Genomic DNA, 57,213 nt, shown 5'->3' on the forward strand with positions numbered 1-57,213 from the left:
GGAGGCGGCGCTGCCCGGACGGGGCCGCCGGCACCGTACGGGCGTCCGGCCCGCCCGCGCGCGCCACCGTCCCCGCACCGCCCGGCGGCCGTCCCGAACCGCCGCCCCCGCTCCCGTACCCGCCCCGCGCGGCGACGCGCTCCGATGTGTGGTGATGCGCTGCTGAGAGGCCCCTGCCTCACCGCAGCTCTCCCCGGCATCACCCCCCACACCATGAGGAGCTTCGCCATGTCCGTCGACCCGTACGCCGCCCTCCAGGCCCTGCTGCGCGCCGAGGCCTCCCGCGCCCGGCGCACCGACCGCGGCGCGTCCGAGCCCGCCGCCAAGGCCTCCGAGGCGGCCCCGGCTCCGGCACCCGAACGGCCCACCCACCGGGAGGACAACGCCCGCTGACCCTTCGTGACGCCCCGACGCGGGCCACGGCGAAATCTGATTGCGTACCGATGTTCGGGCGTACGAGGCTGTTCCGATGACCTCGACCGACCGGAACACCGGCGCCGATCGGTCCGCCGGACCCGCGTCCGGCACGAGCCGGGCCACCACGTACGACCCGGACACCGACGAGGGCCGCGCGTGCCTGAGCCCGGACACCGGCAGAGGCCCGGACCCCGACGAGGGCCCCTCGGGCCGGGGCCCGGACACCCACTGCCGGGACCACCCGGACCCCTCGTACCGCATCCGCCGCCGGCCCGACCTCATCGCGCTCTGCCTCGCCACCGTCTTCTTCTGGGCGAGCCTCACCCCCTCCCTGGTGCCCCGGCCCTGGTACCTCCAGGGGCTCGTCGGCGGCATCACCGCCGTCATCGGGTACGCCCTCGGTTCCGCGCTCGCCCGGATCGTCCGGGCCTTCGTGCGCCGACGGCCCGCCGAGCGGTTCCGCACCCGCTGCCGGCAGGCGTACTGGCTGCTCAGCCCCGTCCTCACCGTATGGCTGATCTCCGAGAGCGCCCGGATGCAGCGTCAGCTCCGGGTCCTCCAGGGCCTCCCGCCCGCCCTCACCTGGCACACGCCGGTGATCGCGACGATCGCGCTCGGCCTGCTGCTCACCGGGCTCCTCGTGGCCCGCGCGGTGCGTCTCGGCGCCGTCACCCTGATCCGACAGCTCGGCAGGCTCCTGCCCCGACCCGTCGCCTTCGTCGTCGGCGCGGCCCTCTCCACCCTCGTCGTCCTGGTCGGCGCCCGCGACATCGTCTTCGACCGAGGGATCGTCGACATCGCCGACCGCATCGCCGAAGCCACCAACGACGGCACCAAGGAAGGCATCCGGCGCCCCGGCTCCCGGCTCGTCTCCGGCGGACCCGGCTCCCTCATCCCCTGGGAGAGCCTCGGCTACCAGGGCCGCAACTTCACCGGCTCCACCCCCGCCCGCGACACCCTCACCGCCTGGACCGGCCGGCCCGCCCACGACCCGGTCCGCGTCTACATACCCTCCGCGCTCCCCGCCGCCTTCGACGACGACCGCCCCTTCGCCGCCCAGGCCCGGCTCGCCGTCCGCGAACTCGACCGCACCGGCGCCTTCGACCGCGCCGTCCTCGCCGTCGCCGGCACCACCGGCACCGGCTGGATCGACCCGAACGTCGCCGAGGCCCTGGAGTACATGTACGGGGGCGACACCGCGATCGTCGCCGTCCAGTACTCGTACCTCCCCAGCTGGGTCTCCTTCCTCGTCGACAAGGAGAAGGCGGGTCGGGCCACCCGGGCCCTCCTCGACGCCGTACGCGCCCGGCTCGACACCCTCCCCGCCGGCCACCGGCCCCGACTCGTCGTCACCGGCGAGAGCCTCGGCGCCTACGCCGTCGAGGCCTCCTTCGACGGCGCCGACGACCTCCTCGCCTCCACCGACGGGGCCCTCCTGATGGGCGCCCCCAACTTCTCCCCGATCTCCCGGGAGATCCGCCGCGACCGCGACCCCGGCAGCCCCGTCTGGCGCCCCCAGTACCGGGGCGGCGCCCACATCCGCTTCGCCCAGTTCCCCGAGACCGACCTCGCACGCCCCGCCGCCGTCTGGCAACACCCGCGCGCGGTCTACCTGCAGAACGCCTCCGACCCCGTCGTCTGGTGGTCGCCCGACCTCCTGCTGAGCCGCCCCTCCTGGCTGGACGAACCCCTCGGCCCCGACATCACCCCCGAGATCACCTGGTTCCCCTTCGTCGCCTTCTGGCAGACCTCCGTCGACATGGCCGTCTCGTACGGGGTCGACGCCCCGCACGGCCACCGCTATGGGGCCGGTGCCGTCGACGGCTGGGCCGCCGTCCTCCCGCCACCCGGCTGGACCGCGGCCGACACCACCCGCCTGCGCGCCTTCATCGGCCACCGCCCGGCGGCGTACTGAACCCGCCGTGCGGCCCACGCCATCTCAGGCCGCCTCCACGGCCTCGAAGGCGCGCGCGTCCCGTCGGCCGTGCAGCCATACCAGGACGGCGGCGACCACGGCGAGCGCCACGAGCGCCACCAGGGCGGGGACGAGCCCGACCAGCGGGCCCGCCGCCAGACAGCACACACCGCCCGCGGCGAGGGCCGTCGGCCGCCGGCCCGTGGTGCGCAGCACGATCGCGGCGGCCCCGAGCAGGTACACGCCGACGCCACCGGTCAACGACCAGGCCACGACCCCGTGCAGGGGCTCGGCGAGACCGTAGTGGCCGGTGTCGGCGACCTGCTGGAGGACCTTCTTCATGCCGAGGGCGCAGAGCACGACGCCCGCGACCAGCGGAAGGTGCAGAAAGGTGTACACGTCCCGGGCGAACCGGGTGCGGTCGTCGCCCTCCAGCTCGGTGAGCCGGTGCTCGGCCGCCTCCCCGAGCTGCCGGAAGTACAGCCGCCACAGCCCGGCCGAGAGCAGCAGCCCGGCGGCCGAGGCGCCGAGCACGGCGGGGGTGAGCGGGAAGCCGGAGACGCCGACGCCCATCGCGACGATGGACTCGCCGAGCGCGATGATCACGATCAGTCCGTGGCGCTCGGAGAAGTGCCCGGGCGACATCACCCGCCACCCGGAGGCGCCCGTCACATAGATACCGCCGTAGTCGACGGCCACCGCCACCAGCCACAGCAGGAGTTGGGTTCGGCCGCTGTACGCGCTGCCGATCAGCAGCGGCACCAGGGGCGGGACGACGGACACCAGGGCCGTACGCCGCAGGGTGGCGCGCAGAGCGGGGTCACCGGGGCTGGAGAGCCAGTACGAGGCCAGGTGCAGGACGCGCACCGCCCCGTAACAGAGCACGAAGACCAGGGGCGCCGACAGCCCGCCGGGCGCGTCCGCGAGGACCTCCGGCACGGCCAGCGACACGATCAGGACGACGGCCATGACGGTGACGAGGACCGCGAACAGCGCACCGGAGTCGGCCCGTACGACGTTCCCGAGCCAGGCGAAGCAGCACCAGCACCACCAGAGCAGCGCGAGCACGACCATCCCGCCGACCACCCTCAGCGGCGAGGGCGCGGCCGCCATCAGAGCGGTGACCTGGGTGATCGCGTAGACGAACACCAGGTCGAAGAAGAGCTCCGCGGGCGTCACCCGGTGATCGTCCCCGGTGGCCACCATGCGGGCCCGTTCCCTGTTCCACGCCATGTGTCTCTCCCCCTTCGGGGAGACCACTCCCGGCCACCCCGGCGCGAACAATACTCACGCCCGCCGGGCGCCGGAACGCCGTCCGGAATCCGAGCGCGGCGGGGAACTCACCCGGAGGTTCCGAGAACGACGTCCGCGTTCTCGCCGCTCCAGCCGGCCGGGCTGTGCCAGATGACATTGACGCGGAAGACGTCGCGAATCGTGTCCACGGACCAGTCCTCGGCGGGCGGTTCGGAGAGGACGAGGTAGAGACCGTCCGCCGGCGCGGCCAGCGTGGAGTTGATCTCGAGCAGGCGGGTCGCGCCCGACCGCAGGTCCGCATAGGTGGAGTGGCCCGCGCCCAGGGCCTCGTAGAGGAAGAGACCCTGCGGGGTGACACAGCTGACGTCGACGACCGCGGTGTCGGAGGGCTGGAGGTCCGCCCAGAAGAGCGCCGCCTTCAGTGCGTGGCGGACCGCCTCGTGCTTCTTGCACGTACGGTCGGCCCCGGCGGCCGCTTCCAGCGCGCGGAGGAAGCCGTCCTTCGTGGTCGCGGCCGGTGCCGGGGCGGTGGTGTCCGCGGTGGTCATCTGCGTCTCTTCCTTCTGATCGGGTTGCGTCGGGGTGACGGGGACCGCGTCGTCGGGGTTCGGCTCGGGCGCCGGGCCGAAGCGATCCCGGAGTTCTCGCCGCGCCGCGGCGAGGGGCCCTGCCCAGCCGGAGGCGTCCAGCCCCTCCGCGAGCCGGCCCGCGTCGAACGTGCCCTCCTTCAGCGCGCGGTTGGTCGTCGCGGCGAGGTCGCGAAGGACTCCGAGCCGTTCCCTGTCCGGATCACCGAACAGGTGAAGTACGTCGACCCAGTCGGCCTGGTCACGTCGGAGGATGCGGTTGGCCATGCCCTGGAGTTCGGAGAGGCGACCGCGGGCCTCGGGAACGTCCCCGTCGCCGCCGGTCAGCTCTCCCAGTACGTCCAGCGCCGCGAGATAGCGGCCCGCCATCCGCTCCGAGACGGGCGACCGGCCCCGCTGATCGGCGGTGAGCACCGTCTGACTCGTGTCGTTCGCGAACACCCAGCAGTCCAGCTCGTCACCCCGGCGCGGGGGAACCGAGCCCTGGCGGACGGTGAGCACGAGTGGCCGGTCGATCACCGGGGACAGCGGCCTGACCTTGTACCGGCCGCCGGAGACGTGACCCAGGACCTCGACCCGGACGTCGCTGCCGATCCGGGGAAGGCCTTCCGCCGCGTCCGCCGGGCGGTCGTCCGGTGCCGCGGATCCGGTGTCGTCCGCGGCGGCGGTGAGCGCCGCCGGCAGCGGGGCGGTGTGCAGGACCGTCAGACTCTGGGTGCTGCGGGTGAGAGCCACGTACAACTGGCCCAGTCCCGCGGGGCCGCGGTCGGCGATGGTGGCGGGCTCGATGACCAGGACGTGGTCGTACTCCATGCCCTTGGCCTGGGCGGCGGCCAGTACGGACACGGCCTCGCGGTGCTGCTCGCCGACGGCGTCGCCCTCGTCGATCCCGCGGCTGATCGCGTCCAGCCAGTCCGAGTCGTCGGGAACGATGACGGCCACGGACCGGGGGCTGCTGCCGTCGCTGGTGCGGACGAGCCGGGCCACGTGCGCGACGGTGTCGTCGAGCAGCTTCCACGGCTCGGTCGCCACGGTCCGTGCGGCGTCCGCTCCCGCCTCGCGGACGGCCCGAGGGTAGGGCAGGTCCGGAGCGATCGTCCGGGCGAGCGGGGCGACGAACTCCATGATCTCGGCGGGCACACGGTAGCTGGTGCTGAGCTGGGCAACGCTCCAGTCGCCGTGGTCGGAGAGGAGCGCGCCGAGCAGGTCCCAGCTCGTCGGGATGTGGGCGCCCGTGGCCTGCGCGAGGTCGCCCAGAACGGTCATGGAGCCGCCCACGGCACTGCGCCGCCGCAGGGAGCGGGCCTGCATGGGCGTGAGGTCCTGGGCCTCGTCGACGACGATGTGGCCGTAGCGCGGCGGGGTGTCGCCGCTGATCAGCACGCGGAGCTCCTCCAGGCAGACCTGGTCGTCGAGCGTCCACGGATCGGCGTCGGCGCTGGCGGCGCGGGCCCGCAGCAGGGCCGCCCGCTCGTCCTCGTCGAGGATGCCGTCGGCGCAGTCCCGCAGCAGGTCGGCCGAGTCGTAGAGGCTGCGCAGCGCCTCCCGGGGTCCGGGGGACGGCCAGACGCGTTCGACGAGGCGCTCGACCCGGCGGTTGCGCTCCAGGTCACGGCGGATCGTGCCCGTCTGCCCGCGGCGCGGCGCGACCTCCGCGAGTTCCTGCAGGAGCCGGTCGACGAACAGGCCGCGGAACCGGTCGCGCCGCTCCCGGAAGGGTCCGTCTCCGGCGTGGGCCCGGTCGAGGAGGGCGAGGACCTCGGACTTCGGCACACGAAGGGTCGTACTGCCGGCGTTGACGACGATCGCGGGCTCGTCGCCCTCGAAGGAGGGGGCGACGGTGAGGGCGTCGAGGGCCTCGGGGCGGTAGTCGCTCTCGACACGACGCCGCAGCACGGCCGCCATGCGGTCGTCCGACTTCACCATGCGCGCCTTCGGCGCGTCGGCGCCGAGGATCTCGCCCTCCCACAGCCGGTCCAGCTGGACGGCGTTGACGTCCCGGGTGCCGAGGGTGGGCAGGACCTGCCCGACATAGTCGAGGAACCGCTGGTGGGGGCCGATGACGAGGATGTCCTGGGCCTTGAAGTGCTCGTTGTTGACGAGCCAGGTCACCCGGTGGAGGCCGACCGCCGACTTACCGGTACCGGGACCGCCCTGCACGACGAGGATGTCCGAGGGCGAACCGGTGACCAGTTCCATCTGGTCGCGGCGGATGGTCTCGACGATGTCCCGCATCCGCCCGCCGCGCGACCGCTGGAGCTCCCGCAGCAGGAAGTCGTCCGGCTGGAACGCCTTCCGCCGCTGGTGCCGTACGACGTCGCCGGGGGTGGGGGCCGACATGGGTTCCGGGGCGGGAGGCGTGTCCGTCTCTCCCACCGTGCTGTCGTCGGCGGGCCGACGGGGCTCCGGCACGGCGGCGAGCTCGGGCTCCGGAACGACCGCGGGGACGCGAACAACCGCGGGCTCGGGAACGACCGAGTGCACGGGAGCGGACGTCGGCAGGGAGATCTCGTCGAAGTAACCCTGGACGATCCGCTGTACGCAGCGGAGCTGCCGACGCAGAACCACCTCGCCCGGGCTCTCGGGCCGGGCCTCGATCCACTTCTTCGCCAGAGGGCTGGTCCACGGCAGGACCACCAGCTCGTGCGAGGCGTCGTGCACGCTGCGGCGCCCGATGTACCACGGCCGGGAGTCTCCTCCCGGGTCCTCCGGCGCGTCGACACGGGCGAAGACCAGGGCTTCGTCGCCGAGCCCTCCGTAGGCCTCCGCGCGAGCCTCCGCCTCGGCCCTGTTGGCGATCCCGTCCTTGCCGGTGGCCGAAGCGGTAGCCGTCGTACTGCCGCTCAACTCGGCGAGTTTCGCGGCGTAGAAGTCGTACGCGCGGTCCACCGCACGCTGTTCGCCCGCGAGGATCTCGTCCCGAGTGGTGGTGCTCATGTGCGTCCTCCCTGCGGTGTCGGGGAACACCGCCACGGGCATGTGCCCGTACCCCGCTGAAACAACTATCAGAAACCGGGCGGTGACGAACAGTCAGTGGATCAATCGGTGCCGGGCTGTGCCCACCGCCGCCCCGACGTGCCGACGAATCACCGCGCCCCTCCCCGGGACGCGGCCGAACGACGCCCGACCGCCACCACGCCGAGCCGCCGACCGCTCACCGCACGGCGTCGTCCCGGGGGTCGTCGTCCCGGTCGGTCGCCAGCGCCGCCGGCAGCGGCAGACCGTACTTGTCGCACAGGAACCGGGTCTGGCAGTACCGCTGGGCGTCCGTGGCCACTCTTCCGAGGACCGCCGCGTTCATGCCGGCACCGACGAGGACGCCCACGAGCGGCACGACCTTGGCGACGTTCTTCACGGGCACCCTGGAGCCGGCCGGGCCCAGTTGCTGCATCAACTTCTCGAGGGAAGCGAGGAGACGGTGGTCCTGGCGGAGCTTCTGCGACCAGTTCACGCGTCCCTTGACCGCCTCCGCCGCCCGTGCGGCGTCACGCAACGGCTTGGTCTTCGCCGCCTGTGCCATGAAGGAACGCTGTACGAGGCGTTGGATGAATTCCTGCTCCTCGGGATCCTTGGCGTCGTATCCGTAGGAGTACGCGATGCGCGCCGCTATCGAGGTGCTCAGGACCTGGATGACGAGGATGTCCGCGGTCAGCGCGGCGGGGATTCCGGCGACGGGGACCATGGCCAACAGGCCCATGGCGCCGCCTTCGAAGGCGCCGGCGGTCCGCCACTTGAGGGTGTTGCGGGTCAGCAGACGGTCGCAGACCTGGAGGTCCTGCTGCCGCAGTTCGAGGAAGCCGTCGATGTCGAGGCCGTTCTTGCGGGCGAGTTCCTCGACGTTCTTCGGGTTGTTGAGCTCCATGGCCCAGTCGTTGACCATCTCCAGCAAGGCCGCCGCGCCTGCGAGCGCCGGCCGCATGGCCGTGTCGGCGACCGCGTCGCCCGCGCGACGGATCGGTTTCGCGACCGCCTCCGGCACGGCGTCCTTGACCCGTCTCACGGCGTTCCCCGAGACCTCACCGGTACGACCGAGCGCGGCGCTCGCCCAGTTGGGCAGACCGCGGCGGTTGTTGCGGCGCTGCCAGTGCTCGTTGAGCGCGTCCCACACCTGCCCCTCGTACGTGGTCATCGGGGTTGCACTGTCGACCGGCGGGTCGGCGTACATGGTCATTGAGGTTCTCCGTTTCGACCGTGATCGCTGGGCACGCGAAGTCGTGCCAGCCGACGTGGGGGTGTATCCGCAGCGGTGCGGGGGAGGCGTCCGACGCCGACTGCACCGGCCGCCCGCGGGTGGGTCGTTCGCCTCGGCCGCCGGGCAGAGCTCAGAGTCCGTGACCCTGCTCGACTCGGGGCGAGGCCGGGCCCGGGGTCTCGCCGAGGTGTCCGTACACCGACTGCCGGGGTGGACGAGGGCCCTCGCCCCGAGTGGTGGTGCTCATGCGCGTCCTCCCCGCGGTGCCGGTGGACACCGCCACGGGCACCTGCCCGTCCCCGCTGAAACAGCTGAGGGACACCGTATGGTGACGAACGGCCGGGCAACCGATCAATGGACAAATCCGCTGATGAAGTCCGTCGATCTCGACCCGGAGCAGGCGAGGAACGCGGCAGCCGCCTCGGGACTCCGCGCGAGCTCGAACGGGTCGGTGATCCTCCGACAGGCCGCGAGGCGGGTCGCATTACCTCTCACGTAATCGACCCCCTCCGGCCCGGGCGGCATGCTCGTGGACACCGGAACCCGGGCGGCGCACTCCGCTCGGGCTTCGGGTCCATCATCAGCGTGAACGACCCCCATGGAGGGTGATCCGCCATGTCCCAGGCCCTGCTCGTCGGTCTTGCCCGCACCTCCCGGCCCCACTCGGCGGTGCGTCGATTCCTCGCCCTCGACGCCGTCGTCACCGGGGCCAACGGGATCGCCTACGCCCTCGCCTCCGGCCCGCTCGGGGAGTTCCTCGGAGTCGACGCGGGGCTGCTGCTCGAACTCGGCGTCCTGCTGGCCGTGTACGCCGCCGGGGTTGCCTGGCTCGCGAGCCGGCCGCAGCCCCCGGCTCTCGGCGTGAAGCTGGTCGTCGACATCAACGCGCTGTGGGCGGTCCTCAGCATCGTCGCCCTCGTCGCCTGGCTGGAGCCCACCACCGCCGGACTGGTGTGGACGCCGGTGCAGGCGGCCACCGTCGCCGGCTTCGCCGCACTCCAGTGGGCCGCGCTGCGAGCCGTCGCTGCCGGCCGCTGAACGCCGGACGCCGAACGACCGGTACCGGCACGGCCGGTCGCCGGACGGCCGGCGGGGACACCAGGGCGGGAGGGGGGCTCGGCGTGGCGTCGGGCTCCTCGTACCGGGCGGACCGCCGGGCAACGCGATTGCCCTCGTTTCTGCCCCCGCGCCTCTGCCGACGGGTCGGCGGAGGCATTCCCATGGTGCCTGTCTCCTCACCCGCCCGCCCGAAAGGTACTTCCGGTGTTGCACGAACGCGGACCTGGCCAGGACACCGACAGACGTTCACCGACCACCCGGAAGCAGACCCCGACCGACGAGGCGGCGCTGCTGGCGCTCCAGCGGAGCGCGGGGAACGCCGCCGTACTGCACGTGCTCCAGCGGGCCGGGTACCCCTACGCGGCGGCGCAGGAGCAGCACCAGCACAACGCGGACTGCGGGCACCGGAGGACCGGGCCGGCCGCCGTGCAGCGGGCTGCCGTCCACGACGTCCTCTCCGGCGGCGGCCGTCCGCTGGACACGACCCTCCGCGCGGAGATGGAGTCCCGTCTCGGCGCCGACTTCTCCGACGTACGGATCCACGACGACGGCGCCGCCCGTGCCTCCTCCGCCGAGATCGGCGCCCGCGCCTACACCTCGGGAAGCCACGTCGTCCTCGGCGCGGGCGGCGGGGACAAGCACACGCTCGCCCATGAACTCACCCATGTCGTCCAGCAGCGTCAGGGACCGGTCAGCGGCACCGACCACGGGAACGGGCTCCAGGTCTCCGATCCGGGCGACCGCTTCGAACGGGAAGCGGAGGCCAACGCGGTCCGGGTGATGCGGGGACCGGCCCCGGCGGCGGCAGGGGCGGGCGAAGCCACCGCTCCCGGTTCCCCGGGGGCGGCCGGTGCCGGTGCGTCGGTGCCTGCCCCCGTCCAGCGCGCGGACAACGGCGGAGAATCCTCCCGTTCCGGGCAGCCGAACAAGGGGAAGGGGCGGCAGACGGAGGAGGACCGGAGAAGGGAGGAAAGGGAGGAGGAGGAGGAGGAGCTGGAGAGGCTGCGGCAACTCCAGGACGAGCTCAACGCGACACGGACCGGTACCGATGTCGACGAGGACTCGGAGACGGAGGAGGAAGGGCAGCAGGACGCGTCGAAGACGGCCCTGCTGAGAGGAGCACACGACCTGGTGAAGGGGAAGAGCGGGGTTCGGTCCTACGGATCCGGCTATCTGGGACGGATCACCGGCGACGTCCGTGCACGGTTCCCCCGGTCCAAGGAGAACGAGCGCTCCTCCCAGACGCTGACCCACCTCTCGCTCGCGATGTACGACGCCATGGAGGCCGCCCAGGACGAGCGTGCGGATGAGGTCCCGAGGGTGGACAACCGCGAAGTCCAGGGAATGCTGATCAACGGGCGCTTGCTCTTCGCGGCGAACTTCGACGAGTCCGTCGACGCGATGGACTACGGAGACGCCGCGACGCTGCGCCAGATGCTGGACCGCCGGCAGGGTGAGGAGAGCCGTGATGCCGGTCTGGATCCCCAGACGGCCTTCGAGAACCGCGAGCGGATCGGCAGGGCCCGCGCCAAGCTGCGGGAGATCGACAAAGGGCGGCGGGGCGGAGCAGGCCAGGACCCCACGGCGAACGCGCTGCGCAGGGCCCTGGACACCCCGGTCGTGATCGTCGACTCCACGGACGAGAACCTCCACGAATACCTGACCGCCGACGCGTACGCGGGCAGGGCGTTCCTCGTACGCGTCCGCGCCGAGCGGGACAGGTCGAAGAAACCCGCCTCGGTGCACGCGGAACAGAAGCTCCTGCTGCTCCTCCACAAGGCCGGGATCCAGCCCCACGAGGCCGGCGGTCCGCTGCTGATCCAGGGCAGATACCGCCCTTGCGTGGGCTGTTCGGCGGCGCTGAGGCACTACGGGAAGAAGTTCGAGAACCTCGAATACAACCCCCGCCACGGGTTCTACTGGCGCTCCTCGCTGCACAACCTGGCCCGGCACCAGGAGCATGTGCTCAGGGGGCCGGAGTTCCTGGCGGACATCGACGAGATGACCGGCGACGCGGCGGGCGGCGGGCTCATGAGTACGTCCACGGGCTCGACGACGGCGCTGGACGGCCGGCACGAGGCGGACGGCGATCCCGAGATGAGGATCGGGGCGAAGAACGCGGAGAAGCGGGGCTGGGTGACCGCCTCCGACTCCGAGGTCGACCCCGCCACCGGCAGGAGCAGGAAGCGCGAACGGAAACCGTTCGATCCGACACAGGCGACCCGCGGAGTCGGCGAGGGCAAGGAAGACGGCATCGCCAAGCGTTACGCCACCAAGCAGGACATAGAGGATCTCAGGGCGGCCGCGAGGACCCGGGACAGGAGGACGCAGAAGGAGGTCTACGAACGGTTCGCCTCGGTCGGCGGAGCGTTGGGCTTCCCGCTCAACCACACGGAGATCGGCGAGATCGTCGGAGTCTCCGGCGGTCACATCGGTCGCATCATCAGCGGACGGACCGGACATGAGCGCCGCGACGCGCAGGTTCCCGAGGACCAGAGGCGGAAGCGGAAGCTGTACTCCGCCGAGTCCGCCGCTCCCGGAACGGGCAAGAGGACGAGGCGGACGGGCAGGAAGCGTGCCACTCTCGCGCGAGAGGAAAGCCAGCCCCTCGTCCGGGAGATGGCGGCCATGACGATCGACGAGAGGCCCCTGTCTCGGGCCGAGGGCGTCCTGAGGTTGCTGCCCCTCCTCCTCGGCGGCGACGAGGGCTTCAGGAACTTCATGGAAACCTGGGACACCATCGCCCTGGAGGAGACGGCCGAGGACAGGAGGACGGCCGGCTCCGTGCGGCAGATCCTGGAAACCCTCTCGGACGAGGAGTTCGAGGAGCTGACCCGCCTTCTGGAGGCGGAGGCCGGAACGATCGGCGAGCTCGCGGGCACCTTCCACCGCGAACTGTTCCGCCGCACCTGGCGACCGGACCCCACGCCCGAACCGACGTCCGAGGACGAGCTGAGCAGCGACGGCAGTACGGCCATGGGGGACTACAGGGGGTACGAGTCCGACGTCGAGGAAGAGGACTACACGAGTGCGTGACGCGGACCGCCGGGGCGCCGGGAGGGCAGCGTTCTCTGCCCTCGCGGCTCTGGCTCCGGGCCGGAGGCGCCGGGTACACAGGGAAGGCTCGCTCCGCCCCGACCGGAAGGCCCCCCGAGATGCGTCCACGCGACTCCGATTCCGCCCGCAACAGCGCCGCGGCCGATCGGTCGGTTCCCCGGGGCCCCTCCGCCCCGTCGCGGAAGGCCCCCGACGACACCCCGCAGACGCTGGCCCACCTCCAGCGGACGGCGGGGAACGCGGCGGTGGTCCAACTGCTCCGGCAGAGCGGCCACCTCGGGAACGAGGAAAGGCACCAGCACGGCGCGGGCTGCGGACACGACCACGGCGGACCGCCCGCGGTGCAGCGGTCCGCCGTGCACGGAGTGCTCCGGACCTCCGGCCGGCCCCTCGACGACGGGACCCGTACGGATATGGAGTCCCGGTTCGGAGGGGCGGACTTCTCCGACGTACGGGTCCACGACGACGGCGCCGCCCGCGCCTCCGCCGCCGAGATCGGCGCCCGCGCCTACACCTCGGGAAGCCACATCGTGCTCGGCGGCGACGGGGGCGACCGGCACACCCTGGCCCATGAGCTGACCCACGTCGTCCAGCAGCGTCAGGGACCGGTCAGCGGCACCGACCACGGGAACGGGCTCCAGGTCTCCGACCCGTCCGACCGCTTCGAACGGGAGGCGGAGGCGAACGCCACGCGCGTCCTGTCGGGCAGCGCCCCGGTCCACGAGACGGTCGGGGCGACGGCCCCCGTCCACGGCTCGGACGCTCCGTCCGTGCAGCGGACGGAGCGGAGCGACAACCCGCACGCCAAGGGCACCGCGCACGAGGGCTGGCCGACGACCGCCCACCACGTCGTGGGCCACTCCCAGGTGATCAAGGCCCTGGATTCCGTCGCCGCGCATCACCGGGAGATGCTGCTGCGCCAGGCCGTCCCCGCGGTGATCACCGACGACATGCTGAACAACCTGGCGATCAAGATCCCGGACCACAGCAACCGGGGCGATTTCAGGAAGCGCCTCCGTACCGCACTGGTCAAGACGGGCCGAAGCGCCGAGGCCGGGTTCCCGGAGATCGACTTCGACGCGACCCGCCGCGCCTTCTACGAATGGCAGGGCGGAAACCAGTTCGTCGGACCCAACACCAGCATGCGGGCGGAACCGACCGACAACGGTGACGACACGGACTACGACGGCCTGCGCATCTCCCCGCTCCCGGAGGCCGATTTCCATCGGCTCGCGGGGCTGGGGGACAAACTGAAGGACGCGAACAGAGCCGGCGACAAGGACGCCCAGTACCAGCTCATGAGGGACATCCTGAGCATCACCGCGAACGTCACCCCGAATCCGTTCGACGGCAGCCTCTGGACCGAGGTGGGCGACGCGGAGGAGGTGGACAGGCTGGCGCGGGTCCTGAACCGGAGCCACATGCGGAAGTACACCTACTTCAAGCTCACCAGGCAGCAGTTGGACGAGGTGTGGTTCGAAGGCATCACGCGGAACCCGAAGGGGAGCGGTTTCCTCTACAGCGGGGAACCGCTGGAGTCCCCGTTCGAAAAGGATTCGTTCCTCTATCTCAAGAGCGACGACAAGCAGAAGACACCCGTCTCGGACGTCCCGCTCCTGGACGTCGTGTCCGGTGTGAAGGAGGGCGACGGGTTCACCGAGTTCGACCTGCCCCCCGGCGGCGCGATCAACGGCAACCTCCTCAGCATCCCCGGCTTCAGCGACAAGATCTTCCTCCAGGGGATGGAGACGGTGCCGCCCGGGCGATGCCGGATCAAGACCCCCACGAAGCCCAAGCTGCTCACACCCAGCATCAAGGGAATGGAGCTCTCCGAATACTGCCGGATGGCCGGAGTCCCGGTCTCCACCTTCCTGCCCAAGGCCCTGGTGGACGCCAACAGCTGAGTGCCCTCCGCCGTTCCATGGCGGGTCAGGAAAGATCCGGAAGAGACGGCCTAGTCGTCGAACGGCGGAAGCGACTGCAGGTACGCGACCGTCGCCGGGTCGGCCGGGAGGAACGTCTCGATGGCCAGCTCGGCGACCGTCACGTCCAGCGGGGTGTTGAACGTCGAGATCGACGACACGAAGGACAGCACCTGCCCGCCGTGCTCGATCCGCAGCGGCAGGGCGAAGTACGGGTACACCTCCTCCGGCCCCGGTGCCTCGGGCGCGCCCTCGGCGTCCGAGCCCGGCGGCAGGGGGTACGCCGTCACCTCCGCGTAGAGCGCGCGCAACGACTCCGAACGGGCCAGGCCGATCTGACGTTCCATCTGGTGCAGCAGATGCCCCCGCCACTCCCGCAGGTTCCGGATCCGCGGCGCCAGCCCCTCCGGGTGCAGGGTGATCCGCATCGCGTTCAGCGGCGGGGCCAGCAGATGCTCGGGAAGGCCGTCGAGCAGCAGCCCGATGGCCCGGTTGGCCGCCACCACCGTGTACGAGCCGTCCACCACGAGCGCCGGAAACGGCTCGTACCCCTGCAGCAGACGCCCGATGCCCTCCCGCAGGGTCTCCAGGCGCGGGGCGTCGAGCGGCGATTCCGCGTACCGGGGCGCGTATCCCGCGGCGAGCAGCAGCGCGTTCCGCTCCCGGACCGGCACCTCCAGGTGCTCGGCGAGCTTCAGGACCATCTCCTCGCTCGGCCGGGACCGGCCCGTCTCCACGAACGAGATGTGCCGCGCCGAGGAGTCGGCGCGCAGTGCCAGTTCCAGCTGGCTCAGCCGCCGCTGCTCCCGCCAACCGCGCAGCAGCGGCCCTACCCCCGTGTCGCTCACGACCGTTGTCATGGCCAGACGGTATCCCAGAGGTGGGACCCGGGTACGTTCCCCCGGGGACCCCTGTCCGTCACCCGCGCCACCCGACCGGAGGGAGCACCGCGTGTCCACACAGCCGCTGTCGCAGAAGGAGATCGAGGACCGTCTGCGGGAGCTCCCCGGATGGTCCGTCGGAGACGACCGTCTCCGCCGCGAGTACCGGCTCGGCGACCACTTCGCGGCGACCGCGCTCGTCGTCCATGTGGCCCGGATCCAGCAGGAGCTCGACCACCACTCGGATCTGACCCTCGGTTACAACACCGTCGCCCTGTCCGTGAACACCCACTCCGCCGGTGGCACCGTCACCGAGAAGGACTTCGAACTCGCCGAGCGCGTCGAGGGGATCGCCCCGGGGCACGGCGCCCACTGACCCATTCGGCTCCCTCCGCGACTCCTCGTACGATCATCGGCATGGCGAAGACCGTGCTCGACTACGAGGCCGAGGCAGCGCACTACGACCGGACCCGGGGCGGGGTGCCCCGGGCCTCCGCGGCGGCCGAGGCCGTACTGCGGCTCGTGCCACCCGGCGCCCGGACGCTGCTCGATCTGGCCTGCGGCACCGGGCTCGTCACCGGACGTCTCACCCGGCCCGGACTCCGGGTGTACGGGGCCGACGCCGCGCACGCCATGCTGCGGGTCGCCGACGGACGCGTCCCCGGCCGGGTCGTCCGCGCCGACGCCCGACGGCTGCCGCTGCCCGACGCCTCCCTCGACGCGGTCGGAGCGATCTGGCTCCTGCACCTCGTGCCCTTCGCGGCGGAGATCGTCGCCGAGGCGGCCCGTGTCCTGCGACCCGGCGGCGTCCTGATCGCCACCGTCGACAAGGACGCGGCCCACGACGTCGGCAGCGACATCGACGAGATCCTCCGCCCGTACCGTTCCGCCGCCGCGGCCTCCGACCGCGCGGACCTGATCACCCGGCACGCCGCCGCCCACGGACTCGAACCCGCCCCCGGCACCCACTTCACGGGACACGGCCAGGGAGCCACCCCGCGCGACACCCAACGGAAACTGCGCGCCGGGTACTTCGCCTCGTGGCTCCCCGGCGACCCGACGGCCGTCGAGTCGCTCGCCGGCGCCCTCGCCGGCCTCCCGGACCAGGACCGTCCCCGCGACGACCCCCGCTACCGGCTCGCCTGCTTCGTCCGCAGGGGCTGAGCGCGCCGAGACACCGTCCTCGGCCCCTTCCGGTCGCCCGGACCCCGCCCTACGACACCCCCTGGGGCCCCGGCGCACGCCGAGGTCCTGTCCTCAGGCCCTTCCGGTCGCCCAGGTCGCGTCCGCGAACGCGGTGAAGGAGCGCGGCTCCCGCCCCAGGACCCGCTTGACCCCGTCCGTCGCCGAGGCGTTGTGACCGTCGAGAAGCGTCGTGAACAGGGACGCCAGCCAGGCCGCCTCCGGGGCCGGCAGTCCGAAGCCGGTGAGGAGCTCGGCGTAGTCCGCCTCCGACACCGCCCGGTAGACCACCGGACGGCCCGAGGCCCGCGCGATGTCCGCCGCCACCTCGGCGAAGCCCACCGGCCGAGGCCCCGTCAGCTCGTGCACCCGCCCCGCGTGACCGTCCGCCGTCAGCGTCTCGACGACGACGTCCGCGATGTCGTCCACATCGACGAACGGCTCCGCCGTGTCACCCGCCGGGAAGACGACCGCGCCCTCGGCGACCCCCTCCGCCAGGAGCCCCTCCGAGAAGTTCTGCGCGAAGAACGCGGCCCGTACGACCGTCAGTTCCACTCCTCCGGCCGCCGCCCGCAGGGCCTCCTCCGCCACGACGGCCTCGGGCTCCCCGCGCCCGGACAGCAGCGTCAGCCGCCGTACCCCGCTCGAAGCGGCCAGCCGGCCGAAGGTCCGCATCGCCTCGGCCGCGCCGGGGGCGGCGAGGTCCGGGTAGTAGGCCAGGTACGCGGCGTCCGCGCCCCGCAGCGCCGGGGCCCAGGTCTCCGGGGCCTCCCAGTCGAAGGGGGTCGCACCGCTGCGGGACCCGGCGCGGACCGTCACCCCGCGCGCCGCCAGCCGCTCGGCCACGCGCCGCCCGGTCTTGCCGGTGGCGCTCGTCACCAGGACGGTCGCCGGGCTCCGCCGGGCCGCCGCGTTCCGCGCGCCGGCGCTGTCGTTCGTCCGCCGCTCGTCCGCCTGCCGGTCGTTCGTCCGCGTGTTGTCCGTCTGCGAGTTGTTCGTCTGCGTCGTCATGTCTCAAGACTCCCGCCCACGGCGTCCGCCGCCCATGTTCCGCAGTCTCACGTCCCTGTGCGTCCGTCTCACCCGGCGGCCTACCCTTGCGACTCATGGACGCACTCGCCGGACTCCTCGACGGACCCCGCGCCCGGGGCGCCTTCCTGCTCCGCATGATCATGGAACCGCCGTGGTCCGTGCGCATCGAGGACGGCGCGCCGATCTGTCTGATGTGCGTCACCGAGGGCGAGGCCTGGATCGTCCCCGACAGGGGCGAGCCCGTCCTGCTGCGGCCGGGGGACATCGCGATCGCCCGCGGTCCGGAGCCGTACACCGTCGCCGACACCCCCGACGCCCCGCCCCGCGCCGTGATCGGCCCCGAAGGCGCCTGCACCACCCTCTCCGGTGAGCCGCTCGCCGAGACCATGCGGCTCGGCGTCCGCACCTGGGGCAACGCCCCCGACGGCGGCACCACCCTGCTCGTCGGCACCTACCGGATGGACGGCGAGGTCGGCCGCCGGCTGCTCGACGCCCTGCCGGGGCTGCTGCACCTGGCCGCCGAGGAGTGGAACTGCCCCCTGACGCCCTTCCTCGGCGAGGAGATCGCCCGCGACGAACCCGGTCAGACCGCCGTCCTCGACCGGGTCCTCGATCTGATGCTGATCACCGGAGTCCGGGCCTGGTTCTCCCGGCCCGGCGCCGAGGCTCCCGCCTGGTACCGGGCGATGGGCGACCCGGTGGTCGGCCGGGCGCTGCGGCTGCTCCAGAACGACCCCGCCCACCCCTGGACCGTCGCCTCGCTCGCCGCGAAGGCGGGCGTGTCCCGGGCCGCGCTCGCCCGCCGCTTCGCCGAACTCGTCGGAGAGCCCCCGATGGCGTACCTCACGGGCTGGCGGCTCGCGCTCGCCGCCGACCTGCTGCGCGAGACCGACGTCACCGTCGAGTCGGTCGCCCGCCAGGTCGGCTACAGCGGCGCCTTCGCGCTCAGTGCCGCGTTCAAGCGGGTGCGGGGCGTCAGCCCGCAGGAACACCGCGCAGCGGTGTGACGAGCCGGGTATGACGATCTGAGCAACAAAGGATCGATTTTCTTGCCGAACCGGCAACCTTTCTCGCGCTTCGGGCCGACGCGCCGCACGCTGGTCCCATGAGTCAGCACAGCGCATCGCACCACGACCACCCGCACGGCGAGGGGCACGGCCACCGGCACACCCACAGCCACACCCACGGCCACGATCACGACAGCACCCCTCTGGACTGGAACAGCATCGGCCCGCTCCTCGAGCAGCAGGCCGAGATCGCGAGTCCCGCCTACGCGGACGCCGCCGCCTGGCTCGACACGCTCGCCCCGGCGCAGGGCGTCCGCCGCATCCTCGACGTCGGCAGCGGCCCGGGCGTCGTGACGAGCGTGCTCGCCGAGGCCTTCCCGGCCGCCGAGGCGGTCGCCGTCGACGGCAGCCCCGAACTCCTCGCCCGCGCCCGCGAACGCGCCGAGTCACGCGGCCTCGCCGCCCGGGTCTCCACCCTCCACGCCGAACTCCCCGAAGCCATCGACACCCTGGGGCGGGCCGACCTGATCTGGGCGGGCAACTCCCTCCACCACATCGGCGACCAGCGAGCCGCGCTCGTCGAGTTCGCCGGCCTGCTGAACCCCGGCGGCCTGATGGTCCTCGTCGAGGGCGGTCTGCCCACCCGGCACCTGCCCTCGCACCTCGGCTTCGGCCGGCCGGGCCTCGAAGCGCGCCTCGACGCGGCCCACGCGGACCGGTTCGCCGAGATGCGCGTCGGCCTCCCCGGCTTCAAGGACGAGCCGGACGACTGGCGTACGCTCCTCGCCGGCGCCGGGCTCACCCCCGCCGGCACCCGCACCTTCCTCACCGATGTGCCCGCGCCGGTGTCCCCGGTCGTACGGAAGCTGGCCCTGGCCCACTACGAGCGGGTCAGGGAGGGCTTCGGCGATCTGCTGGAAGCGGACGACCTGGCGATGGTCGACCGGCTCCTCGACCCGTCCGACGAGCTGTCCCTGCACCACCGCACCGACCTGTTCCATCTGACGGCCCGCACCGTCCACACCGCCCGCAAGGGCTGACGGACCGGCACCGGGCAGCCGGAACCCGCACCCGCACCCGGTGTCAGGACACCGGCTCCAACCGCCACCACTGGAACGGGGAGTCGGTGTCCTCCCACTGCCGTACGTTGCCGCCGTCGGCCGTCGAACCGTCGGCGACCTCCAGGAACAGCCCGCTGATGAAGCTCACCAGAGCCACCGTCCCGGGCGACTGGAGGTCCTGCTCGATGATCCACTCCTGCGCGCCGAAGTTGTTCGCCTTCCACTGCTGGATGTTGGCGCCGTTCTCCGTGGAGGCGTTGGCGACGTCGAGCCGCTTGCCGCTGGCGGCGTTGACCAGGTGGTAGAGCCCGCCGCCGTTCGGCACGGGCGTGATGTGCCAGTGCTGTCCCGGCGTTCCGTTCCCGGTGCCCTGCTGCACGTTGGCGCCGCTGCGGCCGGACCCCTCGTACACCTCCAGCAGCAGCCCGCTGGCCACGTTCCGCACCCGGTAGAGGCCCTCCTCGACAGGTCCCGGAGAACCACTCACCGTACCGACTCCTTCGTTCCACACGTCTGTTGGGCGTCATCGACTCTACGTCCCGGGTACGACAACGCCGCCGACCGACGACGGACCGTGCCGCCGCCCGAGCCCGCGCACACGGCTGGCACCATGACCCGATGATCATCGATCCCGTTCCCGAGACCGTCCCCGTCGCCGTTGCCGAACTCCCCGCCCTGCTCGACGACCCGGCCCGCGTCCTGTGCCACGACCGCGCCGAACTCCGCGCCCGCGTCGGCGCCCTGCCCGACGTCCTGCCCGGCGGGACCGGCTCGGTGGGACGCGAGGTGTTCACCCAGGCCGAGGCCGTGTTCGGGGCGGCCCCGGTCACCACCGCCGAGTTCGCGTCGTGGCTGCACTTCGCGGCGACGGTCCTGGGACACCGGGAGTACGCCGAGCGGGTGGCCGCCGCCGAGCCCGGACTGCCGTGGCGCACGGTGTGGGCGTGGTGGCGGCCGGTCGGCGCGTACGAGGCGGAGCCGAACCTCAGCGGCGACCGCTCCGCCGAGGTGTACGAGACCGAGGAAGGACAGCTCCTCAAGGTGTGGGCGCTGTGGTGCGCGGACACCTGGTTCGACCTGGCCTCGGGCCGGCCCCGGGCAGCCCCGGACGAGGACGCGGCGGAGCCGTACGAGGAGCCGGACCCCGACGGCTCCTGGCTGTTCGACACGGAGAGTGCCGGCCGGGCGCTGCACGTGCCGTACGGGTGGGAGGAGCCGATCGCGCTGGAGGGCGGCCGCTATGTCTTCCTCGACGCCCGCGGCGTGGCCGTCGTCGAGCAGAACGACACCGCCCTGGCCGACTGGCCGGCGGGAGGCACCGACCCCGAGGGCATGACACCGGCGGACGGCGCACCCTGGTTCCGCCCGGGGACGAGGAACGTCGGCGGACCGCTCACCGCGGCCCGTCTCGACCGGGTCTTCGGACCCTCCGGGGTCGTGCGGCTCACCGCCGCCGAGGTCCCCGACGTCCTCACCCACGAGCCCACCCGGACCCTGCTCACGGAGATCGGCCTGCCCCGCCACTGGGCCGCCGGGATCACGTCCTTCGCGTCGGCCGGAGAACCGCTGGGCCCCGGCCCCGAGGGTCTGTTGCGCGTGGGCGCCTTCGACCTCGGACACTGCGACCCGGGCGAGGTCTTCGTCGACCCCGTGACGGGCGCGGTCGGACTGCGTCAGCCCGACGGCAGCCACGGCCCGGGCGGTGACGCGGTGTTCCCCCTCGTGCGCGACCTGGAGGCCTTCGTCCGCTTCCTGGAGGGCGTACGCGTCCACATGGGCGTCTGCTGGGACCCGTATCCGGGGGAGGAGGGCGTGAAGGCCTTCCTCCGGGCGATGGAGACCGTCGACGCGGAGGCGTTGGCCGAGGGGGCACCCGGCGCCGAGGCCTGGGAGCACCTCTTCGCCTCCGTCACCGAGCTCGGGGTGTACGGGTACTGATCCGTCCGTCACCGTGCCCGGCGCCGAGAGCCACCGAGCGGGCCGTCACCGGGCGCGGCGTCGACGGTCACCGAGGCCGAGCAGACGGCCGGCGCCGAGAGCCACCGAGCGGGCCGTCACCGGGCGCGGCGTCGACGGTCACCGAGGCCGAGCAGACGGCCGGCGCCGCGCCGCGCCGTGGAGGCGGCGCGGCGCGGGAGGGTCTGTCGCCTTCAGGCGCCGAACTCCGCCGGGTTCGGGCCCAGCCGGCGGTTCTCGTCGAGCGCGGCGATCGCGGCCAGGTCCTCCGCGTCCAGCTCGAAGCCGAACACGTCGATGTTCTCCTGGATACGGGACGGGGTGACCGACTTCGGGATCACCACGTTCCCCAGCTGGAGGTGCCAGCGCAGCACGACCTGGGCCGGGGTCCGCCCGTGCTTGCGGCCGATCGCCACGATCGCCGGGACCTCCAGGAGCCCCTTGCCCGAGCCGAGCGGCGACCACGCCTCGGTCGCGATGCCGTGCCGTGCGTGCGTCTCGCGGGACTCCTGCTGGGCGAGCTGCGGGTGGAGCTCGATCTGGTTGACGGCGGGCACGACCGCGGTCTCGCCGATCAGTCGCTCCAGGTGTTCCGGAAGGAAGTTCGAGACGCCGATCGCCTTGGCGCGACCCTCGGCGTGGATCTTCTCGAGGGCACGGTACGTGTCGACGTAGGCGTCCTTCGAGGGCACCGGCCAGTGGATGAGGTACAGGTCGACGTAGTCGAGACCCAGCTTGTCGAGCGAGGCGTCGAAGGCCTTCAGCGTCGAGTCGAGGCCGTGCTCGCTGTTCCACACCTTGGTGGTGACGAACAGGTCCTCGCGGGCGATCCCGGACGCGGCGACGGCACGGCCCGTCCCCTCTTCGTTCCCGTAGATCGCGGCGGTGTCGATCGAGCGGTAGCCGGCCTCCAGGGCGGTCCCCACGGCCGCCGCCGCCTCGTCGTCCGGCACCTGCCAGACACCGAAGCCCAGCTGCGGCATCCGGACGCCGTTGTTCAGGGTGACCGAGGGAACCTTGCTGTCCGTGCTCACGTCGGGTGGATCCTTACGTTGTCGCGGTTCGTGACGGCCGTACGCCCCGGAGGCCGTACGGAGTACTCCCAGCGTCAACGATCACGGGCCGCCCGGCATTCCGCATCCGGACCACCGGATCCTTCCGATCCGGGCCGTTCCAGGCCCGCACCACGCCTCGGCCCCGCGCCGGCCCGTACCGCGCCGCCGTCTCAGCCGTACGACACCGCGCCCTCGCCCGTACCGCGCCGCCGTCTCAGCCGTACAGCGCCGCGACCTCCGCCGCGTACGCCCGCTCGATCGCCTTTCGCTTCAGCTTCAGGGAGGGCGTGAGCAGCCCGTGCTCCTCGCTGAACGGATGCGCCAGGATCCGGAACGTACGGATCGACTCGGCCTGCGAGACCAGCGTGTTCGCCGCCACCACCCCGCGTCGGATCTCGGTCTCCAGGGACGGATCGCGCACCAGCTCCGCCGGACCGAGCGGCGCCCGTCCCTGCATCGCCAGCCAGTGCTCCACCGCCTCCTGGTCGATGGTGACCAGCGCGGCGATGTACGGACGGTCGTTGCCGACGACGATGCACTGGGCGATCAGCGGATGCGCCCGCACCCGCTCCTCGAGGCCCGTCGGGGCGACGCTCTTGCCGCCCGAGGTCACCAGGATCTCCTTCTTCCGCCCGGTGATCGTCAGATAGCCGTCCGCGTCGAGGGAGCCCAGGTCCCCGGTGGCCAGCCAGCCGTCGTTCAGCACGGCTGCGGTCGCCTCGGGGGCGTTGAGATACCCGGAGAAGACCTGTCCGCCGTGCAGCCACACCTCGCCGTCCTCCGCGATGTGCACCGTCGTCCCCGGCACCGGCTGACCCACCGTGCCGTACCTCGTCCGTTCCGGCGGGTTCGCGGTCGCCGCGGCCGAGGACTCGGTCAGGCCGTACCCCTCGTAGACCGTGACCCCCGCTCCGGCGAAGAACAGCCCCTGCCGGCGGTCCATCGCGGAACCGCCCGACATCGCGTGCCGGAGCCGCCCGCCGAGGGCCGCGCGGACCTTCGCGTACACCGTCTTCTCGAAGAACTGGTGCTGTACGCGCAGCGCCGCGGAAGGGCCCGGGCCGGTACCGAAGGCCTTGTGCTCCAGCGCCTCCGCGTAGGCGACCGCCACGTCCACGGCCTTGTCGAACGGACCTGTCTTCCCCTCCCGCTCCGCCTTGCGCCGTGCCGCGTTGAAGACCTTCTCGAAGACGTACGGAACGGCCAGGACGAAACTCGGCCGGAAGGCGGCGAGGTCCGGGATCAGCTCCGCGGCCGCCATCACCGGTTGGTGCCCCAGCTTCACCCCGCTGCGGACCGCCGCCACCTCCACCATCCGCCCGAAGACGTGCGCGAGCGGCAGGAACAGCAGCGTCGAGGCCTCTTCCCCCGGCCGGGAACGGAACACCGACTCCCAGCGGCCCACCAGCATGTCCGTCTCGAACATGAAGTTGGAGTGGGTGATCACGCAGCCCTTGGGGCGACCGGTCGTCCCCGAGGTGTAGATGACCGTCGCCACCGTCTCCGGGGTCACCGCCCGCCGGTGCCGGTGCACCACGTCCGGGTCGATGTCCGACCCCGCCGCCGTCAGCTCGGCCACCGCGCCCGCGTCCAGCTGCCACAGGCGCTGGAGCCGGGGCAGCCGGTCGACCACCGAGCCGATCGTCATCGCGTGGTCCTCGTGCTCCACCACGCACGCCGTGACCTCGGAGTCGTGCAGCATCCAGAAGACCTGCTCGGCGGAGGAGGTCGGATAGATCGGCACGGGCTGCGCGCCGATCGACCACAGCGCGAAGTCGAAGAGCGTCCACTCGTAGCGGGTACGGGACATGATCGCGACCCGGTCGCCGAACCGCACGCCCTCCGCGATCAGGCCCTTCGCGAGGCCCAGGACCTCGTCCCGGAACCGCGCGGCCGTCACGTCCCGCCACTCCCCGTCCGGAGCCTTCCGGCCGAACGTGATCCGGTCCGGCTCGGCCAGGGCACGCTCGAACAGGGGGTCCGCCAGACCGCCGACCTGAGGCGCCGCCTCGACGGGCGGCACGGTGAACTCGCGCACTGACCTGCTCCTCGACGGCTCGATGGCTGGAAAAGCTCGTTGTAGCGCTCCGTACGGCGCGGGTGACGGTACCCCACCCGACTGCCCGGCGGGAGGGCCTTCACCAAGCCGGGACATTCCGTGTTCTCACAGGTCAGGGCCGGTGAGGCAGCCAAGTAACCGGTTCCCCGGGGTCGTTACCGACCGCTCGGTACGCCCGGTGGACGCCAATCTCCACGGAATCTGTACCGACTGCTCACGCTCCGCCACGCCACGGGCCACCGCACCTGCACGTCGGCGGCCTCCGCGAGCTCCGCGGCGGGCCCGCTCAGCCGGGGCGGTGCAAGCGGTCGCCGCCCGCCAGAATCGCCTCCGCCAGCGCGTCCGCGGCCTCCTGCACCGCCCCGCCCCGCCGCCCCGCACGCAGGACGAAGCCCACCTCCCCGAGCTCCGGCAGCCCCGCACGCGCCGGGACCGGCACCAGACCCGGCGGCACCAGCCCCCTCGTGTGCGCCATCACGCCCAGCCCCGCACGGGCCGCCGCCACGTTCGCGCTCAGGCTGGAACTCGTGCACGCGATCCGCCATGCCCGGCCCTGCGCCTCCAGGGCCTCCAGGGCCCGTGCCCGGGTGATCCCCGGCGGCGGGTAGAGGATGAGCGGCACCGGACGGTCCGGATCCAGCCGAAGACCCGGCGCCCCGATCCAGATCAGGGAGTCCTCCCACACGAGCCGGCCCTCGCTCTCCCCACCGCGCCGCTTCGCCAGGATCAGATCGAGCCGGCCCGCGGCGAGCCGGGCCTGGAGCGTGCCCGACAGCTCGACCGTCAGCTCCAGATCCACCTCCGGATGCTCACGGCGGAACGACTCCAGGATCTCCGGCAGCCGGGTCGTCACGAAGTCCTCCGACGCGCCGAAGCGCAGCCGCCCCCGCAGCCGGGTCCCGCCGAAGAACGCCACCGCCCGCTCGTGCGCCTGCAGGATCGTGCGCGCGAAGCCGAGCATCGCCTCGCCGTCCTCCGTCAGCGCCACCCGGTGCGTGTCCCGGGCGAACAGCGGCCGGCCGGTCGCCTCCTCCAGACGTCGCACGTGCTGGCTGACGGTCGACTGGCGCAGCCCGAGACGCTCCGCGGCCCGCGTGAAGCTCAGCGTCTGGGCCACGGCGAGGAAGGTGCGCAGCTGCGTGGGCTCGTACACACGACGACCGTACCGCCCGCGGCCGCGCTCATCGCGCATCGTGATGACAGTCAGAGCTCTGTACGGGATTTCCGATCACCGCCCGCTGGGCCAGGATGGACAGACGCGACACACCCCTCGCCGACCACCCCCGCCGTGCATTGCAGTGGAGCCCATGACCGCCCGTACACCCGCCCGCATCCCGCGCCGCGCCCTCCGGCTGCCGTCCTGGCTGCCCGTCGACGGGTACGTCCTGGCCCTGCTCGGCACGGTCGGCCTCGCCGCGCTCCTCCCCGCCTCCGGAGCCGCGGCCCATGTCGCTGAAGGCGCGGCGACCGGGGCCGTGGCCTTCCTCTTCTTCCTCTACGGGGCCCGCCTCTCCACCCGCGAGGCCCTCGACGGCCTCAAGCACTGGCGGCTCCACCTCACCGTCCTCGGCAGCACCTTCCTGCTCTTCCCCCTCCTCGGACTCGCGGCCCGGGGCCTCGTCCCCACCGTGCTCACCCCTCAGCTCTACAGCGGGTTCCTCTTCCTCTGTCTGGTGCCGTCCACCATCCAGTCCTCCATCGCCTTCACCTCGATCGCCCGCGGCAACGTCCCCGCCGCCATCTGCGCCGGATCCTTCTCCTCCCTCGCCGGGATCGTCCTGACCCCCCTGCTCGCGGCCCTGCTCCTCGGCAACAGCGCGGGCGGCCTCTCCGCCGACGCCCTCCTCGAGATCGTGCTCCAGCTCCTGGTGCCGTTCCTCGCCGGACAGTTCCTGCGCCGCTGGGTCGGCGGCTTCCTCGTCCGCCACAAGAAGGTCCTCGGGTACGTCGACCGGGGATCGATCCTCCTCGTCGTCTACACCGCCTTCAGCCAGGGCATGGTCGCCGGCATCTGGCACCTCGTGACCCCGGCCCGGCTCGGCCTGCTGCTCGCCGTCGAAGCCGTCCTGCTCGCGGCGATGCTCACCCTGACCTGGTACGGATCCCGCCGTCTCGGCTTCGACCGGGCCGACCGGATCGCCATCCAGTTCGCCGGCTCGAAGAAGAGCCTCGCCGCCGGGCTGCCGATGGCCAGCGTCCTCTTCGGCCCGCAGGCCTCGCTCGCCGTGCTCCCGCTGATGCTCTTCCACCAGATGCAGCTGATGGTGTGCGCGGTCCTCGCGAAGCGCCGCGCGCACGACGGAACGGAACCCGGGGGGACGGGTGGGACGGGTGGTGCCCCCTCCGTAGGCCGGATCACACCCATGGCCGCCCCCCGATGATCATCGGGGCCGCTACGGTGCTCCCATGACCGCCCACGATCCCGGCCGCACGGCTCTCGATCCCCGCCGCACCGCGCTCGTCCTCGTCGACCTGATGGAACGCATCGTCGCGCTGCCCCTCGCCCCGCGCCCCGGCACCGACGTCCTCGCCGCCGCCGCACGGCTCGCCGACACCTTCCGGACAGCCGGCGCCCCCGTCGTCCACATCCGGGTCGAGCGGCCGAACATCGCGACCCAGCCGCCCGGCAGCGAACTCGTGCCCGACCTCGTCGACGACGGCGAGCCCGTCGTCGTCAAGCGCACCATCGGCGCCTTCCAGGACACCGGACTCCACGAACTGCTCTCCGCGCTCGGCGCCACCACCCTGGTCCTCGGCGGCATCGCCACCAACCTCGGCGTCGAGTCCACCGCCCGCGCCGCCTGCGACCTCGGCTACGAGCTCGTCTTCGCCGAGGACGCCATGTCCGCGCTCACCGACGCCGAGCACCGCGCCACCGTCGAGCTCGACTTCCCGCGCCTCGGCACCGTCGCCGCCGTCTCCGCGATCACCCTGGACGGGCCCGAGTGACCCGGGTCCCGATACGTTACGGGGCCCGCCCCTGCTCCCTCGTCGTCTGCCGGGGCTGCTGCTGCGGCGACGCCCGCAAGAACCCCGGCACCGACCACGCCGGGCAGCTCGCCCGTCTCCGGGAGGCCGCCGCGGCCTCCGGCGGCCGTCTCGCCGTCCGTACGAGCGACTGCCTCGGGCCCTGCGCCCAGGCCAACATCGTCGTCGTCCAGCCCTCCACCGAGGGCCGGCGGCGGGGCGGACGGGCCGCCTGGGTCGCCTTCGCCCTGGACGAGGACGCCCTCGACGACATCCTCGCCTGGACGGCAGCCGGCGGCCCCGGGATCGCCCCGGTCCCGGCCACCCTCGCCCTCCAGATGATCGATCCGCCGAAGAACTGACCGCGCCCGGGGTGCCGCCCGGCACCGCGGAGGCCGTGCCACGCCCGGGTCCTTGTCACGGTCGGCCAAGGGGTACGGGTGAATCTTGGTGGTTTACGTCACCTGTTACCCATCAGTCGCTGGCAAGACTGGGAAATCCTGCCGGACGATCGAACCACCGAGGGGGTCCCGGGATGACGGGCACTCGCATTGCCGCGCTCGGGCACTACCAGCCCGCCAAGGTGCTCACCAACCACGACCTCGCGGAGTTGGTCGACACCGACGACGCGTGGATCACCAGCCGGGTCGGTATCCGCACCCGGCACATCGGGGGCCCCGACGAACCCGTCGACGAACTCGCCGCACACGCGGCGGGCAAGGCACTGGCCGCCGCCGGGCTCACCCCCGACGACATCGACCTCGTCCTCGTCGCGACCTCCACGGCCATCGACCGGTCGCCCAATACGGCCGCCCGCGTCGCCGCCCGCCTCGGGATGACCTCGCCCGCCACGATGGACCTCAACGTGGTGTGCGCCGGGTTCACCCACGCCCTGGCCACCGCCGACCACGCGGTACGGGCCGGCGGCTCCCGCCGCGCGCTGGTGATCGGCGCCGACAAGATGAGCGCCGTGGCCGACTGGACCGACCGCACCACCTGTGTCCTCGTCGGCGACGGCGCGGGTGCCGCGATCGTCGAGGCCGTGGACGAGGAGGAGGCGGGGGCCGCGCCCGGCATCGGCCCGGTCCTGTGGGGCTCGGTCCCGGAGATGGGCCACGCCGTCCGGATCGAGGGCACCCCGCCCCGCTTCGCGCAGGAGGGCCAGAGCGTCTACCGCTGGGCGACCCAGCAGCTGCCCGCCCTCGCCCGCCGGACCTGCGAGCGGTCCGGCATCGCCCCCGAGGAACTCGCGGGCGTGGTCCTGCACCAGGCCAACCTGCGGATCATCGAGCCGCTCGCCGCGAAGATCGGTGCCGTCAACGCGATCGTCGCCCGCGACGTCGTCGAATCGGGCAACACCTCCGCCGCCTCGATCCCGCTGGCCCTCGCCAAGCTGGTCGAACGCGGAGAGCTTCCCTCCGGAGCCCCGGTCCTGCTCTTCGGATTCGGCGGAAACCTTTCGTACGCGGGTCAGGTCGTCCGGGTCCCGTAGCGCGCGGCCGTGCCCCGTTCGGCGGAGCCCGGTGGCGGCGCGCCGTGGGCGGACCTAGCTTCGATCGCGGTGAGGGTCTTCGCCTTCCGGGTACGGAATCGCTCCGTGGCCGAGCCCTCCCGTGATGTGGAGGACCGTCATGCGCGCGATACGTGCCGCTTCCGTCGCCCTGCTGAGCGCCGCTGCCGTGATCGTGGTCGCGCCGACGGCCCTGGCGGGGGAGGACGAGAACCACGGCATCACGTCGTTCGGCTTCTCCGTCACTCCCACGACCATCGCCCCCGGTGGCACCGTCACGCTGACGTCCGACGGCTGCGAGGAGCCGTCGGTGACGGTCACCTCGGGCGTGTTCGACACCATCACCCTCAACGAGGGCCGTTCGGGCACCGCGACCGTCGATCTCGACGCCAAGGCCGGAGCCCAGTACGAGATCACCTTCGACTGCAAGGGCGAGCGCGGCACCACCACGCTCACCGTCGCCCAGGGCGGCACGGGCGGCACGGGCGGGAACACCGGCGGCAACACGGGCGGGCACGACGAGGGCACGGCCACGGGAGCCCACAAGGGCGTGAAGGCCGGATACGGAACCGCCGCGGCCTCCGGCGCGGACAGCGAGGGCCTCGGCGTCGCCGAGGTGGTCACGGGTGTCCTGCTCATCGCCGGGGCGCTCGGCGCCGCCGTCGTGCTGACCCGACGCCGCGACGCCGGCGGCCGCGCCTGACGGGCGGGTTCCGGGGGGTCAGAGACGGCCCCTCCGCCCCGGTGTGACGAGGTCCGGGACGGAGGGGCGCCACATCACACGGCGCGGCGGTGCCTCACGGCGGGCGCCCGTGCGCGGACGCCACCGGGCGCGCCGTACAGGGCGGGCCGTACGGACGTGAACACGGCGGCGCGGTGCGGCCGTGAACGGCAGGAGGGCGTACGTGGGGCGGTCCGACGTGAGGGGACGAACGAACGGAGCGGCACCGTCGGGGGACGTGCGACCCCCGGACGGCACGGGACGTACGAACCGGTCGGGCCGGTCCGACGGTGCGGGGCGGCACGGTGCCTGGGGCCTCGTCGCCGTCGTCCTCCTCGTCGGCGTCCACCTCGTACGCGGGGGTGCGGAGGAGCTGACCGCCACCGGACCGCCGCAGCCGCTCTCCGCCGCGGCCCCCGACAGCACCCGGGCCCTGGCCGGGCTCGGGCCCGTGCCCGTACCCGATCCGCTGCCCCCGTCGGCGCCGGTCCGCGTCCGTGTCCCCGCCGTGCGCATCGACGCGCCCGTCAGGGAGGTCGGTCTCGACGCCGACGGCTGGATCGAGGCCCCGCCGCCCGAGGACGACCGGCTCGCGGGCTGGTTCACCGGCGCGGTCACCCCCGGGGAGCGCGGTACGGCCGTCGTCGTCGGACATGTCGACACCCCAGGCGGCCCGGCCGTCTTCTACGACCTCGGCTCCCTCGCCAAGGGCCACCGCGTGGAGCTGGCACGCCGCGACGGCCGGACCGCCGTGTTCGCCGTGTACGGGGTCGAGGTCGTCCCCAAGGAGGACTTCCCCGCCGACCGGGTCTACGGCGACTCCGGGGCGCCCGAACTGCGGCTGATCACCTGCGGCGGCACGTTCACCGAGGAGAACGGCTACACGGGCAACGTGGTGGTCTCCGCCCGCCTGGTCGAGGTCCGCTGACCGCCCGACCGGCCCCTTCTCCCTCACCGACCCCCTCTTTGTCCCCAACCGGGAAGAAGTCGGGGGTGATTCATGCTCAACTTCTTCCCAGCCCGGAACACCGCTGCTACGTTCCCCTCGAAAGCCCGAAGACAGCGCGTACGAGAGGGAGGGGCGCGTGAGACGCATGACGGCGCGACCTGCCAACCGGCATCAGGCACGACTCCTCAGGCTGTTGCGCGACGGAGGGCCCAACTCCCGCGCCCAGCTGGGAGATCGGATCGATCTCTCCCGCTCCAAGCTCGCCGTCGAGGTCGACCGGCTCCTGGAGACCGGTCTCGTCGTCGCCGACGGCCTCGCCGCCTCCCGGGGCGGCCGTCGCTCGCACAACATCAGGCTCGCGCCCGAACTCCGCTTCCTCGGTATCGACATCGGCGCCACCTCCATCGATGTCGCCGTCACCAACGCCGAGTTGGAGGTGCTCGGGCACCTCAACCACCCCATGGACGTCCGTGAGGGCCCCGTCGCCGTCTTCGAGCAGGCCCTGTCGATGGCGGCGAAACTCCGCTCCACGGGACTCGCCGAAGGCTTCGACGGCGCCGGCGTCGGAGTCCCCGGACCCGTCCGCTTCCCCGAGGGCGTCCCCGTCGCGCCGCCGATCATGCCCGGCTGGGACGGCTTCCCCGTACGGGAGGCGCTCAGCCAGGAACTCGGCTGCCCCGTCATGGTCGACAACGACGTGAACCTCATGGCCATGGGGGAACAGCACGCCGGTGTCGCCCGTTCCGTCGGCGACTTCCTCTGCGTCAAGATCGGCACCGGGATCGGCTGCGGCATCGTCGTCGGCGGGAACGTCCACCGCGGCACGACGGGCAGCGCCGGCGACATCGGGCACATCCAGGTCGAGCCCGACGGCCGCCCCTGCGCCTGCGGCAACAACGGCTGCCTGGAAGCCCACTTCAGCGGCGCCGCCCTGGCCCGCGACGCCGAGGACGCGGCTCGCGGCGGCAGGTCGGAGGAGCTGGCCGCCCGGCTCGCGGCGGCCGGACACCTCACCGCCGTCGACGTCGCGGCGGCCGCCGCCGCGGGCGACGCCACCTCGCTCGCCCTCATCCGTGCGGGCGGCAACCGGGTCGGGCAGGTCATCGCCGGACTCGTCAGCTTCTTCAACCCCGGTCTGGTGGTGATCGGAGGCGGTGTCACCGGCCTCGGTCACCACCTCCTCGCCAGTGTCCGCACCCAGGTCTACCGGCAGTCGCTGCCCCTGGCCACCCGCAATCTGCCCATCGTCCTCGGCGAACTGGGCCAGACCGCCGGCGTCACCGGCGCGGCCCGGCTCATCAGCGACCACCTCTTCTCCCCGGCGTAACGGCCCCGCCGGCCCACCCGCCGCACCGGTGGTCCGTGCCCACCTCCCCATACCCGGTAGCTCCGTCCCCCTCCCGCACCACTGCACCGTCCCCCGCACCCACGTGCCGGGGCGTCACCCCGCACCACCGCACCGTCTCCCCGCACCCACACCGCCGGGCGGCACCCCGCACCCACTCGCCCAGGCGCCACCCACACCACCGAACGGCACCCCGCACCCGCCGGACGGCTCTTCGCCGAGGGGATCCCCGCCATGCCCGAAGAACACCCACCCCTGCTCACGATGTCCGGAATCACCAAGTCCTTCCCCGGCGTCCGCGCCCTCGACGGCGTCGACCTGGACGTCGCGCCCGGCGAGGTCCACTGCCTCCTCGGCCAGAACGGCGCCGGCAAGTCCACCCTGATCAAGGTCCTCGCCGGAGCCCACCAGCCCGACCGGGGCGCCATCACCTGGAACGGCGAACCCGTACGGCTCCGCTCCCCGAGCGCCGCCGTCCGCCTCGGCATCGCCACCATCTACCAGGAACTCGACCTCGTCGAAGGCCTCTCCGTCGCCGAGAACGTCCACCTCGGCCACGAACCCACCACCGCCGGCTTCGTCCGCGGCCGGGCCGCCAGGGACACCACCGCCACCCTCCTGAAACGCCTCGGCCACCCCGAGATCGACCCCACCCGCCGCGTCGGCGCGCTCTCCGCCGCCCAGCGGCAGATCGTCTCCATGGCCCGCGCCCTCTCCCACGACGTCCGCCTGATCGTCATGGACGAGCCGTCCGCCGCCCTCGACCCCGACGAGGTCGCCAACCTCTTCCGGATCGTCGCCGACCTCACCACCGACGGCGTCGCCGTCGTCTACATCTCCCACCGCCTGGAGGAGATCCGCCGCATCGGCGACCGTGTCACCGTCCTCAAGGACGGCCGGGCCGTCGCCCGCGGACTGCCCGCCGCGACCACCCCGACCCGCGAGGTCGTCGCCCTCATGACCGGCCGGGACGTCCCGTACGTCTTCCCCGAACGGCCCACCCGCCCACCGGCCGGCGAACCCGTCCTCCGTGTCCAGGGGCTCGCCAGAAAAGGCGAGTTCGAGGCCCTCGACCTGGAACTGCGCCCCGGCGAGATCGTCGGCCTCGCCGGACTCGTCGGCTCCGGACGCTCCGAGATCCTGGAGACCGTCTACGGCGCGCGCAGGCCCACCGCGGGCCGGGTGAGCGTCGACGGACGGCCCCTGCGCCCCGGCAGCGTCCCGGCCGCCGTCGCCGCCGGACTCGGCCTCGCCCCCGAGGAACGCAAGGCACAGGGACTCCTGCTCCTCGAATCCGTCACCCGCAACGTCTCCGTCTCCTCCCTCGCCCGCTTCTCCCGGGCCGGCTGGATCGACCGCGCCACCGAACGCGAGACCGCCAGAACCGCCACCCGCACCCTCTCGCTGCGCCCCGACCTGCCCGACGCCCCCGTCCGCACCCTCTCCGGCGGCAACCAGCAGAAGGCCGTCCTCGCCCGCTGGCTGCTGCGCGGCTGCCGTGTCCTCCTCCTCGACGAACCCACCCGCGGCGTCGACGTCGGGGCGCGCGCCGAGCTGTACGCCGTCATCCGCGGCCTCGCCGACGACGGCCTCGCCGTCCTCCTCGTCTCCAGCGAGGTCCCCGAGGTCCTCGGCCTCGCCGACCGCGTCCTGGTGCTCAGAGAAGGCCGGGTCGTCCACGAGGCACCCGCCCAGGAACTCGACGAACACCGTGTACTCGACCTCGTGATGGAAGGGAGCCCGGCGGAATGACGCTCACCACCCCGGTCAAGGCGTCGGCGCGGGAAGGCCGTTGGCGCGCACTCGGCCTGCGGGCCGACGTCCGCAACCTGTCCCTGCTCGGCGTGCTCGCGGTCCTGGTCGCCGTCGGCGGCCTCACCCGGCCCGCCGAGTTCCTCGCCACCTCGAACCTGCAACTCGTCCTGACCCAGGCCTCCGTGATCGGTGTCGTCACCGTCGGCATGACCTTCGTCATCACCAGCGGCGGCATCGACCTCTCCGTCGGCGCGATCGTCGCCCTCGCCTCCGTCTGGGCCACCACCCTCGCCACCCAGGAGTTCGGCTTCGCCGGCATCCTCTTCACGGCGGTCGCCGTCGGACTCGGCTGCGGCCTGGTGAACGGCGTCCTCGTCGCGTACGGCGGAATGGTCCCCTTCATCGCCACCCTGGCGATGCTGGCCTCGGCGCGCGGTCTCGCCCTCCAGATCACCGACGGCAGGACCCAGATCGTCACCGTCCCGTCCGTCCTCGACCTCGGCGTCCCCGACGCCTACGTCCTCGGGATCCCGCCGCTCGTCCTCGTCTTCGCGGCCGTCACCGCCGCCGGCTGGCTGCTGCTCAACCGGACCACGTTCGGCCGCCGCACCGTCGCCGTCGGCGGCAACCCCGAGGCCGCCCGCCTCGCCGGCATCGACGTACGCCGCCAGCGCCTCTTCCTCTATCTGCTCTCCGGACTGTGCTGCGGCATCGCCGCCTTCCTGCTCGTCGTCCTCGCGGGCTCCGGCCAGAACACCAACGGCAACCTGTACGAGCTCGACGCCATCGCCGCCGCCATCATCGGCGGCACCCTCCTCAGCGGTGGCCGCGGCACCATCGTCGGCTCCGTCCTCGGCGTTCTCGTCTTCACCACGATCACCAACATCTTCGCCCTCAACAACCTGCAGAGCGACGTCCAGCAGATCGCCAAGGGGGCGATCATCGTCGCCGCCGTCCTGATCCAGCGCCGCACCGTCCGCGACGGCGACGGCTGACCGGACTCCCGCACCCTCACCGGCCACCACCCCCCTTCACCACCACCCCTCCTTCGCCACCACCCCTTTCACCCTCACCCCCTCGGAAGGGATCCACCGCCATGCCCGACTCCAGCCGCAGACACCTCCTCCTCGGCGGCGCCGCCGTCTCCGCCGGCGCCCTGCTCACCGCCTGTACCAGCAACGAGCCCAAGAACGCCAAGAACACCGGACCCGCCGCGGGCGCCGCCCCCGCCGCCGACGACAAGCCCGGTACCCCCGTCACCATCGGCTTCGCCGGCCCGCAGGCCGACCACGGCTGGCTCAACGCCATCAACCAGAACGCCAAGGACCGGGCGAAGAAGTACTCCGAGGTCACCCTGGAGATCACCGAGGGCTCCAACGACACCGCCACCCAGATCGGCCAGGTCCAGACCCTCATCAACAAGAAGGTCGACGTCCTCGTCATCCTCCCCGCCGACGGCAAGGCCCTCACCCAGATCGGCCTCCAGGCCATGAAGGCCGGCATCCCGGTCATCAACCTCGACCGGATCTTCGCCTCGCCGCAGGCCTACCGCTGCTGGATCGGCGGCGACAACTACGGCATGGGCCTCAACGCCGGCAATTTCATCGGTGAACGTCTCAAGGACAAGCCGAACGCCACCGTCGTCGAACTCGCGGGCATGGACAGCCTCGAACTCACCAAGCAGCGCACCCAGGGCTTCGACGACGCCCTCAAGAACTACCCCAACATCCGCAAGGTCGCCCGCCAGGCCGCCGACTTCACCGTCGAGTCCGGCCAGGCCAAGATGGCCCAACTCCTCCAGGCACAGCCGAAGTTCGACGCCCTCTGGAACCACGACGACGACCAGGGCGTCGGCGCCCTGCGGGCCGTCGCCCAGGCCGGACGCAAGGACTTCCTCATGGTCGGCGGCGCCGGCGCCAGATCCGCCATGGACGCCATCAAGTCCGACACCGGCGTCCTCAAGGCCACCGTCCTCTACCCGCCGACCATGGCCGCCTCCGCGATCGACCTCGCCCGCGCCCTCGGTCAGCAGAAGGGCGTCGGCGGCATGGCCGAACTGGAGATCCCCGCCTCGATCACCCTCTACTCCGCCGTCGTCACCAAGGAGAACGTCGACGAGTACCTGCCCACCGGCTTCAGCTGACCGGCCCGGACCCGGGCGGTCCGCACCCGGACGGCCCCGAACGGGGCGGTCCGCCCCGGGGAGCAGCACCTCGCCGCACCACGAAACGGAGGAACCGTATGGAACAGACGGAGAGCGGGGTCGCACCGCCCACGCTCGGTATCGGCATGGTCGGCTACGCGTTCATGGGAGCCGCCCACTCACAGGGCTGGCGCACCGCGGGCCGCGTCTTCGACCTGCCGCTGCTGCCCGTCCTCGCCGCCGTCGCGGGCCGGGACGCCACCGCCGTCCGGGCCGCCGCCCGCCGGCACGGCTGGGCCGCCGCCGAGACCGACTGGCGCGCCCTGATCGCCCGCGACGACGTCCAGCTCGTCGACGTCTGCACCCCGGGCGACAGCCATGCGGAGATCGCCGTCGCCGCCCTCGAGGCCGGCAAGCACGTGCTGTGCGAGAAGCCGCTCGCCAACTCGGTGGCCGAGGCCGAGACGATGGCGGCGGCCGCCGAAGCGGCCGCCGCACGCGGTCAGATCGCCATGGTCGGCTTCAACTACCGCCGAGTGCCCGCCCTCGCCCACGCCAGACGGCTCGTCGCGGAAGGACGACTCGGAGCGCTGCGGCACGTCCGGGTCACCTACCTTCAGGACTGGCTGGTCGACCCCGCCTTCCCCCTGACCTGGCGGCTGGAACGCGAGCACGCCGGCTCCGGGGCGCTCGGAGACCTGGGCGCCCACGCCGTCGACCTCGCCCAGTACCTCGCGGGGGAGCACCTGGTCGGGGTGTCGGCGCTCACCGAGACCTTCGTACGCGAACGCCCGCTGCTCGCGGGCGTCGCCGCGGGCGGTCTCGGCGGGGGAGCGGGATCGGGGGCGTACGGGCAGGTCACGGTGGACGACGCGGCACTGTTCACCGGGCGTCTCGCCTCCGGCGCGCTCGCCTCCTTCGAGGCCACCCGGATGGCCGCGGGCCGCAAGAACGCCCTCCGGCTGGAGCTCAACGGGGAGCACGGCTCGCTCGCCTTCGACCTGGAGCGGCTCAACGAACTGTCCTTCCACGACCACACCGAACCGGCCGTCTCGGCCGGCTTCCGCCGCATCCTCGTGACCGAACCCGACCACCCGTACCTGGAGGGCTGGTGGCCGCCCGGCCACGGACTGGGCTACGAGCACACCTTCGTCCACCAGGCCCGCGACCTGGTGCACGCCGTCGCGAGCCGCACCGCCCCGACGCCCTCCTTCGCCGACGGCCTCCAGGTCCAGCGGGTCCTGGCGGCGGTGGAGGAGAGCGCCCGGAGCAACGCCGTCTACACGCCCGTCCCCTCCCCGGTCCCTTCCCCGGTCCGGAACCCCGTCGACACGCCCGTACCGAGCTAGGAGGCACCCGACCGTGCCACGACCCTTCACGCTCTTCACCGGCCAGTGGGCCGACCTGCCCCTGGAGGAGGTCTGCCGGCTCGCCCGCGATTTCGGCTACGACGGCCTCGAACTCGCCTGCTGGGGAGACCACTTCGAAGTGGACAGGGCCCTCGCCGATCCGGCGTACGTCAAGGGCAGGCGCGAACTGCTCGACGCGTACGGACTGAAGTGCTGGGCGATCTCCAACCATCTGGTGGGGCAGGCCGTCTGCGACCACCCCATCGACGAGCGCCACCGGGCGATCGTGCCGACCCGGATCTGGGGCGACGGCGACGCCGAGGGGGTGCGGCGGCGGGCCGCGCGTGAGCTCGCGGACACCGCGCGGGCCGCCGCGGCGCTCGGTGTCGACACCGTCGTCGGCTTCACCGGATCGTCGATCTGGCATCTGGTGGCGATGTTCCCCCCGGTGCCCGAGCGCATGGTCGAGCGGGGCTTCGAGGACTTCGCGGAACGCTGGAACCCGATCCTCGACGTCTTCGACACCGAGGGGGTCCGCTTCGCCCACGAGGTGCACCCCGGTGAGATCGCCTACGACTACTGGACCACCGAGCGGGCCCTCGAAGCCGTCGACCGGCGCCCCGCCTTCGGGCTCAACTTCGACCCGAGCCACTTCGTGTGGCAGGACCTCGACCCCGTCGGCTTCCTGTGGGACTTCCGCGACCGGATCTACCACGTCGACTGCAAGGAGGCCCGGAAGCGGCTCGACGGCCGCAACGGGCGCCTCGGCTCCCATCTGCCCTGGGGCGATCCCCGGCGCGGCTGGGACTTCGTCTCGGCCGGACACGGTGACGTGCCCTGGGAGGACGTCTTCCGGATGCTCCGGTCGATCGGCTACGCCGGGCCGGTCTCCGTGGAGTGGGAGGACGCCGGAATGGACCGGCTGACCGGTGCCCCCGAGGCGCTGTCCTTCCTCAAGAGGTACGACTTCGACCCTCCGGCGGCCTCCTTCGACGCCGCCTTCGGGAGCGCCGACTGAGAGGGCGCCGCAGCTCCGTGCCGGGCGGCGAGCGCGCCGCCGGGCCGGACCGGGCGGCGGCGCGACGTGGCATCGCCCTCACCGTCGACCTGACGGACTTCCGCCGTCGCATTGGCCCGGACCGCGTCGTGGTCGCCAAGGTGGCATCCACGGAGCCGGCGTCGGGGGGCGCCGGGCTCCCACCCGGAGGCCTCCACGCGGCCGCGGCGCTCCGCGCCGGACGTCCGCCGGAGGGTCCGCCGCCTCCGTACCCGACGCCACCGCACCCTTCGCGTACGGGCGGACACATCCTGTGCGCGCCGTCGTGCCCCGGGGAATCGATCAAGGACTGCGAGGCGGCTCCACCCCACTGACCACGGAAAACGCTGGTGAAAGCCACCTCGAACCCCTGGTAGAGTTACATCTGTCGCCGCGAGGGAAACCCCGATGCGACAGACACCTTGTCCGGGTGGCGGAATGGCAGACGCGCTAGCTTGAGGTGCTAGTGCCCTTTATCGGGCGTGGGGGTTCAAGTCCCCCCTCGGACACCAGCGGAAATGTCGGTCGATCTCGTATCGACCGGCATTTCGCATTGTGCCGTCGACGGCCTCGGTGCCATGCGGCCCAAGGCCGGCGTGGTCGAGAGGGCCCGACCCCGCGCGGTCCGGCTACCTCTTCCGCGCCACGACCAGCCGGCACCGGGGGCTCCCGTCGTCCCGGCGGCCCAGGGTTTCGACCGGGGCCAAAGAGACGTCGAAGCCGGTTTCCTCCAGGCTCCCGCGCACGTCCGCGAGGCGGAAGGTGCGGTAGTACATGACGAACGGCGGGCGCCAGAGGGCGTTGCGGACGCGCATCGTGGCGTCGAAGCCCCACAGGGTCCAGTAGAGGCGGGAGCCGACCGGGGGCGGGGCCGCGACGGGGAAGGCGAAGGTGCCGCCGGGGCGGAGGGACGCGTGGACCTGGGCGAACAGGGTGCGCTGTTCCTCCGGGAGGAAGTGGCCGAAGGCGCCGAAGCTGACCGCCAGGTCGAAGACCGGGGCGAAGGGCAGGGCCAGGGCGTCCGCGCGGACCAGGCCGGCGGTGGGGTGGGCCTCGCGGGCGCGGGTCAGCATGCCCGTACTGAAGTCGACGCCGGTGACCCGGCCCGCGCAGACCGCCCGGAGGACGCCGAGTCCGGCGCCGGTGCCGCAGCAGACGTCGAGCCCCGAGTCGAAGGGGCCGAGGCTCTCCAGGGTGCGGGTGACCGCGGTCAGGAGCCGGTCCGAGGTGCGGAACGGGGTTGCGTCGAACTTGTCCGCGAGCAGGTCGTAGCCGTGCTCGACCGAGGAGAGGGCCTGGACGGTCAGCTCGCGGAGGCTGGGACCCTGCGGGGTGAACATGCTCCCGACCCTATGCCGTCGGGGGGCCGTCGTACGGCTGTCACGGGGTGGTCGGTGCAGGACGCCGCGAGATCGCGTACGCGAGTGTCCGAACGCGCTCCGTGTTCACCGGGACCGGCGACGGCGCACGTGCGCATCGAGCCCGTGTACGCGTCGGACCCGCGTGCGCCTCAGAGCGTGCTGCTCACCGGCGGTGCCGCCCAGGACGGTGCGATCCCGGTCAGCTGGCAGACCAGCAGGTACAGCGGGATCGGCGGGGTGTAGGGCGAGGTGCCGTCGGGATGGTGGATGAGGCGGGACCGGCGGTCCGGGATCTCGGCGCCGCGCGCGTAGCAGGCGGGCAGCGGCCAGGTCACGTCGTGGTCGGAGCCGGCGGGGACCAGCCACCACCACCATTCGGAGTCGGCGTAGACGCAGCCGTTGGCGGGGAGGCGGGAGAGGATCTTGAAGCCGAAGCGGGCGGGGACGCCGACGGCGTCGCAGCCGAGGCCGGTGTGCAGTCCGACGGGAACGGTGAGGCGGGTGGTCTCCAGCTCCTGGAGGCGGGAGGCCCCGGAGATTCCGAGGGGGCCGGAGAGGAGTCCGGGGGAGCGGCGGGGTTCCGGTGCGCGGCCCGCGCGGCGGGCGGCGGGGGGCCTGCGGGCGGCCCCGGGAAACAGCGGGATCATGCGGGTGGCCATCGACCTCAGCACGGTTCCCCCATGCCGTGGGCCAGCTCCGCCCACACGACCTGGGCGGTGCCGTGCCCGGTGCGGTCGGCGCCCCAGGCGCTGCACAGTGCGTCGACGATGAGCAGGCCACGGCCACGCTCGTCCTCGCCGCAGTCGCGTATCCGCGGTCCTGCGGCACCGCCCTCGTCCCGCACGGCTATCCGCAGTGTCTCCTCGCCCTCGCGGATCTCGCAGACGACCCGGTCGCTGGCGGTGTGCACCACGGCGTTGGTGACGAGCTCGGAGACGACGAGCGCCACCGTGTCACGTATGTCGGGGCCGCAGCCCCACAGAATGAGCCGCTCCTCCGCGAGCCGCCGGGCCCGGGCGACCGACCCGGTGAGTGCCGGGAGCTCGAAGGCGAAGCGGCGGACGGTATCGGTGCCGGGATAGGTCTGGGGCTGTGGGCGCGGGGCCATGACTCGGGGACTCATGAGACCTGAAGGCTGCGCGTTACCAGAAGCCACGACCGGTTCCTCACAACAGTGGGCAGGACTGCCGTACGGCGCTGTCGCCGTGGCGCGGTGGCGCACGGCGGCAGCGTGTACTGGTTCACCGGAACACTGTCCTCCTGACTCGGACACTTGGCAAGTGGCACTCTGAAAATTGCAGAGTGCCGTGTTCTCTCTGGCCCTGCTTCGTGGCACACTCGTCGAAACAGTGCGTCGGGGAGGTCTGAGAGTGAGCGAGCCGCGGTCCGCCCCCACGGTGGGACAGGTCGTTCTCGGCAGGCGCCTGCAGGATCTGCGGGAGCGGGCCGGCCTGAAGAGGGAAGAGGCCGCGAAGATCCTCCGAGTGGCCCCGGCCACCGTCCGGCGGATGGAGACCGCCGAGGTCGCACTGAAGATTCCGTACGTGCAGCTCCTGTTGAAGGAGTACGGGATCACGGACTCCGAGGCCGAGGGGTTCATCGCCCTCGCGGAGGAGGCCAATCTCCCCGGCTGGTGGCAGCGGTTCCACGACGTGCTGCCCGGCTGGTTCTCGATGTACGTGAGCCTGGAAGGGGCCGCCAGCCTCATCCGGGCCTATGAGCCCCAGTTCGTCCCCGGTCTGCTCCAGACCGAGGACTACGCCCGCGCCATTCTGCGCAGCGGGGCGGTCGGTGGCGGCAGCGATGCCGGCAAGGACGAGGACGCCGAGCGGCATGTAGCCCTACGGATGGAGCGCCAGTCCCTGCTGACCAGGGAGGACGCCCCGAAGTTCTGGGTGATCATGGACGAGACGGTGTTCCGCCGACCGGTCGGCGCCGGGCCCGAAGTGATGCGCGACCAGCTCGACCGGCTGCTCGAAGCGTCCGAGCTGCCGAACGTCACCCTGCAGATCGCGGAGTTCGCGTCCGGCCACCACCCCGGCACCTACGGACCGTTCGTCCTCTTCCGCTTCGCCATGCCGGAGCTTCCGGACATGGTCTACAGCGAGTACCTGACCGGCGCCGTCTACCTCGACGCGCGCCCCGAGGTGGCATCCCACCTGGAGGTCATGGACCGCATGGCGGCTCAGGCCGCGACTGCACAACGCACGAAGGAGATCCTCCGGGATCTCCGCAAGGAGCTGTGAATGGATCGCATATACAACGGCATGCCCGCCGCTGAGCTCGGTGCCGAGGGTTGGCACAAGCCCTGGAGCGGCGGGAACGGGGGCAACTGCGTCGAGGCCATGAAGCTGGCCGACGGCAGAGTCGCCGTGCGACAGTCCGCAGACCCTGAAGGACCCGCGCTCATCTACACCCACGGGGAGATAGCCGCTTTCATCCAGGGGGCCAAATCCGGTCAGGCTGACTTTCTGCTCACCTGACCCCTTCCGTCCCGCCCCTACCGTCGCGTAACTCTTGCTGTAGCGCCACTCGTTCATTCCGACCAGGAGAGCCGATGACCCAGGACCCCGCATCCGTACGGATCGACACCAGCACGCCGCATCCGGCACGTATGTACGACTGGTTCCTGGGCGGCAAGGACAACTACCCGGTCGACGAGGCCATGGCGCGCCAGCTGCTCACCGTCGACGCCCGGGGCCGGGACATGGCCCGCGTCAACCGGGCCTTCATGCACCGTGCCATCCGCTGGCTCAGCGCCCACGGCGTCCGTCAGTACCTGGACGTCGGTACGGGCATCCCGACCGAGCCCAACCTGCACCAGATCGCGCAGGAGGCCGCGCCGGACTCCCGCATCGTCTACTGCGACAACGACCCGATCGTGCTCGCGCACGCGGCCGCCCTGCTGCGCTCGACCCCGCAAGGGGCGACCGAGTACATCCAGGCGGACGCCCGTGAGCCCGAGATCATCCTCGAGAGGGCCGGAAAGGTCCTTGACTTCGATCAGCCCATCGCGCTGTCGATGCTCGCCCTGCTGCACTTCGTGGGGGACGAGGACGGCGCGTACGAGCTGGTCCGCAAGCTCGTGGACCAGCTGGCACCGGGCAGCTACCTGGTCCTCTCCCACGTCACCGGGGACTTCAACCCCGAGGGCGCGGCGGAGGCGGTCGCGATGTACAAGGCGCGCGGGCTGACCCTGCGGCCCCGCTCGCGGGACGAGCTGGCCGCGTTCTTCGACGGAATGGAGTTCGTCGAGCCCGGGGTCTCGCTCACCGCCGAGTGGCACCCGGAGCTGGGCATACCCGTCCCGGTGCCGGGCGACGAGCCCATCCCCGGGTGGGCCGCGGTCGCCCGCAAGCTCTGACCCGACAGGAACGGCGCGGGAGAAGGCCCGTGGACCTCCCGGTCCACGGGCCTTCTCCATGCCGCTCCACCGGCCTCCCCGGCGGTGCCGGCCTCCGCCGGGCCGTTCCTACGGCCGGCCCGGCGGCACCAGGGTGACCAGGAAGCTCCGCGCGCGCCCGACATTGCCGGCCGCGTCGATCGTGCGGTACTCGATCGTGTGCGTGCCGTGGTCGGGGCTCGCGTCGTCCCACGGCACCGCCCGGCTCCGGCCCAGCTTCCCGTACACGAGGTCGTCGATCACCGTGCCGCCCGGAGTGAAGCGGAACGGCGCGTCCGCGTCCGTCGGCCAGCCGTAGTACGTGTACCAGCCGTCGCCGTCCACCCGGAACTGGCTCACCACCGCGCCCTCCTGGTCGTCCCGCGCGGTCAGGCGCATCGTGAACGGCCCGTCGTAGACGTACTCCGGGGGGCGTCCGGCACGTCGTACCGTGCGTACCGGCTCGGACAGCTCGTACGAGGCCGAGGCGGACGTCGCGTCCACCGTCCAGCTCAACTTCTCCTCCGTACCCGCGAGATGCGCGGTGAGGGTGTGGGTCCCCGGAGTCAGTCGCAGCGAACGCAGGTCCAGATCACGGTCGTTGGGGCCGGTGGCGACGGGACGGCCGTCGAGCCGCCAGCGTACGGCCGGTGTCCGGTCCGTCGGGTGGGTGGTGTCCGCGTGGACGACGGCCCGCGCGCCGACGGGGGAACCGGTGGGCGTGTGGCCGGTGAACGCGGCCGCGGTCCCGTCCCGCACGGTGGCGAGCGAGGAGTCCACCGTCCAGGTCACCGTCCGGGTGAGCGCCGCGGACGCACGGACCGCCGGGTCGCGGACGAAGGGTGTCGGGTCGGTGACGGTGGCCGTGAGGGTGTGGGTGCCGGGAGAGAGACGGAGTTTCCGCAGGTCGACCGTGCGGGCGCCGTGGGTGGGGAGCGTCCGTCCGTCCATCCGCCAGGTCACGGAGAGCGCCCCGCCCACCGGGTGGAGGGTGTCCACCCACACGGTCCGGTCCGCGCCGATCGGCGCCGAGGCCGGTGTGTGGTCCTGGACCGGGTTCACCTTGGCGGAGATCGCCTGGACCATCACCTCGCGTTCCACCTGGTCGAAGGCGTAGCCGAGGGTCTTCATCAGCGAGTGGCGGCTCGGCCGCCAGACACCCTTCGTGCTGTACAGACCCCCCTCGAAGCGGCCGACGACTCCGCCCGACTCGCTCTCCTCGCCGAGCCAGCGCCACCACTTGGCCCGCCGGTCCCGCATCTGGCGTTCTGTCAGGAGGGTGTGATGGGTGGAGGACGGCTCGGGGCCGGAGTACGTCCCGCCGGGCACCCCCCGCGCGTAGTAGTCGTACTCGTCCTGGAGTCCGCCGAGCGAATGGCCTATCTCGTGCGGGGTGATGAGGGAGGAGAGGGCGTTGCCGCCGGACGCGGTGGCGTAACCGCCGCCCGCGCCACCGTAGGTGGAGCTGTGGGCGAGGGCGACGACCTGCCGGTTGGCGCGGGTCGTGCCGGGCACGAGATCGGCGAGCGCGGCCGCCTTCGCGCTGTCGACGGTCAGCAGCCGCTGCACACTGTCCGGGTTGCAGCCGCCCCAGAACCCCATGTCGAGCACGGTGTCACGGGCGGGTGCGGTCAGGCCGGGGTCGCAGTCGACGCCGGACTCGGCCGAAGGGGCCTCCACCGCCCACACGTTGACGTACGAACGGTAGGAGGCGAACGGCTCGATGCTCCACAGGGTGTTGAGGTGCCGTTCCAGGTCGGCCCGGAACTCCGGCATCTCCGCCGCGGTGTAGCCGTCGCCCATGAAGACCAGGTTGAAGCGCCGGTCCGTGGGTCCGGTCGTCTGTACGGGGACGACGACCGGAGCGTCCCCCGGCGTCGGCGCCCCTGCGGCCGCCGGCGCGGTTCCCACCAGACCGGCGGCCAGCAGACAGACCGCGACGAAGCGGGCCACCTCTCGTCGAACTCCCGTGCGCTGTGAAGTCATGGGGCGCGAGCCTAGGCCGCGCCCCCGACCGCGTAAAGATGTTCGCCGGCCGTACGACCGGCGGTCGATTCAGCGCCGGAGGTACGCCAGACCCTCGTGTTCCGCCGTGTACCCCTCCACGAGCCGGCGGGCCACCGCCACCGAGTCGACCAGCGGATGCAGGGCGAAGGCCTTGACGGCGGTGGCGCGCGAGCCGCTCTCCGCCGCCGCGAGGACCTCCCGTTCCACCGCCTTCACGGCGGTCACCAGGCCGACCGCATGGTACGGCAGCGGGGACACCGCCACCGGATGGGCGCCGTTCGCGTCCACGAGGCAGGGCACCTCGATCACCGCGTCCGCGTCGAGCGCGGCGAGCGTCGTGCCGTTGCGCACATTGAGGATCAGCGTGGTCCGCTCGTCGCGGGCGACCGCCCGCATCAGGGCGAGTGCCACCTTCTCGTAGCCGCCGGACTCCAGGTCCTCCTCGTCGCGATCCCCGGTCCCCGCGGCCTCCCGGTTGGCCGCCATGTAGGTGGCCTCCCGGTCGGCGAGCGTACGGTGCCAGGTCGCCAGGGCCGGTGTGCCGGGCTTCCCCATCTCCTCGTAGAAGCCGGACTGCTGGTCCCTGAGATAGGCGCCGCGTGTCCGCTCCGCGGTCCGGTAGGCGTGCACCGCCTCCCGGTTGAAGTAGTAGTAGTGCAGGTACTCGTTGGGGATCGCGCCGAGCGAGCGCAGCCACTCCGGGCCGAAGAGCCGGCCCTCCTCGAAGGAGCCGAGCGCCTCCTCGTCGGCGAGCAGCCGCGGCAGCTCGTCCCGGCCGCCGATCCGCAGTCCCCGCAGCCAGCCCAGGTGGTTGAGGCCCACGTAGTCGATCCAGGCCTCGTCGGGGTCGGCGCCCAGGACGCGGGCGACCCGGCGGCCCAGGCCCACGGGGGAGTCGCAGATGCCGACGACCCGGTCGCCGAGGATCCGGGACATCGCCTCCGTGACCAGGCCGGCCGGGTTGGTGAAGTTGATGACCCAGGCGTCCGGGGCGAGTTCGGCGATCCGGCGGGCGATGTGCACCGCGACGGGAACGGTCCGCAGCCCGTACGCGATCCCGCCCGCGCCCACCGTCTCCTGGCCGAGGACGCCCTCGGCGAGCGCGATCCGCTCGTCCGCCGCCCGGCCTTCGAGGCCGCCGACCCGGATCGCGGAGAACACGAAGTCCGCGCCGCGCAGCGCCTCGTCCAGGTCCGTCGTCGCCGTGACACCGGGTGCGTCGGGCACCCCGGCGCCCTGCTCCGCGAGCACCCCGGCGATGGCCGAGAGCCGCCCCTCGTCGAGGTCGTGGAGCGTGACATGGGTGACCCGCCCCTCGGCGTGGTCGCCGAGGAGAGCGCCGTACACCAGCGGCACCCGGAATCCGCCGCCTCCGAGAATCGTCAGTTTCATGCTCGTACGCTACTCGGACGCACTCTCTGAGCAGCGGGATTCCCGCCCGGCGTCCAGGCGCCCGTCCATATGCCGGGCGCCGTGCCGCGCACAGGGTGGGGGACAATGACCGCATGTCCCGACGCAAGGCCCGCCCGCGCCCGTCCGCCGCCCGTCCGCCCGCGCCCGCCGTGACCGCGGAGTCTCCCTGCCCGTGCGGCCTCGACGCCCCGTACGGCACGTGCTGCGGCCGGTTCCACACGGGTACGGGCGGGACGGCGCCCACCGCCGCCCTCCTCATGCGCTCCCGCTACAGCGCCTTCGTCGTCCACGACGAGGCCTATCTGCTGCGCACCTGGGCGCCGGAGACCCGTCCGGGCGAGGTCGACTTCGACCCCGGTCTGCGCTGGACCGGTCTGGAGATCGAGGAGACCACCGAGGGCACCGCCTTCCACCAGCGCGGCACCGTCACCTTCACGGCCCGCCACGTCCACGACGGCGAACCGGGCGCGATGCGCGAACGGAGCCGCTTCGCCCGCCACGAGGGCGCGTGGGTGTACGTGGACGGCGACGTCACGGAGTAGCGGGACGACGCCACCGGCCGGCGGGGCGCCGTCACGACCACCACGGGATGACACGGCCGACCCGGCCGCGTCACCGGCCGGGTCGGAGGGGGCGGGGCCCGATGTGTCCCGCGGTCCCGTGTCAGGCGCCGGTGGTCCGGACCGGCACACGTCCGCCGCCGTCGCCGCCGAGCGAGCGGTCGGGGAGACCGTTCGCGAGGTCCTCGGCGACGACCTTCTTGGCGATGGCGTCCGTCGCCACCCGGAGTTCGGGGCCGCTGGGCCGGCCGCTCTCCTGCTCGACGCGGTCGGAGAGCCAGTCGCCCCACGCGTGGGTGATGACGTCCGCCTCGCGCTTGCCCGCCGGAGTGTGGGAGAGCAGATGGCCGTCCCGGGTCAGGAATCCCTCGTCGACCATCCGGTCGAAGGCCGGAAGGAGCACCTCGGGCGGGACCCGCCGACCCGCCGAGATCAGTCCCAGACTCGCGTGGCCGACGGTCCGGGTGTAGAGCTCGACCTGCATCACCGCCCATGCCCCGGCCGTGTCGAGCCGTGTGTCGGAGGCGTCCAGGATCCGCCGTGCGGTGGCCATGTCGATCCGGCGCATGATCCGGCCCACGACCAGCTCCAGGTGCTGTGCGGAGTCGCCCGACGAGGTGGGGGAGGCGAAGCCCTCGCCCATGTCGGGTGCGGCGGCGCGTGCCGAGTCGCGGAGTGTCACCTGCTTGAGGAAGAGCGCGACGACGAAGCCGACGGCGGCGACCGGAACCGTCCAGAGGAAGACGGTGTGGAGGGTGTCGGCGTAGGCGTTGATGATCGGCTCGGCCACCAGGTCGGGCAGTCCGTGCACGCCGTCCGGGCTCTGCGCGGCCTGTGCGAGTCCCGCCGGATCCACGCCGACGCTCTCCGCGACGGCCGCGGCCTCGCCGACCCCGGCCGCGAGGTTGGGCGTGAGGGAGTTGACGTAGATCGTCCCGAAGACGGCGGTGCCGAAGGAGCTGCCGAGCGTACGGAAGAAGGTGACGCCGGAGGTGGCCGTGCCGAGATCGGCGTAGTCGACGGTGTTCTGCACGGCGATGGTCAGGACCTGCATGCACAGGCCGATGCCGACGCCGAGCACGAACATGTACAGCGAGGCCAGCCAGGTGCTGGTGTCCGGCTCCATCATGGACAGCAGATAGAGCCCGATCCCCATCACCAGACAGCCGACGATCGGGAAGATCCGGTAGTGGCCCGTCTTGCTGACCACGTTGCCGCTGAAGACGGAGGCGATGAGCAGGCCGACGACCATGGGGAGGGTGCGGATGCCGGAGACGGTCGCCGAGTCCCCGTCGACGTACTGGAGGTAGGTCGGCAGGAAGGTCATCGCGCCGAGCATGGCGAAGCCGACGACGAAGCTCAGCACGGAGCAGACGGTGAAGACCGGATTGCCGAACAGCCGCATCGGCAGCATGGGTTCCGCCGCGCGGGTCTCGACCCAGCAGAACAGGGCGAGTGCGACGACGCCTCCGGCGAAGAGGCCGATGATGACCCCGGAGGTCCACGCGTACTCGTTGCCGCCCCAACTGGTCGCCAGGATCAGGGCGCTGGCTCCGGCGGCGACCAGCGCGATGCCGGCGTAGTCGATGACCGGTTTGCTCGCCGACCGTACGGAGGGGATCGTGCGGGCGGCCGCGATGACGACCAGGATCGCGATGGGCACGTTGACGTAGAAGGCCCAGCGCCAGGTGAGGTGGTCGGTGAACAGACCGCCGAGGAGCGGACCGATGACGGTCGAGACGCCGAACACGGCCCCGATCGCACCCTGGTACTTGCCGCGTTCGCGCAGCGGGATCACATCGGCGATGAGCGCCATCGAGGTGACCATCAGGCCGCCCGCGCCGATGCCCTGCAGGCCGCGCCAGACGATCAGCAGCGTCATGTTGGTGGCGAGTCCGCAGAGGAACGACCCGGTGATGAAGACGATCGCCGAGATCTGGAAGATCACCTTGCGGCCGAAGAGGTCGCCGAACTTGCCGACGAGGACGGTCGCGACCGTCTCGGCGAGCAGATAGGCGGTGACCACCCACGACATGTGGGCCGCGCCGCCGAGGTCCGAGACGATCGTGGGCAGAGCGGTGCCGACGATCGTCTGGTCGAGGGCGGCGAGGAGAACACCCAGCATGATCGTGCCGAAGACGATGTTGCGTCGGCGGCTGTCGAGCACGGGCGGTTCCGTGGTGGCCGGGGGCGCGGGTGCTGCGTCGCTGGTCGTGGTCACTCTCGCAGCGTCACACCGGCCCCGTCCGGGTGCATGCGGGGGACGGCCGAACGGGCGGCCCCCTCAGGGCCGTGCCTGTGGACCCGTCAGGGCCGTGACCTGCGGACCCGTCAGGGTTCCGCCGGCGGGGTGAGGGCCGCGGCCCGGCGGCGATCAGGGGGTGACGGGCAGTTTCGGGTGGTGCTTGGCGAGGATCTTGTTGGCGCGGGCGAGCGCGGCGAGCGCGTGCTCGCGGTCCGCCCGGTCCTCCGCGCACAGCGGCCCCCGGAAGCGGTACACCTCGCGCGCCGCGCAGTCCGCGTCGACCTCGGCCTGGAGGACGTGCAGCGGCAGGCAGGAGCCGATCAGCGCGGCGACACGGTCGGGGATCGGGACGGGGACGAGGCGGGACGGAGAGGTGATCACGGGTCAGTCCTAGTGGGTCCGGGAAGCGTACGGAAGGGTCTGCTCTCCATACGTACCGGATCGCCGTACGGGTTCCGGCACGGCGATGTCGCGGTGGGGCAACGACGTGACGGCCCTTCGGCGCGGTGTGCGCGGACCGGAGCGGGCGAGCGCGCAGGGCCCTCCGACGCGGCTCGGGACGTTCTCGCAGGTACGGGCCCGGGAGCTCGTCGCGGAATTGTTCACCGTCTCTGCGTATCGACTGTAAGTGCGACGAACGCATGCCCGATGAGGGAGTGTGAGGGCCGATCGGGCACCGGGCGAATGTGAAGCATCTCACTCGGCGGATCGGCGTCTTCCGGACGGCGGGAGGGGAGGGGGAGGGCTGCGGGCGAGCCGACGCCGGGCGGAGAACGGGCAGCGGCAGCAGTGGCAGCAGTGACGGTAGTGGCAGCTGTGGTGCGGTGGACGCGGCAGCGGCGGCAGGGGCATCGCGGCCCGGCGGTCGCCGGGGCCGCCTACGTCAGGATCGCGGACAGGTCGTACGAGACGGGCTCGTCCAGCTGCTCGTACCCGCAGGACTCCGGAGCGCGGTCCGGGCGCCACCGCTTGAACTGCGCCGTGTGCCGGAAGCGGTCGCCCTCCATGTGGTCGTAGCCCACCTCGCACACCCGCTCGGGCCGCAGGGCCACCCAGGACAGGTCCTTCTTCCCCGACCAGCGGCTGGGCGCGCCCGGCAGCCGTGCCCCCGCGTGGGCGGCCTCCTCCGCCCAGGCCGCCCACGGATGTCCGTCCGGCGGGTCCATCCGGAGCGGCTCCAGCTCCTCGATCAGCTCGGCCCGTCGTCGCGCGGTGAAGGCCGCGCAGACGCCGACGTGCTGGAGCGCGCCCTTGTCGTCGTGGAGGCCGAGCAGCAGCGAGCCGACCACCGGCCCGCTCTTGTGGAAGCGGTAGCCGGCCACCACGACATCGGCCGTCCGCTCGTGCTTGATCTTGTACATGAGGCGGGCGTCGGGCCGGTACGGGAGATCGAGCGGCTTGGCGATCACCCCGTCGAGCCCCGCGCCCTCGTACTGCTCGAACCACCGGGCGGCGAGCTCGGCGTCCCGGGTCGCCGGGGCCAGGTGGAGCGGCGCCCCGACCCCGTCGAGCATCTCCTCCAGGGCGGCCCGGCGCTCGGCGAGCGGGGTGTCGAGGAGCGAGGTGTCCCCGAGGGCGAGCAGGTCGAAGGCGACGAACAGCGCCGGGGTGGTCCCGGCCAGCATGCGGACCCGTGAATCGGCCGGATGGATCCGCTCGCTGAGCCGGTCGAAGTCGAGATGGCCGTCGTGCTCGATGACGATCTCGCCGTCGACCACGCAGCGTTCCGGCAGCCGTGCCGCGAGCGCCTCGACCAGCTCGGGGAAGTAGCGGGTGAGGGGCTTTCCGGTGCGGCTGCCGATGACGAGCTCCGGCCCGTCACGGTGCACGATCGCGCGGAAGCCGTCCCACTTCGCCTCGTACTGCATCCCCGGCGGGATGCGCTTCACGGACTTGGCGAGCATCGGTTTCACGGGCGGCATCACCGGAAGATCCATGAGGCGATTGTCCGGTATGCGGGACTTGTCGGCGAGCCCTAGGCTGACCGGCATGGCAGGCAAGGCGGCAGCGGTGGAACTGGAAGTCGGCGACCGGACAGTGCGCGTGTCCAATCCGGACAAGGTGTACTTCCCCGAACCCGGCTACACCAAGCTCGACATGGTCAGCTACTACCTGGCCGTCGGCGACGGCATCACCCGCGCCCTGCGCGACCGGCCCACCACCCTGGAGCGCTACCCCGACGGGGTGACCGGCGAGTCCTTCTTCCAGAAGCGGGCCCCGAAGTACCTGCCCGACTGGATCCCGACCGCCCACATCACCTTCCCCAGCGGGAGGTCCGCCGACGAGATGTGTCCCACCGAGCCGGCCGCCGTGCTCTGGGCCGCCAATCTGGGGGCCGTCACCTTCCATCCCTGGCCGGTGCGGAGGGACGACACCGATCATCCCGACGAACTCCGCATCGACCTCGACCCGCAGCCCGGCACCGACTACTCCGACGCCGTCCGCGCCGCCCACGAGCTGCGTGCCGTCCTCGACGAGCACGGACTGCGCGGCTGGCCGAAGACCTCCGGCGGGCGGGGGCTCCACGTCTTCGTGCCGATCGAGCCGAACTGGACCTTCACGCAGGTCAGGCGGGCGGCCATCGCCTGCGGCCGGGAGCTGGAACGGCGGATGCCGGAGCAGGTCACGATCAAGTGGTGGAAGGAGGAGCGGGGTGAGCGGATCTTCGTCGACTACAACCAGACCGCCCGGGACCGGACGATCGCCTCCGCCTACTCCGTGCGCCCCCGCCCGCACGCCCCCGTGTCGGCGCCGCTGCGCTGGGACGAGGTCGACGACGCGGTGCCGCGGGACTTCGACATCAGGACGATGCCGGTCCGGTACGCCGAGGTCGGTGACGTCCATGCCGGCATGGACGACGAGCGGTTCAGCCTGGAGTCGCTGCTCGAACTGGCCCGGCGGGACGAGGCGGAGCACGGACTCGGTGATCTGCCGTATCCGCCGGAGTATCCGAAGATGCCGGGCGAGCCGAAGCGGGTGCAGCCGAGCCGGGCGAAGAAGGAACCCGCGGAGGAATCCGCGGAGGGGTCGGCGGAGGAGTCGGGCTGAGGGGCCGGCGGGCGACGGATCGAGGGGCGGGGCGGGGTTCGGCGGCGGTGGGGCGGGCCGGTGTCTTCCGGGTGGGCACCGGCCCGCCCTTCTTCGACCCTAAAACAACACGAACGGTCGTGCTAGCATTTTTGGGTATCCAGGACGACCGAGGAGATCCGGCATGTACCCGATGGCTCCGCTCATCCGCACCGCCCTGAACACCACCGCCCGAGTCGCCCCCGGACCGGCCGGCCGCGCGGCCTTCCACCTCTTCGTCCGCCCGCTCGGCCGCGCGCGGGTGAAGCCCGAGGAGGAGGCCCTCCTCGCGACCGCGCGGACCGGACACCTCCGCGTCCGGGGCAAGGGCGTCGTCACCTACGCCTGGGGGGACGGCCGCAGACCCGTCCTCCTCGTCCACGGCTGGTCCTCGCGCGCCTCACGGCTCACCGCCTTCGCCGAAGCGCTGCTCGCGCGCGGCTACAGCCCGGTCGCCTTCGACGCACCCGGCCACGGGGACTCCCCGGGGCGGGCGAGCAACATCGTCGAATACCGCGCGATCATCCGGGAGTTGCACGCGCGGCACGGTGACTTCGACGCGGTCGTCGCGCACTCCTTCGGCGTACTCGCCTCCCTCTTCGCGCTCCGGGACGGCGTCCGCACGGCCCGCTTCCTCGGGCTCGGCGGCGTCGGCTCCTTCGACCTGCTGGTCAAGGGCTTCCGGGCCGGGCTCGGCGTGGACGAACGGGTCGTCCGGTGCATGCGCGCCCATGTGGAGCGGCGGCTCGCTCCCGACGAGCCCGGCATCTGGGACCGCCTGGACGCCGACCTCGACCCCGGCGCGCTCGACGCGCCCGTTCTGCTCTTCCACGACGAGAGCGACGACATGGTGCCGCCCGCCCAGTCGCGGCTGCTCGCCCGGGCCCACGGCGAACGGGCGCGGCTCGTCGTCACCCGAGGGCTGGGGCACCGCCGCATCCTGCGGGACCCGGACGTGGTGGCGGAGGCGGTGGAGTTTCTGACGGCGCCGGTGCCGGTGCCGGCCGCCGGTGAAGCGTCGGAGGGGCGGGTGGCCGCCGCGGGCTGAGCGGGGGGTGTGGAGGGATGGGCGGAGGGTGCGGACAGGCGGAGGGTCTACTCGCCGCCGACGGCATCGACGGCATCGACGGCATCGACGGCATCGACGGCGTCGGCGGCGTCGAGCGCGCCCCGGCCCTGCTCCGTGGCCGAGTCGCGCAGGCGGGAGGTGACACCGCGCTCGGCGCGGGCGTACGCCCGGGTGTCGCCGAGCAGTACGGACTGCGCGTTGGCCCCCTCCATGAGGGCGATCACCTCGAAGGCCAGCTGTTCCGCATCCAGGTCCCCGGCGAAGTCGCCGACGGCCTGAGCCTCCGTCAGGGTCCGTTCCATGTAGGCGTTCCAGTCGAGTCGGGTCCGGGCGACGGCGTCGTGCACCGGACCCGTGCGGGCATCGAACTCGGCCGCGACCGCGTAGAAGAAGCAGCCGCCGGCGAAGACCCGCTCGGAGGAGTACGTGAGCCAGTTCCGGCACAGCTCGCGGACCCGCCGTGCGCCCGGCGGCACGTCGTTCAGGGGGGTGACGACATGCTCGGCGAAGACGGCTGCGGCGGCCCTGATCGTGGCGAGCTGGAGCTCCTCCTTGGAGCCGAAGAGGGCGAAGACGCCACTCTTGCTCAACTGGAGCTCGGTCGCGATCCGCCCCAGGGACAGGCCTTCGAGCCCCTCGACCGAGGCGATGTCCATGGTGCGGCCGAGCACGAGGCGCCGGGTCTGGTTCCCGCGCTCGACGCGCCCGTCCGTCTTGGTCCCGGTATCGCCACCGGTGCTGCCGCTCATCCGTCCATGGTACTGAACGCACGACCGTGCGGATATCTGTGCCGGGTGGCCCCGATGGCTACCCGGCCCGCTCTCCGGGGTCCCGGCGCTCCGCCGGGGCGAGCAGCAGGACCTCCAGGGCGCGGGCGCACGACCGCGCCTGGGCCAGGTACCAGTCGAGCCGAGCGTCGGTGATCAGCTCCGGGGTCGCGCGGACCGCGAGCGCGAACCTGGCGTGCCCCGCCCGCTCCAGGACCGGCACGGCCAGGGTCCGCACCCCGTGGGCCGACTCGCCGTCGTTGAGGGCGTACCCGGCCTCCCGTACGCGGGCCAACTCGGCCGTCAGGAGCGGAGGTTCGACGATCGTCCGTTCGGTGAACGCATACAGCGGCGGCAGCGAGCGAGGACCGGCCTCGCCCGCCCTGGGCCAGGCGAGCAGCACCTTGCCGAGTGCCGTCGAGTGCAGCGGCCGGCGCAAGCCCACCTTCGGGGTCACCGAGCCGCCCGCGACGATCACCACGTGCGGCCCGCTGCGCAGCGCCAAGTCGGCCGTGGCGCCGGTTCGTTCGGCGAGATCGGCGAGCTCGGGCGCCGCCAGATGGAGCCCCCGCTGGTGGTACGAGAGCCGGCCCAGCTCCGTCATCGCCGGACCGAGGCGGTAGCGGGCGGTCCGGGCGTCCTGCTCCAGGAAACCCGCGCCGAGCAGGGTCCGGGCCAGCCGGTGGGCGGTGGAGGTGGAGAGCCCGAGCCGCCGGGCGAGGTCGGAGGCGCTCAGGTCGGGCCCGTTGTCGTGGAAACAGTGCAGCACATCCAGTGCGCGGCGGACCGCCTGGGCGCCCGCCGGGGGTCGGACGGTGCCGGCCTCGGTCGTCATAGGGTTCGCTCCCCGTGGGTGATCGGGCTCCCACGCTCCCATATGGCGGGAGCCGAATCAGGGCTCGGACGAGGTCGGAAGCACTCCGTTCATACGCAATCCCACATGGTGGGAGATGAGTTGTCGGCGGTGGAGCTTCCATGGCAGGGTTCCGGCCAAGCCACCACAGCGGCACCGAACCGGAGGGAGCAGGGCCCGCGATGAACGGACGACGTACCGCACGACCGACCGCACGATGTGCGCCCGCCATCTGTCCGGCGGCGCCGCTCGCGCTCACCCGGCGCCGTCATATCGACCTGGCGCGGGTCGCGGGGGCCGGCTGTCGCTGACGCGACTCGGTCTCGCCGCGGACCGGCGTGAGCCGGTACCGGTCGACCTGACCCGTCGCCGACACCGTCCGCGGCCGCTGCCCTCGGCGCTGGGCGTCCCTCCGCGTCCGAGGCCGTTCCGTGCCGGGGTCGTTACCGGCCGAGGACGGACGGCGCACCGACGACCACCGGACGCGTGAGCCGTCCCACGCCGAGGCCGTCGTCCCGGCCCTCGTCCGCGTCCCTGCCTTCCCTCGCGCCTCGGCGTTCCGGCTCTCCGCTCGCCCTCGCTCCGGCGCTCCTCCTCTCTTCCGTGTCCGCCCGTACGTTCACCACGGTCGCGTCGCCGCTGCCCGGCATCCGCCGGGGCCCGCTGCCGACCGCCGTCCCACCACACCCGGGGAAGCCCTCCATGACGCATGCCCGTGTTCCCGACACGCTCTGGTTCACCCGTTGCCCCGTCCCCACCGCCACCGGTGTCGCCGCCGACCGGGGCTGGCTCGCCCGGGAGTTCGCGCCCGACGGCATCTCCGTCCGCTCGCTCCAGGACGCCGAGCCCGGTGCCGACCGCGCCACCCACTTCACCCACGCCCTTCCCGGACTCCTCCGCGAGGGTGGCAACGTGCCCGCACTGTGGGCCCGCGCACGGGGGGAGCGCACCCGGCTCGTCGGACTCACCTGGATCGAGGAGCGCCAGGTGGTGCTCGTCGCTCCCGGCTCCCCGGTCCGCGGCGCCGCCGCCCTGCGCGGTCTCCGGCTCGCCCTGCCCCGGCACTCGGTGGCCATCGACTTCTGGCGTGCCATGGCCCTGCGCGGCTTCGAGGGGGTCCTCGCCTCCGCGGGGTACGGACTGGACGACGCCGTCCTGGTCGACGTCCCCGCCGACGGCCATCGGGGCCAGTGGGCGGCGGAGCTGGACGCCCTCCGCCGGGGCGACGTCGACGCCGTCTATGTGAAGGGCGCCCTCGCCGTCGAGGCGGCCCGTCGCGCCGGGGCCGAGGTGGCCGTGGAGCTCGACGCGCTCCCCGACCCCGTCCACCGCGTCAACAACGGAACCCCCCGCCCCCTCACCGTGCACCAGGACCTCCTGGACGAGCATCCCGAGCTCGTGGCCCGCTTCCTGGCCGTCCTGCTCCGCGCCGCCGACTGGGCCACCGGCGAGCCGGACGAGGTCGCCCGCATCCTCGGCGCCGAGACCGGGGCGGGTGCCGAGGGGGTCGCGGGTGCCTACCGGCCCGGTACCCACCGCACCCTCCACCCGGACCTGTCCGGGGCCCGGCTCGACCTGCTGGCCCGGCAGGAAGAGGCCCTGCGCGCCCACGGCTTCCTGCCCGAAGCGGTGGACGTACGCGCCTGGGCGGACCCGGAACCCCTGCTCAGGGCCCGGCAGCTCGCGGCCGTCGCCGGGCCGGAGCCGTCGCCCCGGCCGGTCCCGTAAACCTGCCGCGCATCACCGCCCCCGCCCTCACCCGTCCTCCCCTCCCTGACCCCGTACCCCGGCTCCACGCCCCCCGGCTCCATCCCCCGGCCCCACTCTCCCGAAGGACCACCGTCATGCGCCCACTCGCCCCGCCCGCCGCCCGCACCGCGCTCGTGGCCCTCGCCGCCCTCGCCACTCTCACCGCCTGCGGAGGCAGCCCGGCCGCGGACTCGGCCGCCGGCCGGGACGGCGGCGGGGCCAAGGGGGCGAAGGGCACGGTCACGATCCGCATCCCGGACCCCGGCAACGCCGGTGTGCTCGCCCGTGGCAAGAAGGACGGCAGCCTGGACAAGGCGCTCGCCGCCGTCG

Annotated in this window: 50 protein-coding genes and 1 tRNA gene (1 of these 51 only partly in view); 32 read left to right on the forward strand and 19 right to left on the reverse strand. The window is 72.6% G+C overall.

Features of this window, described 5'->3' with window-relative positions:
• Positions 1–228: 228 nt before the first annotated feature.
• Together IE311_RS32955 and IE311_RS32960 are read left to right on the forward strand one after the other, a co-directional pair.
• On the forward strand, positions 229–393 hold the full coding sequence (locus tag IE311_RS32955; protein ID WP_189835548.1) for a hypothetical protein: 165 nt from the start codon (positions 229–231) through the stop codon (positions 391–393).
• A gap of 76 nt (positions 394–469) precedes the next feature.
• Positions 470–2,332, forward strand: a complete 1,863-nt coding sequence (locus IE311_RS32960; RefSeq protein WP_229902322.1) for an alpha/beta hydrolase — start codon at positions 470–472, stop codon at positions 2,330–2,332.
• Positions 2,333–2,356: 24 nt separating this feature from the next.
• On the opposite strand, the gene IE311_RS32965 is transcribed toward IE311_RS32960, so the two are convergent.
• The 3 genes from IE311_RS32965 to IE311_RS32975 form a co-directional block, all read right to left on the reverse strand.
• Positions 2,357–3,565, reverse strand: coding sequence for a low temperature requirement protein A (locus IE311_RS32965; RefSeq protein WP_189835549.1), 1,209 nt, complete (start codon positions 3,563–3,565; stop codon positions 2,357–2,359).
• A gap of 107 nt (positions 3,566–3,672) precedes the next feature.
• Positions 3,673–7,110 carry a HelD family protein gene (locus tag IE311_RS32970; protein WP_189835550.1) on the reverse strand — a complete coding sequence of 1,146 codons (3,438 nt, stop codon included), beginning with the start codon at positions 7,108–7,110 and terminating at the stop codon, positions 3,673–3,675.
• Positions 7,111–7,327: 217 nt separating this feature from the next.
• Entirely contained in the window at positions 7,328–8,344 is a 1,017-nt protein-coding gene (locus tag IE311_RS32975) for an EcsC family protein (RefSeq protein WP_189835551.1), read from the reverse strand.
• A gap of 636 nt (positions 8,345–8,980) precedes the next feature.
• Between IE311_RS32975 and IE311_RS32980 the strand changes: the two genes are divergently transcribed.
• The 3 genes from IE311_RS32980 to IE311_RS32990 all read left to right on the forward strand — a co-directional run bounded on the left by IE311_RS32980 (position 8,981) and on the right by IE311_RS32990 (position 14,385).
• Positions 8,981–9,403 carry a hypothetical protein gene (locus IE311_RS32980; protein ID WP_189835552.1) on the forward strand — a complete coding sequence of 141 codons (423 nt, stop codon included), beginning with the start codon at positions 8,981–8,983 and terminating at the stop codon, positions 9,401–9,403.
• A 225-nt stretch (positions 9,404–9,628) separates the two neighbouring features.
• On the forward strand, positions 9,629–12,460 hold the full coding sequence (locus tag IE311_RS36995) for an eCIS core domain-containing protein (RefSeq protein ID WP_229902323.1): 2,832 nt from the start codon (positions 9,629–9,631) through the stop codon (positions 12,458–12,460).
• 119 nt (positions 12,461–12,579) lie between these two features.
• Positions 12,580–14,385, forward strand: coding sequence for an eCIS core domain-containing protein (locus IE311_RS32990; RefSeq protein WP_189835553.1), 1,806 nt, complete (start codon positions 12,580–12,582; stop codon positions 14,383–14,385).
• Positions 14,386–14,435: 50 nt separating this feature from the next.
• Here IE311_RS32990 and IE311_RS32995 read toward each other — a convergent pair whose 3' ends face one another.
• Positions 14,436–15,263 carry a helix-turn-helix domain-containing protein gene (locus IE311_RS32995; RefSeq protein ID WP_189835554.1) on the reverse strand — a complete coding sequence of 276 codons (828 nt, stop codon included), beginning with the start codon at positions 15,261–15,263 and terminating at the stop codon, positions 14,436–14,438.
• Between the two features lie 91 nt (positions 15,264–15,354).
• Between IE311_RS32995 and IE311_RS33000 the strand changes: the two genes are divergently transcribed.
• The gene (locus IE311_RS33000; protein ID WP_189835555.1) at positions 15,355–15,660 is read left to right on the forward strand and encodes a 4a-hydroxytetrahydrobiopterin dehydratase; all 306 of its coding nucleotides are present in this window, start codon (positions 15,355–15,357) and stop codon (positions 15,658–15,660) included.
• Between the two features lie 53 nt (positions 15,661–15,713).
• Positions 15,714–16,448 (forward strand): class I SAM-dependent methyltransferase, encoded by a 735-nt coding sequence (locus tag IE311_RS33005; protein ID WP_189835593.1) that lies wholly within the window; start codon positions 15,714–15,716, stop codon positions 16,446–16,448.
• A 93-nt stretch (positions 16,449–16,541) separates the two neighbouring features.
• Here IE311_RS33005 and IE311_RS33010 read toward each other — a convergent pair whose 3' ends face one another.
• Positions 16,542–17,477 carry a Rossmann-fold NAD(P)-binding domain-containing protein gene (locus IE311_RS33010; RefSeq protein WP_229902324.1) on the reverse strand — a complete coding sequence of 312 codons (936 nt, stop codon included), beginning with the start codon at positions 17,475–17,477 and terminating at the stop codon, positions 16,542–16,544.
• Between the two features lie 95 nt (positions 17,478–17,572).
• On the opposite strand from IE311_RS33010, the gene IE311_RS33015 reads away from it, so the two are divergent.
• On the forward strand, positions 17,573–18,505 hold the full coding sequence (locus IE311_RS33015) for an AraC family transcriptional regulator (protein WP_189835556.1): 933 nt from the start codon (positions 17,573–17,575) through the stop codon (positions 18,503–18,505).
• Positions 18,506–18,603: 98 nt separating this feature from the next.
• Entirely contained in the window at positions 18,604–19,545 is a 942-nt protein-coding gene (locus tag IE311_RS33020; RefSeq protein WP_189835557.1) for a class I SAM-dependent methyltransferase, read from the forward strand.
• A gap of 43 nt (positions 19,546–19,588) precedes the next feature.
• Here the strand turns inward: IE311_RS33020 and IE311_RS33025 are convergent, their stop codons facing one another.
• A complete protein-coding gene (locus IE311_RS33025) occupies positions 19,589–20,053 on the reverse strand; it encodes an RICIN domain-containing protein (RefSeq protein ID WP_189835558.1) in 465 nt (154 codons plus the stop codon).
• 131 nt (positions 20,054–20,184) lie between these two features.
• On the opposite strand from IE311_RS33025, the gene IE311_RS33030 reads away from it, so the two are divergent.
• Entirely contained in the window at positions 20,185–21,504 is a 1,320-nt protein-coding gene (locus tag IE311_RS33030; RefSeq protein WP_189835559.1) for an SUKH-4 family immunity protein, read from the forward strand.
• A gap of 212 nt (positions 21,505–21,716) precedes the next feature.
• Here the strand turns inward: IE311_RS33030 and IE311_RS33035 are convergent, their stop codons facing one another.
• The 3 genes from IE311_RS33035 to IE311_RS33045 form a co-directional block, all read right to left on the reverse strand.
• Positions 21,717–22,505: an aldo/keto reductase gene (locus IE311_RS33035; protein ID WP_189835595.1), complete on the reverse strand. Its 789-nt coding sequence runs from the start codon at positions 22,503–22,505 to the stop codon at positions 21,717–21,719.
• A gap of 286 nt (positions 22,506–22,791) precedes the next feature.
• Positions 22,792–24,615: an AMP-dependent synthetase/ligase gene (locus tag IE311_RS33040; protein WP_189835560.1), complete on the reverse strand. Its 1,824-nt coding sequence runs from the start codon at positions 24,613–24,615 to the stop codon at positions 22,792–22,794.
• Between the two features lie 307 nt (positions 24,616–24,922).
• Positions 24,923–25,828 (reverse strand): LysR substrate-binding domain-containing protein, encoded by a 906-nt coding sequence (locus IE311_RS33045; RefSeq protein ID WP_189835561.1) that lies wholly within the window; start codon positions 25,826–25,828, stop codon positions 24,923–24,925.
• A 115-nt stretch (positions 25,829–25,943) separates the two neighbouring features.
• Here IE311_RS33045 and IE311_RS33050 point away from each other — a divergent pair, with 115 nt between their 5' ends.
• The 13 genes from IE311_RS33050 to IE311_RS33110 all read left to right on the forward strand — a co-directional run bounded on the left by IE311_RS33050 (position 25,944) and on the right by IE311_RS33110 (position 38,923).
• Positions 25,944–27,017 carry a bile acid:sodium symporter family protein gene (locus IE311_RS33050; RefSeq protein ID WP_189835562.1) on the forward strand — a complete coding sequence of 358 codons (1,074 nt, stop codon included), beginning with the start codon at positions 25,944–25,946 and terminating at the stop codon, positions 27,015–27,017.
• 25 nt (positions 27,018–27,042) lie between these two features.
• Positions 27,043–27,585: an isochorismatase family protein gene (locus IE311_RS33055; protein ID WP_189835563.1), complete on the forward strand. Its 543-nt coding sequence runs from the start codon at positions 27,043–27,045 to the stop codon at positions 27,583–27,585.
• Positions 27,582–27,965, forward strand: coding sequence for a (2Fe-2S) ferredoxin domain-containing protein (locus IE311_RS33060; RefSeq protein WP_189835564.1), 384 nt, complete (start codon positions 27,582–27,584; stop codon positions 27,963–27,965). The genes IE311_RS33055 and IE311_RS33060 overlap by 4 nt, the downstream gene beginning before the upstream one ends.
• Before the next feature lie 173 nt (positions 27,966–28,138).
• Positions 28,139–29,095, forward strand: a complete 957-nt coding sequence (locus IE311_RS33065; RefSeq protein ID WP_189835565.1) for a beta-ketoacyl-ACP synthase III — start codon at positions 28,139–28,141, stop codon at positions 29,093–29,095.
• Positions 29,096–29,234: 139 nt separating this feature from the next.
• On the forward strand, positions 29,235–29,816 hold the full coding sequence (locus IE311_RS33070; RefSeq protein ID WP_189835566.1) for a hypothetical protein: 582 nt from the start codon (positions 29,235–29,237) through the stop codon (positions 29,814–29,816).
• A gap of 256 nt (positions 29,817–30,072) precedes the next feature.
• Positions 30,073–30,762, forward strand: coding sequence for a class F sortase (locus IE311_RS33075; protein ID WP_189835567.1), 690 nt, complete (start codon positions 30,073–30,075; stop codon positions 30,760–30,762).
• 166 nt (positions 30,763–30,928) lie between these two features.
• Complete coding sequence (locus IE311_RS33080) at positions 30,929–32,110, forward strand: ROK family transcriptional regulator (protein ID WP_189835596.1); 1,182 nt, start codon at positions 30,929–30,931, stop codon at positions 32,108–32,110.
• Between the two features lie 282 nt (positions 32,111–32,392).
• Positions 32,393–33,880, forward strand: coding sequence for a sugar ABC transporter ATP-binding protein (locus IE311_RS33085; RefSeq protein ID WP_189835597.1), 1,488 nt, complete (start codon positions 32,393–32,395; stop codon positions 33,878–33,880).
• Positions 33,877–34,878 (forward strand): ABC transporter permease, encoded by a 1,002-nt coding sequence (locus tag IE311_RS33090; RefSeq protein ID WP_189835568.1) that lies wholly within the window; start codon positions 33,877–33,879, stop codon positions 34,876–34,878. Before IE311_RS33085 ends, IE311_RS33090 begins: the two co-directional genes overlap by 4 nt.
• 101 nt (positions 34,879–34,979) lie before the next feature.
• Complete coding sequence (locus IE311_RS33095; protein WP_189835569.1) at positions 34,980–36,026, forward strand: substrate-binding domain-containing protein; 1,047 nt, start codon at positions 34,980–34,982, stop codon at positions 36,024–36,026.
• 98 nt (positions 36,027–36,124) lie between these two features.
• Entirely contained in the window at positions 36,125–37,375 is a 1,251-nt protein-coding gene (locus tag IE311_RS33100) for a Gfo/Idh/MocA family protein (RefSeq protein WP_189835570.1), read from the forward strand.
• Between the two features lie 13 nt (positions 37,376–37,388).
• Complete coding sequence (locus IE311_RS33105; protein WP_189835571.1) at positions 37,389–38,393, forward strand: sugar phosphate isomerase/epimerase family protein; 1,005 nt, start codon at positions 37,389–37,391, stop codon at positions 38,391–38,393.
• 442 nt (positions 38,394–38,835) lie between these two features.
• A tRNA-Leu gene (locus IE311_RS33110) sits at positions 38,836–38,923 on the forward strand.
• A 117-nt stretch (positions 38,924–39,040) separates the two neighbouring features.
• On the opposite strand, the gene IE311_RS33115 is transcribed toward IE311_RS33110, so the two are convergent.
• The 3 genes from IE311_RS33115 to IE311_RS33125 all read right to left on the reverse strand — a co-directional run bounded on the left by IE311_RS33115 (position 39,041) and on the right by IE311_RS33125 (position 40,880).
• Entirely contained in the window at positions 39,041–39,751 is a 711-nt protein-coding gene (locus IE311_RS33115; protein WP_189835572.1) for a class I SAM-dependent methyltransferase, read from the reverse strand.
• Between the two features lie 170 nt (positions 39,752–39,921).
• Positions 39,922–40,431, reverse strand: coding sequence for a hypothetical protein (locus tag IE311_RS33120; protein ID WP_189835573.1), 510 nt, complete (start codon positions 40,429–40,431; stop codon positions 39,922–39,924).
• 5 nt (positions 40,432–40,436) lie between these two features.
• Positions 40,437–40,880 (reverse strand): ATP-binding protein, encoded by a 444-nt coding sequence (locus IE311_RS33125; RefSeq protein WP_189835598.1) that lies wholly within the window; start codon positions 40,878–40,880, stop codon positions 40,437–40,439.
• Positions 40,881–41,142: 262 nt separating this feature from the next.
• On the opposite strand from IE311_RS33125, the gene IE311_RS33130 reads away from it, so the two are divergent.
• The 3 genes from IE311_RS33130 (at position 41,143) to IE311_RS33140 (ending at position 43,136) form a co-directional block, all read left to right on the forward strand.
• A complete protein-coding gene (locus tag IE311_RS33130) occupies positions 41,143–42,018 on the forward strand; it encodes a helix-turn-helix domain-containing protein (protein WP_189835574.1) in 876 nt (291 codons plus the stop codon).
• Positions 42,019–42,255 carry a DUF397 domain-containing protein gene (locus IE311_RS33135; RefSeq protein ID WP_015037566.1) on the forward strand — a complete coding sequence of 79 codons (237 nt, stop codon included), beginning with the start codon at positions 42,019–42,021 and terminating at the stop codon, positions 42,253–42,255.
• 74 nt (positions 42,256–42,329) lie between these two features.
• On the forward strand, positions 42,330–43,136 hold the full coding sequence (locus IE311_RS33140; protein WP_189835575.1) for an SAM-dependent methyltransferase: 807 nt from the start codon (positions 42,330–42,332) through the stop codon (positions 43,134–43,136).
• Positions 43,137–43,244: 108 nt separating this feature from the next.
• Here the strand turns inward: IE311_RS33140 and IE311_RS33145 are convergent, their stop codons facing one another.
• Together IE311_RS33145 and IE311_RS33150 are read right to left on the reverse strand one after the other, a co-directional pair.
• A complete protein-coding gene (locus IE311_RS33145; RefSeq protein ID WP_189835576.1) occupies positions 43,245–45,140 on the reverse strand; it encodes a M64 family metallopeptidase in 1,896 nt (631 codons plus the stop codon).
• Positions 45,141–45,209: 69 nt separating this feature from the next.
• Positions 45,210–46,553 (reverse strand): 6-phospho-beta-glucosidase, encoded by a 1,344-nt coding sequence (locus tag IE311_RS33150; protein WP_189835577.1) that lies wholly within the window; start codon positions 46,551–46,553, stop codon positions 45,210–45,212.
• A gap of 113 nt (positions 46,554–46,666) precedes the next feature.
• Between IE311_RS33150 and IE311_RS33155 the strand changes: the two genes are divergently transcribed.
• Positions 46,667–47,116 (forward strand): YchJ family protein, encoded by a 450-nt coding sequence (locus IE311_RS33155; protein WP_189835578.1) that lies wholly within the window; start codon positions 46,667–46,669, stop codon positions 47,114–47,116.
• 121 nt (positions 47,117–47,237) lie between these two features.
• Here IE311_RS33155 and IE311_RS33160 read toward each other — a convergent pair whose 3' ends face one another.
• The 3 genes from IE311_RS33160 to IE311_RS33170 form a co-directional block, all read right to left on the reverse strand.
• Complete coding sequence (locus IE311_RS33160) at positions 47,238–49,355, reverse strand: MDR family MFS transporter (RefSeq protein WP_189835579.1); 2,118 nt, start codon at positions 49,353–49,355, stop codon at positions 47,238–47,240.
• Positions 49,356–49,508: 153 nt separating this feature from the next.
• Positions 49,509–49,760 carry a hypothetical protein gene (locus IE311_RS33165; protein ID WP_371635200.1) on the reverse strand — a complete coding sequence of 84 codons (252 nt, stop codon included), beginning with the start codon at positions 49,758–49,760 and terminating at the stop codon, positions 49,509–49,511.
• Between the two features lie 497 nt (positions 49,761–50,257).
• Positions 50,258–51,316 carry an ATP-dependent DNA ligase gene (locus tag IE311_RS33170; RefSeq protein ID WP_189835580.1) on the reverse strand — a complete coding sequence of 353 codons (1,059 nt, stop codon included), beginning with the start codon at positions 51,314–51,316 and terminating at the stop codon, positions 50,258–50,260.
• Positions 51,317–51,368: 52 nt separating this feature from the next.
• On the opposite strand from IE311_RS33170, the gene ligD reads away from it, so the two are divergent.
• Positions 51,369–52,427, forward strand: coding sequence for a non-homologous end-joining DNA ligase (gene ligD / locus IE311_RS33175; protein WP_189835581.1), 1,059 nt, complete (start codon positions 51,369–51,371; stop codon positions 52,425–52,427).
• 163 nt (positions 52,428–52,590) lie between these two features.
• Positions 52,591–53,493: an alpha/beta hydrolase gene (locus IE311_RS33180; protein WP_189835582.1), complete on the forward strand. Its 903-nt coding sequence runs from the start codon at positions 52,591–52,593 to the stop codon at positions 53,491–53,493.
• A 47-nt stretch (positions 53,494–53,540) separates the two neighbouring features.
• Here the strand turns inward: IE311_RS33180 and IE311_RS33185 are convergent, their stop codons facing one another.
• Positions 53,541–54,263 (reverse strand): TetR/AcrR family transcriptional regulator, encoded by a 723-nt coding sequence (locus IE311_RS33185; protein ID WP_189835583.1) that lies wholly within the window; start codon positions 54,261–54,263, stop codon positions 53,541–53,543.
• Between the two features lie 58 nt (positions 54,264–54,321).
• Entirely contained in the window at positions 54,322–55,116 is a 795-nt protein-coding gene (locus IE311_RS33190) for an IclR family transcriptional regulator (RefSeq protein WP_189835584.1), read from the reverse strand.
• A 200-nt stretch (positions 55,117–55,316) separates the two neighbouring features.
• Between IE311_RS33190 and IE311_RS37410 the strand changes: the two genes are divergently transcribed.
• The 3 genes from IE311_RS37410 to IE311_RS33200 all read left to right on the forward strand — a co-directional run.
• Positions 55,317–55,445, forward strand: a complete 129-nt coding sequence (locus IE311_RS37410; RefSeq protein ID WP_373314020.1) for a putative leader peptide — start codon at positions 55,317–55,319, stop codon at positions 55,443–55,445.
• 391 nt (positions 55,446–55,836) lie between these two features.
• Positions 55,837–56,862: an ABC transporter substrate-binding protein gene (locus IE311_RS33195; protein WP_189835585.1), complete on the forward strand. Its 1,026-nt coding sequence runs from the start codon at positions 55,837–55,839 to the stop codon at positions 56,860–56,862.
• A 116-nt stretch (positions 56,863–56,978) separates the two neighbouring features.
• Positions 56,979–57,213, forward strand: the 5' portion of a protein-coding gene (locus tag IE311_RS33200) for an ABC transporter substrate-binding protein (RefSeq protein WP_189835586.1). Its footprint extends 800 nt past the window's final position; the window shows 235 of its 1,035 coding nt (coding positions 1–235); its start codon is at positions 56,979–56,981; its stop codon lies beyond the right edge, outside the window.

Source organism: Streptomyces zaomyceticus (assembly GCF_014656215.1).
Classification (GTDB): domain Bacteria; phylum Actinomycetota; class Actinomycetes; order Streptomycetales; family Streptomycetaceae; genus Streptomyces; species Streptomyces zaomyceticus.

Excerpts from the sequence above, each read along its gene's own strand:
- IE311_RS33155 (WP_189835578.1), top strand. The coding sequence starts at position 46,667 with ATGTCCCGACGCAAGGCCCGCCCGCGCCCGTCCGCCGCCCGTCCGCCC.
- IE311_RS33020 (WP_189835557.1), top strand. The coding sequence starts at position 18,604 with ATGAGTCAGCACAGCGCATCGCACCACGACCACCCGCACGGCGAGGGG.
- IE311_RS33055 (WP_189835563.1), top strand. The coding sequence starts at position 27,043 with ATGACCGCCCACGATCCCGGCCGCACGGCTCTCGATCCCCGCCGCACC.
- IE311_RS32955 (WP_189835548.1), top strand. The coding sequence starts at position 229 with ATGTCCGTCGACCCGTACGCCGCCCTCCAGGCCCTGCTGCGCGCCGAG.
- IE311_RS33115 (WP_189835572.1), bottom strand. The coding sequence starts at position 39,751 with ATGTTCACCCCGCAGGGTCCCAGCCTCCGCGAGCTGACCGTCCAGGCC.
- IE311_RS33080 (WP_189835596.1), top strand. The coding sequence starts at position 30,929 with ATGACGGCGCGACCTGCCAACCGGCATCAGGCACGACTCCTCAGGCTG.
- IE311_RS33125 (WP_189835598.1), bottom strand. The coding sequence starts at position 40,880 with ATGGCCCCGCGCCCACAGCCCCAGACCTATCCCGGCACCGATACCGTC.
- IE311_RS33065 (WP_189835565.1), top strand. The coding sequence starts at position 28,139 with ATGACGGGCACTCGCATTGCCGCGCTCGGGCACTACCAGCCCGCCAAG.
- IE311_RS33015 (WP_189835556.1), top strand. The coding sequence starts at position 17,573 with ATGGACGCACTCGCCGGACTCCTCGACGGACCCCGCGCCCGGGGCGCC.
- IE311_RS33070 (WP_189835566.1), top strand. The coding sequence starts at position 29,235 with ATGCGCGCGATACGTGCCGCTTCCGTCGCCCTGCTGAGCGCCGCTGCC.
- IE311_RS33100 (WP_189835570.1), top strand. The coding sequence starts at position 36,125 with ATGGAACAGACGGAGAGCGGGGTCGCACCGCCCACGCTCGGTATCGGC.
- IE311_RS37410 (WP_373314020.1), top strand. The coding sequence starts at position 55,317 with ATGAACGGACGACGTACCGCACGACCGACCGCACGATGTGCGCCCGCC.
- IE311_RS33050 (WP_189835562.1), top strand. The coding sequence starts at position 25,944 with ATGACCGCCCGTACACCCGCCCGCATCCCGCGCCGCGCCCTCCGGCTG.
- IE311_RS33095 (WP_189835569.1), top strand. The coding sequence starts at position 34,980 with ATGCCCGACTCCAGCCGCAGACACCTCCTCCTCGGCGGCGCCGCCGTC.
- IE311_RS33190 (WP_189835584.1), bottom strand. The coding sequence starts at position 55,116 with ATGACGACCGAGGCCGGCACCGTCCGACCCCCGGCGGGCGCCCAGGCG.
- IE311_RS33185 (WP_189835583.1), bottom strand. The coding sequence starts at position 54,263 with ATGAGCGGCAGCACCGGTGGCGATACCGGGACCAAGACGGACGGGCGC.
- IE311_RS33145 (WP_189835576.1), bottom strand. The coding sequence starts at position 45,140 with ATGACTTCACAGCGCACGGGAGTTCGACGAGAGGTGGCCCGCTTCGTC.
- IE311_RS33045 (WP_189835561.1), bottom strand. The coding sequence starts at position 25,828 with ATGCGCGATGAGCGCGGCCGCGGGCGGTACGGTCGTCGTGTGTACGAG.
- IE311_RS33120 (WP_189835573.1), bottom strand. The coding sequence starts at position 40,431 with ATGGCCACCCGCATGATCCCGCTGTTTCCCGGGGCCGCCCGCAGGCCC.
- IE311_RS33170 (WP_189835580.1), bottom strand. The coding sequence starts at position 51,316 with ATGGATCTTCCGGTGATGCCGCCCGTGAAACCGATGCTCGCCAAGTCC.
- ligD (WP_189835581.1), top strand. The coding sequence starts at position 51,369 with ATGGCAGGCAAGGCGGCAGCGGTGGAACTGGAAGTCGGCGACCGGACA.
- IE311_RS32975 (WP_189835551.1), bottom strand. The coding sequence starts at position 8,344 with ATGACCATGTACGCCGACCCGCCGGTCGACAGTGCAACCCCGATGACC.
- IE311_RS33195 (WP_189835585.1), top strand. The coding sequence starts at position 55,837 with ATGACGCATGCCCGTGTTCCCGACACGCTCTGGTTCACCCGTTGCCCC.
- IE311_RS33150 (WP_189835577.1), bottom strand. The coding sequence starts at position 46,553 with ATGAAACTGACGATTCTCGGAGGCGGCGGATTCCGGGTGCCGCTGGTG.
- IE311_RS32970 (WP_189835550.1), bottom strand. The coding sequence starts at position 7,110 with ATGAGCACCACCACTCGGGACGAGATCCTCGCGGGCGAACAGCGTGCG.
- IE311_RS33030 (WP_189835559.1), top strand. The coding sequence starts at position 20,185 with ATGATCATCGATCCCGTTCCCGAGACCGTCCCCGTCGCCGTTGCCGAA.
- IE311_RS32980 (WP_189835552.1), top strand. The coding sequence starts at position 8,981 with ATGTCCCAGGCCCTGCTCGTCGGTCTTGCCCGCACCTCCCGGCCCCAC.
- IE311_RS32990 (WP_189835553.1), top strand. The coding sequence starts at position 12,580 with ATGCGTCCACGCGACTCCGATTCCGCCCGCAACAGCGCCGCGGCCGAT.
- IE311_RS33010 (WP_229902324.1), bottom strand. The coding sequence starts at position 17,477 with ATGACGACGCAGACGAACAACTCGCAGACGGACAACACGCGGACGAAC.
- IE311_RS32960 (WP_229902322.1), top strand. The coding sequence starts at position 470 with ATGACCTCGACCGACCGGAACACCGGCGCCGATCGGTCCGCCGGACCC.
- IE311_RS33180 (WP_189835582.1), top strand. The coding sequence starts at position 52,591 with ATGTACCCGATGGCTCCGCTCATCCGCACCGCCCTGAACACCACCGCC.
- IE311_RS32995 (WP_189835554.1), bottom strand. The coding sequence starts at position 15,263 with ATGACAACGGTCGTGAGCGACACGGGGGTAGGGCCGCTGCTGCGCGGT.
- IE311_RS33135 (WP_015037566.1), top strand. The coding sequence starts at position 42,019 with ATGGATCGCATATACAACGGCATGCCCGCCGCTGAGCTCGGTGCCGAG.
- IE311_RS33140 (WP_189835575.1), top strand. The coding sequence starts at position 42,330 with ATGACCCAGGACCCCGCATCCGTACGGATCGACACCAGCACGCCGCAT.
- IE311_RS33035 (WP_189835595.1), bottom strand. The coding sequence starts at position 22,505 with ATGCCGCAGCTGGGCTTCGGTGTCTGGCAGGTGCCGGACGACGAGGCG.
- IE311_RS32965 (WP_189835549.1), bottom strand. The coding sequence starts at position 3,565 with ATGGCGTGGAACAGGGAACGGGCCCGCATGGTGGCCACCGGGGACGAT.
- IE311_RS33090 (WP_189835568.1), top strand. The coding sequence starts at position 33,877 with ATGACGCTCACCACCCCGGTCAAGGCGTCGGCGCGGGAAGGCCGTTGG.
- IE311_RS33085 (WP_189835597.1), top strand. The coding sequence starts at position 32,393 with ATGTCCGGAATCACCAAGTCCTTCCCCGGCGTCCGCGCCCTCGACGGC.